General features: G+C 66.4%; 55 protein-coding genes (2 of these 55 cut by a window edge). 34 read left to right on the plus strand and 21 right to left on the minus strand.

The genetic code is table 11. The annotated features are described in order from the left end of the window. On the plus strand, positions 1–632 hold the 3' portion of the coding sequence (locus tag ACSQ3P_RS23935; RefSeq protein ID WP_436167965.1) for a M20/M25/M40 family metallo-hydrolase. 592 nt of this gene lie to the left of the window's left edge; the window shows 632 of its 1,224 coding nt (coding positions 593–1,224); its start codon lies off the left edge, out of view; the stop codon is at positions 630–632. Between the two features lie 66 nt (positions 633–698). On the opposite strand, the gene ACSQ3P_RS23940 is transcribed toward ACSQ3P_RS23935, so the two are convergent. The 4 genes from ACSQ3P_RS23940 to ACSQ3P_RS23955 are packed head-to-tail and all read right to left on the minus strand — an operon-like array spanning position 699 to position 3,133. Then, positions 699–1,481 (minus strand): TIGR00730 family Rossman fold protein, encoded by a 783-nt coding sequence (locus tag ACSQ3P_RS23940; protein WP_436167966.1) that lies wholly within the window; start codon positions 1,479–1,481, stop codon positions 699–701. Between the two features lie 54 nt (positions 1,482–1,535). Beyond that, positions 1,536–2,156: an SCO family protein gene (locus ACSQ3P_RS23945; protein ID WP_436167967.1), complete on the minus strand. Its 621-nt coding sequence runs from the start codon at positions 2,154–2,156 to the stop codon at positions 1,536–1,538. 8 nt (positions 2,157–2,164) lie between these two features. After that, positions 2,165–2,689 (minus strand): hypothetical protein, encoded by a 525-nt coding sequence (locus ACSQ3P_RS23950; protein WP_436167968.1) that lies wholly within the window; start codon positions 2,687–2,689, stop codon positions 2,165–2,167. Positions 2,690–2,692: 3 nt separating this feature from the next. After that, the gene (locus ACSQ3P_RS23955) at positions 2,693–3,133 is read right to left on the minus strand and encodes a hypothetical protein (RefSeq protein ID WP_436167969.1); all 441 of its coding nucleotides are present in this window, start codon (positions 3,131–3,133) and stop codon (positions 2,693–2,695) included. A 128-nt stretch (positions 3,134–3,261) separates the two neighbouring features. On the opposite strand from ACSQ3P_RS23955, the gene pheS reads away from it, so the two are divergent. The 7 genes from pheS to ACSQ3P_RS23990 all read left to right on the plus strand — a co-directional run bounded on the left by pheS (position 3,262) and on the right by ACSQ3P_RS23990 (position 11,805). Continuing rightward, the gene (gene pheS / locus ACSQ3P_RS23960) at positions 3,262–4,344 is read left to right on the plus strand and encodes a phenylalanine--tRNA ligase subunit alpha (RefSeq protein WP_436167970.1); all 1,083 of its coding nucleotides are present in this window, start codon (positions 3,262–3,264) and stop codon (positions 4,342–4,344) included. Positions 4,345–4,372: 28 nt separating this feature from the next. Continuing rightward, positions 4,373–5,560 carry a ceramide glucosyltransferase gene (locus tag ACSQ3P_RS23965; RefSeq protein WP_436167971.1) on the plus strand — a complete coding sequence of 396 codons (1,188 nt, stop codon included), beginning with the start codon at positions 4,373–4,375 and terminating at the stop codon, positions 5,558–5,560. After that, positions 5,557–7,980 (plus strand): phenylalanine--tRNA ligase subunit beta, encoded by a 2,424-nt coding sequence (gene pheT / locus ACSQ3P_RS23970; protein ID WP_436167972.1) that lies wholly within the window; start codon positions 5,557–5,559, stop codon positions 7,978–7,980. The genes ACSQ3P_RS23965 and pheT overlap by 4 nt, the downstream gene beginning before the upstream one ends. 225 nt (positions 7,981–8,205) lie before the next feature. Beyond that, entirely contained in the window at positions 8,206–9,117 is a 912-nt protein-coding gene (locus ACSQ3P_RS23975) for an alpha/beta fold hydrolase (RefSeq protein WP_436167973.1), read from the plus strand. Further along, positions 9,114–10,193, plus strand: coding sequence for a tartrate dehydrogenase (locus tag ACSQ3P_RS23980; RefSeq protein WP_436167974.1), 1,080 nt, complete (start codon positions 9,114–9,116; stop codon positions 10,191–10,193). The genes ACSQ3P_RS23975 and ACSQ3P_RS23980 overlap by 4 nt, the downstream gene beginning before the upstream one ends. A 162-nt stretch (positions 10,194–10,355) precedes the next feature. After that, positions 10,356–11,045 carry a TerC family protein gene (locus ACSQ3P_RS23985; protein ID WP_436168048.1) on the plus strand — a complete coding sequence of 230 codons (690 nt, stop codon included), beginning with the start codon at positions 10,356–10,358 and terminating at the stop codon, positions 11,043–11,045. 19 nt (positions 11,046–11,064) lie between these two features. Then, entirely contained in the window at positions 11,065–11,805 is a 741-nt protein-coding gene (locus ACSQ3P_RS23990) for a TerC family protein (protein ID WP_436167975.1), read from the plus strand. A gap of 8 nt (positions 11,806–11,813) precedes the next feature. Here ACSQ3P_RS23990 and ACSQ3P_RS23995 read toward each other — a convergent pair whose 3' ends face one another. After that, positions 11,814–12,419, minus strand: coding sequence for a 4'-phosphopantetheinyl transferase family protein (locus tag ACSQ3P_RS23995; RefSeq protein ID WP_436167976.1), 606 nt, complete (start codon positions 12,417–12,419; stop codon positions 11,814–11,816). A gap of 109 nt (positions 12,420–12,528) precedes the next feature. Here ACSQ3P_RS23995 and ACSQ3P_RS24000 point away from each other — a divergent pair, with 109 nt between their 5' ends. From ACSQ3P_RS24000 to ACSQ3P_RS24010, 3 genes are all read left to right on the plus strand, one after another. Continuing rightward, a complete protein-coding gene (locus ACSQ3P_RS24000; protein ID WP_436167977.1) occupies positions 12,529–13,260 on the plus strand; it encodes an AzlC family ABC transporter permease in 732 nt (243 codons plus the stop codon). Beyond that, positions 13,247–13,564: an AzlD family protein gene (locus ACSQ3P_RS24005; RefSeq protein ID WP_436167978.1), complete on the plus strand. Its 318-nt coding sequence runs from the start codon at positions 13,247–13,249 to the stop codon at positions 13,562–13,564. The genes ACSQ3P_RS24000 and ACSQ3P_RS24005 overlap by 14 nt, the downstream gene beginning before the upstream one ends. A 126-nt stretch (positions 13,565–13,690) precedes the next feature. After that, the gene (locus tag ACSQ3P_RS24010) at positions 13,691–14,557 is read left to right on the plus strand and encodes a branched-chain amino acid aminotransferase (protein WP_436167979.1); all 867 of its coding nucleotides are present in this window, start codon (positions 13,691–13,693) and stop codon (positions 14,555–14,557) included. Between the two features lie 9 nt (positions 14,558–14,566). Here the strand turns inward: ACSQ3P_RS24010 and murJ are convergent, their stop codons facing one another. Both murJ and ACSQ3P_RS24020 read right to left on the minus strand, forming a co-directional pair. Further along, on the minus strand, positions 14,567–16,093 hold the full coding sequence (gene murJ / locus ACSQ3P_RS24015) for a murein biosynthesis integral membrane protein MurJ (protein ID WP_436167980.1): 1,527 nt from the start codon (positions 16,091–16,093) through the stop codon (positions 14,567–14,569). Positions 16,094–16,192: 99 nt separating this feature from the next. Further along, the gene (locus ACSQ3P_RS24020) at positions 16,193–17,152 is read right to left on the minus strand and encodes a glycosyltransferase family 2 protein (RefSeq protein WP_436167981.1); all 960 of its coding nucleotides are present in this window, start codon (positions 17,150–17,152) and stop codon (positions 16,193–16,195) included. A 271-nt stretch (positions 17,153–17,423) separates the two neighbouring features. Between ACSQ3P_RS24020 and ACSQ3P_RS24025 the strand changes: the two genes are divergently transcribed. Both ACSQ3P_RS24025 and ACSQ3P_RS24030 read left to right on the plus strand, forming a co-directional pair. Then, positions 17,424–18,290 carry a ChbG/HpnK family deacetylase gene (locus tag ACSQ3P_RS24025; RefSeq protein ID WP_436167982.1) on the plus strand — a complete coding sequence of 289 codons (867 nt, stop codon included), beginning with the start codon at positions 17,424–17,426 and terminating at the stop codon, positions 18,288–18,290. A gap of 170 nt (positions 18,291–18,460) precedes the next feature. Then, positions 18,461–20,155: a methyl-accepting chemotaxis protein gene (locus ACSQ3P_RS24030; protein ID WP_436167983.1), complete on the plus strand. Its 1,695-nt coding sequence runs from the start codon at positions 18,461–18,463 to the stop codon at positions 20,153–20,155. A 75-nt stretch (positions 20,156–20,230) separates the two neighbouring features. Here ACSQ3P_RS24030 and ACSQ3P_RS24035 read toward each other — a convergent pair whose 3' ends face one another. Further along, positions 20,231–20,830: a superoxide dismutase gene (locus ACSQ3P_RS24035; RefSeq protein ID WP_436167984.1), complete on the minus strand. Its 600-nt coding sequence runs from the start codon at positions 20,828–20,830 to the stop codon at positions 20,231–20,233. Between the two features lie 307 nt (positions 20,831–21,137). Between ACSQ3P_RS24035 and ACSQ3P_RS24040 the strand changes: the two genes are divergently transcribed. Then, positions 21,138–22,580, plus strand: a complete 1,443-nt coding sequence (locus ACSQ3P_RS24040; protein WP_436167985.1) for a hypothetical protein — start codon at positions 21,138–21,140, stop codon at positions 22,578–22,580. Here ACSQ3P_RS24040 and ACSQ3P_RS24045 read toward each other — a convergent pair whose 3' ends face one another. Further along, positions 22,581–24,710 (minus strand): S9 family peptidase, encoded by a 2,130-nt coding sequence (locus ACSQ3P_RS24045; protein WP_436167986.1) that lies wholly within the window; start codon positions 24,708–24,710, stop codon positions 22,581–22,583. It lies immediately after the preceding gene. A 406-nt stretch (positions 24,711–25,116) separates the two neighbouring features. Between ACSQ3P_RS24045 and ACSQ3P_RS24050 the strand changes: the two genes are divergently transcribed. Then, complete coding sequence (locus ACSQ3P_RS24050; RefSeq protein ID WP_092169332.1) at positions 25,117–25,533, plus strand: MucR family transcriptional regulator; 417 nt, start codon at positions 25,117–25,119, stop codon at positions 25,531–25,533. A gap of 195 nt (positions 25,534–25,728) precedes the next feature. On the opposite strand, the gene ACSQ3P_RS24055 is transcribed toward ACSQ3P_RS24050, so the two are convergent. Then, on the minus strand, positions 25,729–27,018 hold the full coding sequence (locus ACSQ3P_RS24055) for an NAD(P)/FAD-dependent oxidoreductase (protein ID WP_436167987.1): 1,290 nt from the start codon (positions 27,016–27,018) through the stop codon (positions 25,729–25,731). 478 nt (positions 27,019–27,496) lie between these two features. After that, positions 27,497–28,612 carry an alanine dehydrogenase gene (gene ald, locus ACSQ3P_RS24060; RefSeq protein ID WP_436167988.1) on the minus strand — a complete coding sequence of 372 codons (1,116 nt, stop codon included), beginning with the start codon at positions 28,610–28,612 and terminating at the stop codon, positions 27,497–27,499. A gap of 161 nt (positions 28,613–28,773) precedes the next feature. Between ald and ACSQ3P_RS24065 the strand changes: the two genes are divergently transcribed. Next, entirely contained in the window at positions 28,774–29,229 is a 456-nt protein-coding gene (locus tag ACSQ3P_RS24065; RefSeq protein ID WP_069690243.1) for an Lrp/AsnC family transcriptional regulator, read from the plus strand. A gap of 39 nt (positions 29,230–29,268) precedes the next feature. On the opposite strand, the gene ACSQ3P_RS24070 is transcribed toward ACSQ3P_RS24065, so the two are convergent. Together ACSQ3P_RS24070 and ACSQ3P_RS24075 are read right to left on the minus strand one after the other, a co-directional pair. Then, positions 29,269–29,697, minus strand: coding sequence for a SufE family protein (locus ACSQ3P_RS24070; RefSeq protein ID WP_436167989.1), 429 nt, complete (start codon positions 29,695–29,697; stop codon positions 29,269–29,271). A 233-nt stretch (positions 29,698–29,930) separates the two neighbouring features. Beyond that, positions 29,931–30,227 (minus strand): hypothetical protein, encoded by a 297-nt coding sequence (locus tag ACSQ3P_RS24075; protein WP_436167990.1) that lies wholly within the window; start codon positions 30,225–30,227, stop codon positions 29,931–29,933. Here ACSQ3P_RS24075 and ACSQ3P_RS24080 point away from each other — a divergent pair. The 4 genes from ACSQ3P_RS24080 (at position 30,226) to ACSQ3P_RS24095 (ending at position 33,434) form a co-directional block, all read left to right on the plus strand. Beyond that, positions 30,226–30,459 carry a hypothetical protein gene (locus tag ACSQ3P_RS24080; RefSeq protein WP_436167991.1) on the plus strand — a complete coding sequence of 78 codons (234 nt, stop codon included), beginning with the start codon at positions 30,226–30,228 and terminating at the stop codon, positions 30,457–30,459. The genes ACSQ3P_RS24075 and ACSQ3P_RS24080 overlap by 2 nt on opposite strands. A 122-nt stretch (positions 30,460–30,581) precedes the next feature. Further along, positions 30,582–32,390 (plus strand): sensor histidine kinase, encoded by a 1,809-nt coding sequence (locus tag ACSQ3P_RS24085; protein ID WP_436167992.1) that lies wholly within the window; start codon positions 30,582–30,584, stop codon positions 32,388–32,390. Between the two features lie 13 nt (positions 32,391–32,403). Beyond that, positions 32,404–32,979 carry a hypothetical protein gene (locus ACSQ3P_RS24090; RefSeq protein ID WP_436167993.1) on the plus strand — a complete coding sequence of 192 codons (576 nt, stop codon included), beginning with the start codon at positions 32,404–32,406 and terminating at the stop codon, positions 32,977–32,979. A 119-nt stretch (positions 32,980–33,098) separates the two neighbouring features. After that, complete coding sequence (locus tag ACSQ3P_RS24095) at positions 33,099–33,434, plus strand: DUF1491 family protein (protein WP_069690248.1); 336 nt, start codon at positions 33,099–33,101, stop codon at positions 33,432–33,434. Between the two features lie 73 nt (positions 33,435–33,507). Here the strand turns inward: ACSQ3P_RS24095 and ACSQ3P_RS24100 are convergent, their stop codons facing one another. Continuing rightward, positions 33,508–34,641, minus strand: a complete 1,134-nt coding sequence (locus ACSQ3P_RS24100; protein ID WP_436167994.1) for a DUF2336 domain-containing protein — start codon at positions 34,639–34,641, stop codon at positions 33,508–33,510. A gap of 254 nt (positions 34,642–34,895) precedes the next feature. Between ACSQ3P_RS24100 and ACSQ3P_RS24105 the strand changes: the two genes are divergently transcribed. Together ACSQ3P_RS24105 and ACSQ3P_RS24110 are read left to right on the plus strand one after the other, a co-directional pair. After that, positions 34,896–35,147: a hypothetical protein gene (locus ACSQ3P_RS24105; protein ID WP_436167995.1), complete on the plus strand. Its 252-nt coding sequence runs from the start codon at positions 34,896–34,898 to the stop codon at positions 35,145–35,147. Positions 35,148–35,170: 23 nt separating this feature from the next. Further along, a complete protein-coding gene (locus ACSQ3P_RS24110; RefSeq protein WP_436167996.1) occupies positions 35,171–35,923 on the plus strand; it encodes a hypothetical protein in 753 nt (250 codons plus the stop codon). On the opposite strand, the gene ACSQ3P_RS24115 is transcribed toward ACSQ3P_RS24110, so the two are convergent. From ACSQ3P_RS24115 to ACSQ3P_RS24125, 3 genes are all read right to left on the minus strand, one after another. Then, a complete protein-coding gene (locus ACSQ3P_RS24115; protein ID WP_436167997.1) occupies positions 35,924–36,496 on the minus strand; it encodes a DUF1254 domain-containing protein in 573 nt (190 codons plus the stop codon). Between the two features lie 83 nt (positions 36,497–36,579). Then, entirely contained in the window at positions 36,580–37,152 is a 573-nt protein-coding gene (locus ACSQ3P_RS24120; RefSeq protein WP_436167998.1) for a DUF1214 domain-containing protein, read from the minus strand. 108 nt (positions 37,153–37,260) lie between these two features. After that, the gene (locus ACSQ3P_RS24125) at positions 37,261–39,495 is read right to left on the minus strand and encodes a transglycosylase domain-containing protein (RefSeq protein ID WP_436167999.1); all 2,235 of its coding nucleotides are present in this window, start codon (positions 39,493–39,495) and stop codon (positions 37,261–37,263) included. A gap of 288 nt (positions 39,496–39,783) precedes the next feature. Between ACSQ3P_RS24125 and ACSQ3P_RS24130 the strand changes: the two genes are divergently transcribed. The 4 genes from ACSQ3P_RS24130 to ppdK all read left to right on the plus strand — a co-directional run bounded on the left by ACSQ3P_RS24130 (position 39,784) and on the right by ppdK (position 43,948). Further along, positions 39,784–40,284 carry a YcgN family cysteine cluster protein gene (locus ACSQ3P_RS24130; protein ID WP_436168000.1) on the plus strand — a complete coding sequence of 167 codons (501 nt, stop codon included), beginning with the start codon at positions 39,784–39,786 and terminating at the stop codon, positions 40,282–40,284. A gap of 147 nt (positions 40,285–40,431) precedes the next feature. Then, the gene (locus tag ACSQ3P_RS24135) at positions 40,432–40,665 is read left to right on the plus strand and encodes an AbrB/MazE/SpoVT family DNA-binding domain-containing protein (protein ID WP_103720301.1); all 234 of its coding nucleotides are present in this window, start codon (positions 40,432–40,434) and stop codon (positions 40,663–40,665) included. Positions 40,666–40,671: 6 nt separating this feature from the next. Continuing rightward, complete coding sequence (locus ACSQ3P_RS24140; RefSeq protein WP_436168001.1) at positions 40,672–41,091, plus strand: type II toxin-antitoxin system VapC family toxin; 420 nt, start codon at positions 40,672–40,674, stop codon at positions 41,089–41,091. 172 nt (positions 41,092–41,263) lie between these two features. Continuing rightward, positions 41,264–43,948: a pyruvate, phosphate dikinase gene (gene ppdK, locus ACSQ3P_RS24145; protein ID WP_436168002.1), complete on the plus strand. Its 2,685-nt coding sequence runs from the start codon at positions 41,264–41,266 to the stop codon at positions 43,946–43,948. A 216-nt stretch (positions 43,949–44,164) separates the two neighbouring features. Here the strand turns inward: ppdK and ACSQ3P_RS24150 are convergent, their stop codons facing one another. Further along, entirely contained in the window at positions 44,165–45,145 is a 981-nt protein-coding gene (locus ACSQ3P_RS24150) for a quinone oxidoreductase family protein (RefSeq protein WP_436168003.1), read from the minus strand. Positions 45,146–45,254: 109 nt separating this feature from the next. Between ACSQ3P_RS24150 and ACSQ3P_RS24155 the strand changes: the two genes are divergently transcribed. The 6 genes from ACSQ3P_RS24155 to ACSQ3P_RS24180 all read left to right on the plus strand — a co-directional run bounded on the left by ACSQ3P_RS24155 (position 45,255) and on the right by ACSQ3P_RS24180 (position 49,219). Further along, entirely contained in the window at positions 45,255–45,602 is a 348-nt protein-coding gene (locus ACSQ3P_RS24155) for an ArsR/SmtB family transcription factor (RefSeq protein WP_436168004.1), read from the plus strand. Between the two features lie 4 nt (positions 45,603–45,606). Next, positions 45,607–46,323, plus strand: a complete 717-nt coding sequence (locus ACSQ3P_RS24160; RefSeq protein ID WP_436168005.1) for an HAD family hydrolase — start codon at positions 45,607–45,609, stop codon at positions 46,321–46,323. A 380-nt stretch (positions 46,324–46,703) separates the two neighbouring features. Then, positions 46,704–46,913 carry a cold-shock protein gene (locus ACSQ3P_RS24165; RefSeq protein ID WP_092169251.1) on the plus strand — a complete coding sequence of 70 codons (210 nt, stop codon included), beginning with the start codon at positions 46,704–46,706 and terminating at the stop codon, positions 46,911–46,913. A gap of 181 nt (positions 46,914–47,094) precedes the next feature. After that, on the plus strand, positions 47,095–48,585 hold the full coding sequence (locus ACSQ3P_RS24170; protein ID WP_436168006.1) for a DEAD/DEAH box helicase: 1,491 nt from the start codon (positions 47,095–47,097) through the stop codon (positions 48,583–48,585). A gap of 82 nt (positions 48,586–48,667) precedes the next feature. Further along, positions 48,668–48,940 carry a translation initiation factor IF-1 gene (infA, locus tag ACSQ3P_RS24175; RefSeq protein ID WP_069690262.1) on the plus strand — a complete coding sequence of 91 codons (273 nt, stop codon included), beginning with the start codon at positions 48,668–48,670 and terminating at the stop codon, positions 48,938–48,940. Positions 48,941–48,949: 9 nt separating this feature from the next. Beyond that, the gene (locus ACSQ3P_RS24180; RefSeq protein WP_103720293.1) at positions 48,950–49,219 is read left to right on the plus strand and encodes a hypothetical protein; all 270 of its coding nucleotides are present in this window, start codon (positions 48,950–48,952) and stop codon (positions 49,217–49,219) included. A 401-nt stretch (positions 49,220–49,620) separates the two neighbouring features. Here the strand turns inward: ACSQ3P_RS24180 and ACSQ3P_RS24185 are convergent, their stop codons facing one another. Both ACSQ3P_RS24185 and ACSQ3P_RS24190 read right to left on the minus strand, forming a co-directional pair. Then, a complete protein-coding gene (locus ACSQ3P_RS24185; protein ID WP_436168007.1) occupies positions 49,621–50,229 on the minus strand; it encodes a hypothetical protein in 609 nt (202 codons plus the stop codon). A gap of 666 nt (positions 50,230–50,895) precedes the next feature. Then, positions 50,896–51,645 (minus strand): metallophosphoesterase family protein, encoded by a 750-nt coding sequence (locus ACSQ3P_RS24190; RefSeq protein WP_436168008.1) that lies wholly within the window; start codon positions 51,643–51,645, stop codon positions 50,896–50,898. Between the two features lie 193 nt (positions 51,646–51,838). Here ACSQ3P_RS24190 and ACSQ3P_RS24195 point away from each other — a divergent pair, with 193 nt between their 5' ends. Beyond that, positions 51,839–52,894, plus strand: a complete 1,056-nt coding sequence (locus tag ACSQ3P_RS24195; RefSeq protein WP_436168009.1) for an alpha/beta fold hydrolase — start codon at positions 51,839–51,841, stop codon at positions 52,892–52,894. Positions 52,895–53,045: 151 nt separating this feature from the next. On the opposite strand, the gene ACSQ3P_RS24200 is transcribed toward ACSQ3P_RS24195, so the two are convergent. Continuing rightward, complete coding sequence (locus tag ACSQ3P_RS24200; RefSeq protein WP_436168010.1) at positions 53,046–54,350, minus strand: cell wall hydrolase; 1,305 nt, start codon at positions 54,348–54,350, stop codon at positions 53,046–53,048. 259 nt (positions 54,351–54,609) lie between these two features. Here ACSQ3P_RS24200 and ACSQ3P_RS24205 point away from each other — a divergent pair, with 259 nt between their 5' ends. Further along, positions 54,610–55,102 carry the start of an MFS transporter gene (locus ACSQ3P_RS24205; RefSeq protein ID WP_436168011.1) on the plus strand. It continues 740 nt past the right edge of the window, so only the first 493 of its 1,233 coding nucleotides appear in the window; it begins with the start codon at positions 54,610–54,612; its stop codon lies off the right edge, out of view.

Below are 55,102 nucleotides of genomic sequence, written 5' to 3' on the forward strand. Positions count from 1 at the left end.
CGAAACGCTATTCCGTCCGGTTCAAAGGGCCAGGCGGACACAGCTTCAAGGCGTTCGGGATCGTGAACCCGATTTACGCCATGGCGCAGGCGATCGTGGAACTCGGCCGCATCCAGGTGCCGGAAACACCTTGCACCACGTTCTGTGCCTCCATCGTCGGCGGCGGTACCTCGGTGAACGCGATCCCCGAGGAGGCGTGGGTCGACATCGACCTTCGATCGGAATCGGCGGAGCAGCTTGCCAAGCTGGATGCACGTTGGCGCGAGATCGTGGCCGCAGCAGTCGAGCAGGAGAACGCGATCCGTTCGACCAGCGAGGGGGCCATCACCGTCGACATCAGGACATTGGGGGACCGTCCCGCCGGCAACACGGCCATGGACACCGATATCGTCCAATTCGCGACTGCAGCCGTGAAGGCGCAGGGCTTTGCGCCCACGCACGAGGCGTCCTCGACCGACGCGAATATTCCGATGAGCCTCGGTATCCCCGCGATCAAGATCGGTTCGGGCGGCACCGGCGGCCGGGCGCATTCTCTGGGCGAGTGGATCGATGTCGAGAAGATCGCCAGCGTATCGGGCATGACGGCCAGCCTTACAACCATCCTCGCCGTGGCTGGCTTCGTCGGCGAATAAACGGCCTTATCGGCCAATGCTTGTCATGGCATTCGATGGATATGACGGTGCCTGACAAGCCAAGCCTCACGTCTGCACGCTGTCCTTCGCCGCCGGCTCCCAGGCGTCGCCTGCGCCAGTGACGATGCGGGCATAGGCCTCCTCGGGCGTGTCGGCATAGGCAAACAGCGACAGGTCCTCCGGCCGGATGAAGCCGGCTTCGCGCAGCGTGTCGAGATTGAGCAGGCCTTTCCAGAAGGCACTGCCATAGAGCACGATCGGCACTGGCGGCATCTTGCTGGTCTGGACCAGCGTCATCACCTCGAACAATTCGTCCAGCGTGCCAAACCCGCCGGGGAAGGCGACGAGTGCGGCTGCCCGCATGGCGAAATGCATCTTGCGCATCGCAAAATAATGGAAGCGGAAGGTCAGGTCCGGCGTCGACCAGGCATTGGGCTCCTGCTCATGCGGCAAGGTGATGTTGAGGCCGATCGAGAGCGCCCCGGCCTCCGTCGCGCCGCGATTGGCCGCCTCCATGATGCCCGGCCCGCCGCCGGTGGCGATGACATGCCGGTGCTCATCGCCGGCCTGAGCCAGAGCGCCGCCAGCCTGCGTCAGAGCGCCGCCGCGTTCCGAGGCGATCCGCGCGAAAGCCCGCGCCGCCTCGTACCAGGGATTGCCCTCCCGCACGCGCGCCGAGCCGAAGACGACGATGGTCGAGGCGATGCCGCGTGCCCGCAGGCTATCCTCGGCCTTCTGGTATTCGAGCATGAAGCGCGCCCCGCGCGTGGAATCGCCGAGGATGAAGTCGGGGTCGAGCGCGGCGAGGCGATAGGAGGGCGAGGTTTTCTGGGCGGTGTTGTCGGCCATGGCATCGGTCCTGTGGGTATGCCCTGCATAACCACGCAGACGCGGCCTGTCGCCTCAGGCGAGATATTTCCGCAGGATCGCGGCCAGCCGCTCGGCTCCCGAATTATGCGGCAGCAACGTCACGAAGCGCCCGTCCGGCCCCATCAGATAGGTCAGCGAGCCATGATCGACCGCATATTCGCCCGCGCCATGGTGAGGCTGTGTCAGCTTGCGGCGATGCACCTTGTAGGCTTTGGCCGTTGCCGCGATCTCCGCTTCGCTGCCGGTGAGCCCAATCAGGCGCGGGTGGAAGGCGGCGACATAGGTCGCCATGACCGGTGGCGTATCGTTACCGGGGTCGACCGTGATGAAGAGCGGCACGAGCTTGTCCGCGAGCGGGCCGACCGCATCGAGTGCCTGAGCGATGATCGGCAGATCGACGGGGCAGGTGTCGGTGCAGCGGGTGAACCCGAAATAGACCAGCATGAAGCGGCCGCGGAAGTCCCGATCGCTGACGCGCCGGCCGTTATGGTCGGTCAGCGTGAACGGCCCGCCGAACTGCGTCGCCAAGCGATCAGGGGGAGGGCCAGCAGAAGCGGCATGGGAATGGCCGCCATGATCTTGCGCGAGTGTCGGAGAACAGGAGAAGGCGGCGAGCCCCGCCAGGAAGCGCCTGCGGGCGGTCCCGTTCGTCATGCCCGGCCTCACGGCTTCGGCTTGGGCAGCAGGCCCTTGATACCGAGAGGGCCGTCCTCGGCGATGATGCGGTTGGCCTGCGGATCGGCCCGCCACCATTCCTCGGCCTTGCCGTGCTGCGTCTCCCAGTCCGCCTTGAAGCGCTCGGCGGGCGTGAAGGGCAGTGCAGGATCGGTCCTGATGCCCTGCACGAAGAACAAGGTTATGGCCGGGTTCTCGATCAGGAGCCCGTCGGCCTCGATCTCCTTGCCGCAGAAGCCGATCAGATCGGGGATTGATCCGGCGAAATCGATGTTCGACTTGGCCACGAGCCGGAACGTGCCATCCGTCAGCAGCAGGCCGAGCTGCCGTTTGCCACCGCCGCAATCGGGTGCGCAGCGGCCCTTGAGCTGGCACAGCGCGTCGACGACGCGTCCCTTCAGGACGACTGCCTTCTCATGCGGGATATTCCAGGCTTCGGCGGCCAGGGAGGAGCCGGCGCTGGACACTGTAAAAATCGTCAGCGCGAGGCGTATCGTGGAGAGAGCCTTCATCGCTCAGTTCCCGAACGGCTGGATGCCGTATTCCTCATGCGTCATGGTGATGACGCCCTTGTCGTCGGCGATGCGGTCGACCAGCAGGTATTTCACCCCGTCGCGCTCCAGCAATTCGCCGTCGACGCTGACCTCGTGCGTCGCCATCCGCGCGATCCTGGGATTGGATGCGCTGTCCTCGTCGTCGCCGATCTTCAGGATCAGATAGAGTTCGCCCTTCGCATCGCGGATGCTGACGGGAATGCCGCCGAGCGCGCACCAGATGGCGCATTGATGGTGAGCTGTTCCCTTGGCGAACATCAGCCCGCTGATCGTGCACCAGGTGTCGCTGATCTCGCCGGTGACGGTGATGCGCTTGCCGTCCTGCGCGGCGGCGGATGCGAGGGGGAGGGCAGAGAGAACCGCCGCCAGCGCCATCGCCTGCCAGTGAGACATGATTGTCATGCAACTGCGCCCATAGCCGTGCAACTGCCCGGATTTCGCGTTCCAGCGCTGCTTTGCCGGCATGATTGCCTCTAGCATCGGCGCTGGCGACACCCTAGAAGATGCCTCGCAAATGGACCAGAGCAGGCATGAACGAGATCGATAACTTAGGCGCGAGCCTCCTTGCCGACATCGCCGGCGCGCAGGACGAGGCCGCCCTGGAGCAGGTCAGGATCGCGGCGCTGGGCAAGGCCGGCTCGATCTCGGCGCTGCTCAAGACGCTGGGCGCGATGACGCCCGACGAGCGCAAGGAAAAAGGGCCGCTGATCAACGGCCTGCGCGACAAGGTGCAAGGCGCGCTGGGCGCCCGCAAGGAGGCGCTGGGCGAAGCTGCGCTCGACGCCAGGCTCGCCTCCGAGACCGTCGACATCACCTTGCCGGTCCGCGAGGGGCCCGAGGCGCGCGGCCGCATCCACCCGATTAGCCAGGTCATCGACGAGATCACCGCGATCTTCGGCGATATGGGCTTCTCCGTCGCGGAAGGCCCGGATGTCGAGACCGACGACCTCAACTTCACCAAGCTGAACTTCCCCGTCGGCCATCCCGCCCGCGAGATGCACGACACCTTCTTCTTCGCGCCCGACGCCAATGGCGAGCGCAAGCTGCTGCGCACCCATACCTCGCCGGTCCAGGTCCGCACCATGATGGCGCAGGAGCCGCCGATCCGGGTGATCTGCCCCGGCCGCACCTACCGGATGGATTCCGACCAGACCCACACCCCGATGTTCCATCAGGTCGAGGGGCTCGTCATCGATAAAAAGGCCCATATGGGCCACATGAAATGGGTGCTTGAGGAGTTCTGCAAGGCGTTCTTCGAGATCGACAACGTCAAGATGCGCTTCCGCCCCTCCTTCTTCCCCTTCACCGAGCCTTCGGTCGAGGTCGATATCCAGTGCTCGCGCAAGGGCGGCGAGATCCGCTTCGGCGAGGGCGAGGACTGGCTCGAGATTCTCGGCTGCGGCATGGTCCATCCCAATGTCCTGCGCAATTGCGGGCTCGATCCGGATATCTACCAGGGCTTCGCCTGGGGCATGGGCATCGACCGCATCGCCATGCTGAAATACGGCATGCCGGATCTGCGCCCCTTCTTCGAGGCGGATCTGCGCTGGCTCGCCCATTACGGCTTCCGGCCGCTCGACCTGCCGACCTTGACGGGCGGGCTGTCGTCGTGAGCGCGCGGCGGCATCAGGGGAGGTTGCGGTGAGCCTGGCGGCATCAGCTGGCCTGTTCGCGGCGCTCGCCGTCGCGACCAATCTGCTCTGCCAGGCGATCGCCTTCGTGCGCCTGCGCCGCAAGGACGCCGGCTGCGCGCTGCTCGACGCGCAGCCGCCGGTGACGATCGTGCGGCCGGTGCGTGGTATCGAGGCCTTCAGCAGGGAGACGGCGACCTCTGGCCTCCTGCTCGACTATCCCCGCTACCAGACGATCTTCTGCGTCGCCGATGCCGATGATCCGATCGTGCCGTTAATCGCCGAGCTGATCGGCCGCTTCGGCGCGGAGCGGGTCAGCCTGATCACCGGCGATGTCGCGGTCAGCGCCAATCCCAAGCTCAACAACTGCGTCAAGGGCTGGGACGCGGCGACGACCGAATGGGTCATCCTGGCCGATTCCAACGTGCTGATGCCGAAGGATTACATCCAGCGCATGCTGGCCTCCTGGCGGCCCGATACCGGGCTCGTCTGCTCGACGCCGGCGGGCTCGCGTCCGCACGGCTTCTGGGCCGAACTCGAATGCGCCTTCCTCAACACCTTCCAGGCGCGCTGGCAATATGCCGGCGAGGCGCTCGGCTTCGGCTTCGCGCAGGGCAAGTCGATGCTCTGGAACAAGCCCTTCCTCGATGCCAATGGCGGCATCGCCGTGCTGGGCGAGGAAATCGCCGAGGATGCCGCCGCCACCAAGCTGGTGCGCCGGGCCGGCAAGCATGTCCATCTCGTCGGCCAGCCCTTCGAGCAGCCCTTGGGCGAGCGCTCCTTGTATGACGTCGTGCAGCGGCAGTTCCGCTGGGCGCGCCTGCGCCGGGTGACCTTCCTGCCCTTCTTCGCGCCCGAGATCCTGTCCGGCCCGCTGCTGCCGGCGCTGTGTGCGGCTTTCGCTGCGCTGGCCTACGGATATTCCGCATGGCTTGGCCCGGCACTCGTGCTGCTGCCCTGGTATGTGGCGGAGATGGCGCTGGCCTATGGCGTCGGCTGGTATCTCTCCTGGCGCATGCCGCTGGCGCTGTTGCTGCGGGATCTGATCTTCCCGGGCGTCTGGGCCTATGCCTTCATCGCCGGCGAGGTCACCTGGCGCGGCAATTCCATGAAGATCCGGACGGATGGGGACGACCAGCTCAACGCTGCGTCGCCCGCGATGTCCCATGCCAATCTGAGAAGTGACGGACACTCATGAAGTTCTCTCTGTCCTGGTTGAAGGACCATCTCGACACCACGGATTCGCTCGACACCGTCACGGAGACGCTGACCCGCGTCGGGCTCGAGGTCGAGGCCGTCGAGGACAAGGCGAAGGCTCTCCAGGCCTTCACCATCGCCTATGTGATCGAGGCCAAGCAGCACCCGAACGCCGACCGGCTGCGCGTCTGCATGGTCGACAGCGGCGCGGGCGAGCCTGTGCAGGTCGTCTGCGGTGCGCCCAATGCCCGCACCGGCATGAAGAGCGTGTTCTCGCCGCCCGGCACCTACATCCCCGGCAAGGACATTACGCTCGGCAAGGGCGTCATTCGCGGCGTCGAGTCGAACGGCATGCTCTGCTCGGCCGCCGAGTTGCAGCTCTCCGAGGATCATGACGGCATCCTCGATTTGCCCGCGGATGCGCCCATAGGCCAGCCCTATGCCGCCTATGCCGGGCTCGACGATGCCGTGATCGAGATCGCGGTGACGCCCAACCGCGCCGATGCGCTCGGCGTTGCCGGCGTCGCGCGTGACCTCGCCGCCGCCGGGCTCGGTGGCCTCAAGACGCCGCAGGCCCAGCCTGTGCGCGGGACCTATCCCTGTCCCGTCAAGGTGACGCTCGATTTCACCGAGGCGGACAAGGGCCTCTGCCCGGTCTTCGCTTTGCGGCTGGTGCGCGGCGTCAAGAACGGGCCTTCGCCGGAATGGCTGCAGGCGAGGCTGCGCGCCATCGGGCTCAGGCCGATCAACGCGCTGGTCGACATCACCAATTTCATGACCTTCGACCGCAACCGGCCGCTGCACGTCTTCGACGCCGCCAAGGTCACGGGCGATCTCACGGTGCGCCGCGCCAAGGATGGCGAGACGATCCTGGCGCTCGACGGCAAGACATACACGCTGACCGGCGAGCAGGTCGTCATCGCCGATGAGCATGGCGTCGAGTCGCTTGCCGGCATCATGGGCGGCGAGGCCTCAGGCTGCGACGAGACCACCACCGATGTGCTGGTCGAGAGCGCGCTCTGGGACCCGCTCAACATTGCTCGCTCCGGCCGCGCGCTCGGCATCAACTCCGATGCGCGCTATCGCTTCGAGCGCGGCGTCGATCCCGATTTCACCCGCCCGGGCCTCGATCTCGCCACCGCGATGATCCTCGATCTCTGCGGCGGCGAAGCCTCCGAGATGGTCTTCGAGGGTGATCTACCCGAGAGCGCCCATGCCATCGATTTCCCCTGGTCCGAGGTCAAGCGCCTGACCGGGCTCGATCTGCCGCAGATCGAGATGAAGGTCGCGCTGACCTCGCTCGGCTTCCACGTCTCGGGCGCCGGCGAGCGCGTCAAGGTCGCTGCTCCGTCCTGGCGTGGCGATGTCGTGGGGAAGGCCGATCTCGTCGAGGAGATCGTGCGCATCGCCGGCCTCGACCGTGTCGTCTCGACGCCATTGCCGCGCATCAAGGGCGAGGTGGTGAAGCCGGTCCTCACCGTGCTGCAGAAGCGCACCCGCGCCGCCAAGCGCTTGCTCGCCAGTCGCGGTCTGGTCGAGGCGGTGACCTGGTCCTTCATCTCGCATGACGCCGCGATTGTGTTCGGCGGCGGCGCGCGCCAGCTCGTGCTCGCCAATCCGATTGCGGCCGATCTCTCCGACATGCGCCCCTCGCTGCTGCCGGGGCTGATCCGCGCGGGCCAGCTCAATGCCGATCGCGGCCTCGGCGACGTCGCGCTGTTCGAGGTCGGGCAGGTCTTCAAGGACGACACGCCCGAGGGCCAGTTCATCGCCGCGGCCGGCCTGCGCCGGGGCACGGCGAGGCTGGAAGGCGTCGGCCGCCATTGGGACGGTGCCGCCAGGCCCGTCGATGCCTTCGACGCCAAGGCCGATCTCATGGGCCTGCTGACGGGGCTCGGCGTCCCGGTCGGCGGCCTGCAGATCGTCGCGGGTGGCCCGGTTTGGGCGCATCCCGGCCGTTCGGCCACGCTCCAGTTCGGCCCCAAGGGCGTCATCGGCGCCTTCGGCGAGGTGCACCCCAAGGTGCTGAAGGCGCTCGACGTCAAGGGCCCGCTCGTCGCCTTCGAGATCCATCTCGATGCGCTGCCGCTGCCGAAATACAAGCCGACCAAGGTCAAGCCGAAACTGGCGCTCTCGGGCTTCCAGCCGGTGACGCGCGATTTCGCCTTCATCGTCGAAAAGAAGGTCGCGGCCGGCGAGATGATGAAGACCGCGCAGAACGCCGACCGGGCTTTGATCGCCGATGTCGCGGTTTTCGACCTCTATGAAGGGCAAGGCGTCGAGGCCGGCAAGAAGTCGGTCGCGCTGGCTGTGACCTTGCAGCCGGTCGACAAGACGCTGACCGAGGCCGAGATCGAGGCGGTCGGCGCCAAGATCGTCGCCGAGATGGCCAAGCGCTATGGGGCGGCACTGCGGGGCTGACGCCCTACGTCACGGTCGGGCTTGTCCGATCCACGCCTTCCTTTGGCGAGGGTGGTGTTCAAGCCGTCATGCTCGCCACAAGGGCGAGCATGACGGCTTGCCGCTCCCGGCACATGCTTGCCTTGAGGCCCGCCCGCTATTGATCAGGATTGTGTAATAATCGACGCGCGCAATCGCTCGAGAAGCAGGCTATCGGCTACCGATTATTGCAACCACGCGGCCCTGATGACCGTCACCGAAATTCCTGTCCAGGACAGCCTCTTCCCCGGCTTCCGCCTGCTCGATGTCGCGACATCGGGCGCGCGCATCCGTGTCCGGACGGGCGGGGAGGGGCCGGCTCTGCTGTTGCTCCATGGCTACCCGCAGACGCATGCGCTCTGGCACAAGCTCGCTGCGCGCCTGAAGGATCGCTTCACTTTGGTCTGCGCCGATCTGCGCGGCTATGGCGACAGCGACAAGCCGGCGAGCGATGCCGAGCATTTCCCCTATTCCAAGCGCGCCATGGCGCTCGACATGGCGCAGGTCATGACGGCGCTCGGGCATCAGCGCTTCTTCGTCGGTGCGCATGATCGCGGCGCGCGCGTCGCCCATCGCCTGGCGCTCGACCATGCCGAGCGCGTCACCAGGCTCGCGACGCTGGACATCGCGCCGACCCGCGAGATGTACGCCAACACCAGCGACGCCTTCGCCCGCGCCTATTGGCACTGGTTCTTCCTGATCCAGCCCACGCCCTTCCCGGAGCGGATGATCGGGGCTGATCCGGAGGCTTACTGGCGCAAGAAATGCGGCTCCGGCTCGGCCGGGCTGACGCCCTTCGCGCCTGAGGCCCTGGCGCATTACCTGCGTTGCTTCAGCGATCCACAGACGATCCATGCGAGTTGCGAGGATTATCGCGCCGCCGCCACCATCGACATCCGCCATGACGACGAGGATGGCGGTCGCAAGCTCAGTCAGCCCTTGCTCGCGCTCTGGGGCGGCAACGGCATCATCGGCAAATGCTTCGAGCCGCTGGCGTTGTGGCGGCAGCGCGCCGAGAACGTCCAAGGCCGTGCCTTGCCGGGCGGGCATTATCTGGCGGAGGAGATTCCCGATCTCGTCGCCGCCGAATTCACGGCCTTCTTTGGAGGAAACCCATGAGTGGGACCAATCGCGTCTATCGTATCGCCGTCATCGCCGGGGACGGCATCGGCAAGGAAGTCATGCCCGAGGGCCTGCGCGTGCTCGAGGCGGCTTCCAAGAAATACGGCTTCGAACTGCGCTTCGACGAGTTCGATTTCTCGTCCTGCGATTATTACGAGAAGCACGGCAAGATGCTTCCCGACGACTGGAAGGAGAAGATCGGCGGCCATGACGCGATCTATTTCGGAGCGGTCGGCATGCCGGCGCAGGTGCCCGACCACATCTCGCTCTGGGGCTCGCTGCTGCTCTTCCGGCGCGAGTTCGATCAGTATGTGAACCTGCGCCCGGTGCGCCTGATGCCGGGCGTTCCCGGTCCGCTCGTCGGCCGCAAGCCCGGCGATATCGACTTCTTCGTCGTGCGCGAGAACACCGAGGGCGAATACTCCTCGGTCGGCGGCAAGATGTTCGCCGGCACCGAGCGCGAGATCGTCATGCAGGAGACGGTGATGAGCCGGGTCGGCGTCGATCGCGTGCTGAAATACGCCTTTGAGCTGGCGATGCGCCGGCCGCGGAAAAAGCTGACCTCGGCGACCAAGTCGAACGGCATCTCGATCACCATGCCGTATTGGGACGAGCGGGTGAAGGAGATGGCCAAGAACTATCCCGACGTCGCCGTCGACCAGTACCATATCGACATCCTGACCGCGCATTTCGTGCTGAATCCGGACCGCTTCGACGTGGTCGTGGCCTCCAACCTGTTCGGCGACATCCTCTCGGATCTGGGGCCAGCCTGCACCGGCACGATCGGCATCGCGCCGTCGGGCAACATCAACCCGACCGGCGACTACCCTTCGCTGTTCGAGCCAGTTCATGGCTCGGCGCCCGACATCGCGGGCAAGGGCATCGCCAACCCGATCGGCCAGATCTGGTCGGGCGCGATGATGCTGGATCATCTTGGCGAGATCGAAGCCGCCAAGGGTATCGAGGCCGCGATCGAGCGCGCGCTCGGCGACGCCCGCACCCGCACCCGCGATCTCGGCGGCTCGCTGGGAACGGAAGCCGCGGGCAAGGCTGTCGAGCAGGCGCTGGGCTGAAGCTCGGCGCCCAAGATCCTGGCGCCCAAGATCCTGGCGCCCAAGATCCTGGCACCCAAGACTCCGGTGCCCAAGACCCCGGTGGCGAGACAAGCGCCGCCGGGTTGACTAGAAACTGAGCTGACGTTGCTGGAAGGGCTGGCCTTGATGGATCTCTCCTCGATTTCCTTTGTCGATCCCCTGATCTGGGGAAAACTGGCGGAGATCATCGCGCTCAACATCGTCCTTTCCGGCGACAATGCCGTGGTGATCGCGCTCGCCTGCCGGGCGCTGGCGCCCGCGCAGAGAGCCAAGGGTATTGCGCTCGGCGCGGGCGTTGCAGTGGTCTTGCGCGTCGTCTTCACCGTGCTGATCGCCTCGCTGCTGAACGCGCCCTTCCTGCATATCGTCGGGGCGCTTCTGCTGGTCTGGATCGCCGTCAAGCTGATCATCGAGGATGGCGAGAGCGACGAGGATTCGATCACGGCCAGCAGCAAGCTCTGGAAGGCGGTCCAGACGGTCGCGATCGCCGACATCGTCATGAGCCTCGACAATGTGCTGGCGATCGCCGCGGTCGCCAAGGATTCGATCCCGCTCCTGGTCGCCGGGCTGGTGATCTCGATCCCGCTGATCGTGCTCGGCGCCTCGCTCATCACCAGCCTGCTGACGCGCTTTCCGGTTCTGGTCTGGGCGGGCGCTGCGCTGCTCGGCTGGGTCGCCGGCGAAATGTTCGACAGCGATCCCTGGCTCATCACCCGGTTCGGCGCCGATGCGCTGCATCGCTTCGAATATCCGGCCGCTGCCCTGGGTGCGCTTCTCGTGCTCGCCTTGGGCTATTGGCTGAAACCGCGCCGGCCAGATCCGGCCCTCTGACACAGGGACTGACCGACCTATGGATTTTTCATCATCCCAATTCTGGGTGTCGTTGCTCCAGATCATCTGGATCGACCTGCTCCTGTCTGGCGACAACGCAGTCGTCATCGCGCTCGCCTGCCGCTCGCTGCCGGAAAACCGGCGCAAGATCGGCATCTGGCTTGGCGCCGGCGCGGCCGTCGGCCTGCGCATCGTCTTCGCGCTCGTGGTCAGCTATCTACTGAACGTGCCCTTCCTGAAGGTGGCCGGTGGCATCCTGCTTTTCTGGATCGCGATCAAGCTCGCCATGGGTGAGGAGGAAGCCCATAACGAGATCGAGGCGAGCGACAATCTCTGGCGGGCCGTGCGCACCATCGCGATCGCCGACGCCGTGATGAGCCTCGACAACGTCATCGCCATCGCGGCGGCCTCGCGCGGACATCCCGAGCTCTTCATCTTCGGCCTGCTGCTTTCGATCCCGCTGATCATCATGGGCGCGCAGCTCCTGACCTCGATCATCGAGCGCTTCCCGATCCTGGTCTGGCTCGGCGCTGCCCTGCTCGGCTGGATCGCGGCGGAAATGATCATCGGCGACATCGCCGTGCTGCAATGGCTCCAGGTCAACATGCCGAGCTGGGTCGCCCCCGTGCCGACAGATGTCAGCGCGCTTGGAATCGGTCCGGCCACCATGCCGCACTACGTCTCCTCGGCCATCGGCGCGGCGCTCGTTTGCCTCGTCGCCTATGTGCTGAGGAAGAAGCAGGCTGGAGAGCCGGGCTGAGAGCCCGCTCAGCCGAGAACCACCACCGCGGCGGCCAGGCTCTCCTGGCCGCCGTTTTTGATGATGCGGCTTGAGCCGGAGCTTGAGGTCAGCCGTTCCGGATCGCTTACGCTGAAGGCCTCCTGCGCGGTCAGCGTGACCGCAAAGCTCTCCGGCGCGCGGGCGAAGCCGGTGCCGAGCGCCTTCACATAGGCCTCCTTGGCCGCCCAAAGTTGTGCGAAGGCCAGCGGCCGCGCCGGCTCGGGCAGGGCGAGCAGCGCCTTTCGCTCCTGCGGGTGCAAGGTCGCGAGCGGTAGCGCGGCCAAGGGCTCGACCCGCTCGACATCGACTCCGACAGGATGCTGCGCCAGCGCCAGCGCGACGAAGCCCGCTCGCGTTGCGAGCGAGAGATGCAGCCCCGCCGCGGCCGGCCGAACCAGCAGGGGCCGGCCTCGTTCGTCATGGCCGACCGCGATGGCCTCGATCGGCAGGCTAAGCTGAGCGGCGATGATTCTCCGCGCCGTCTCGCGCCGCAAGGCCGAGCGCTCGGCGAGGTTGGTCGGGCTCGCGCCGGTCGCGATCAGCCAGGTCGCGGGCAGGGCAGGGGCGGCGATGGGGGAGGTCAGCCAGTGCATGGCGCGAGGCTAGCATGGGACTGGCTCTTGTCCCGCCCTGCGCAGGCCTCATGCGCGGCCGGTGCTGCCATCCGTTGACGGTATGGGGCGTTAAGGTTCTTGAAGGGCCATGACCGCTTCACCCGAACCGACCTCGGAGCCTGCCCGCCCCTTGCTCACCATGCAGGGCGTGCGCCTGGGCGTCCGCAGGGTCTCCGTGCTGCTGCCGGGCATCGTCGTCTTCGCAGTCGCCTTCGGCGCGGCGGCTGCGGCCAAGGGGCTGAGCCTGCTGGAAACCGTGCTGATGAGCGCGCTGGTCTATGCCGGCGTGGCGCAGCTGGTGGCGATGGAGCTGTGGCGGCCGGAATGGAGCTGGGGGGCGATTGCGGGGCTTGCCGTGGTCACCGCGACGGTGAATGCGCGTATGGTGCTGCAGGGCGCCTCGCTGCAGCCCTGGTTCGCGCCTTATCCCAAGGCGCTCAACGCCGCGCATCTCTTCCTCTTCACCGATGCAAGCTGGCTGATCGGCGCACGCTACCATGGCGAGGGCGGGCGCGATCTGGGCGTGATCATCGGCGCTGGCGTCGTGCTCTGGGTCGTCTGGGTCGCGACGACGATTCCGGGATATCTGCTCGGCGCGCTGGTGGCCGATCCGCGCCAATACGGCATCGATCTGGTCATGCCGATCTTCTTCGCCGCGATGATCGTGCCGCTCTGGCGTGGCAAGCGGGCGGCCGTGCCCTGGGTCGTCGCGGGGCTCGTCGCCTTGGTCACGGCGAAGCTGATCGACGGCTACGCCTTCATCATCGTCGGCTCGCTTGCCGGCGCGCTTACGGGGGCGTTCAGCGATGACCCTGCCTGATCCCGGCCCATGGGGCGCGGCTTTCGTCATCCTCGCCATGATGCTGGCGACCTATCTCTGCCGCATCTCCGGCGTGATCATGATGGGCTTCATTCCGCTGACGCCGCGCGTCCGGCGTGGGCTGGCGGCGCTGCCGGGCTCGATCGTGGTCGCGACCGTGCTGCCGCTGATCGAGCGGCTGGGTTTCGCCGCCGCGCTCGCACTCATCGCGGCGATCGGCAGCATGGTTCTGAAGCGCAGCGAGTTGCTGGCGCTGGTCGTCGGCATGGCGACGGTCTCGGCGGCGCGCGCGCTCGGCTTCTGATCGATCACCGCTTCCGATCGCTTCCATCACATCCCGTCATCGCTTGGCGGCCTGCGCCATGTTGACGCCGGCGATCTCTGGGCAGACGGTGTCTGTCAGTAAAACTGACCAAATTGGAGCGCCGCTATGGCATGGTATTCTCAGACGTGGAGCTGGTTCGACGGTGCCTGGCACGAAGGCAACCCCGGCCTGGTGGGTCCACGCAGCCATGCGCTTTGGCAGGCCTCTTCGGTCTTCGACGGTGGCCGCTATTTCGATGGCGTCGCGCCCGATCTCGCCGCCCATGCCGCCCGCGTCAACCGCTCGGCCGTGGCGCTCGGCCTCAAGGCCACGGTGACGCAGGAATTCATCATCGAGAAGACGCATGAGGGCGTGAAGAAATTCGCCCCCGGCACGGCGCTCTACGTCAAGCCGATGTATTGGGGCGAGGCCGACGGGCCCTCGACCATCATGCCAGACCCGGATTCGACGCAGTTCTGCCTCTGCCTGTTCGAGGCGCCGATGCCGCAGCCGACCAATGGCTTCTCGGTGACGCAAGGCGCGTTCCGCCGTCCGACCATGGAGACGATGCCGACCGACGCCAAGGCGGGCTGCCTCTATCCCAACAACGCCCGCATCCTGCGCGCCGCCAAGGCCGCCGGCTTTGACAATGCGCTGGTGCTCGACATGCTGGGCAACGTCGCCGAGACCGCGACCTCGAACATCTTCCTGGCCAAGGACGGCGTCGTCAGGACGCCGGCTCCCAACGGCACCTTCCTGAACGGCATCACCCGCCAGCGCGTCATCGGCCTGCTGCGGCAGGACGGCATTCCCGTCGAGGAGATGAGCCTCCGCTACAGCGATTTCGAGCAGGCCGACGAGATCTTCATCTCGGGCAACTATTCCAAATGCATGCCGGTCACCCGCATCGACAACATCACGCTGCAGCCCGGCCCGATGTTCCGCCGCGCTCGCGAGCTCTACATGGACTTCGCCCACACCAAGGCGGCGTGAGGTCCAACTTCAGCGCAGCAGCCTGCCGAGCCTGCTGAGCTTGAGCCCCAGCGCGGCGATCGCGAGATAGATCGCCGCGGCCACGGCCCCGACGCAGGCGAGCGCCGCGAGCCTCGGCTGCAGCGGAAACCACGCCGTCGCAGTGAGCAGGGAGGGGGCGGACAAGCGCGCCGCCAGGCCAGCCAGGACGGCCGCCAGCACGACGATGGCGGCAAAGCCCGACAGTCCCCGCGCCGGCCGTGTCCAGCCGCGCTGCACGCCCAGGACGAACAGCGCGCCGACATTGATCCAGGCGCCCGCCGCGGTCGCCAGCGCAAGGCCCGGCGCGCCCCAGCCGCGCCAGAGCAGCAATTTCAGCGCGACATTCGCGGCGATGGCCGCCAGCGAGACCAGCATCGGCGTCGTCGTGTCGCCGCGCGCCTGGAAGCTCGAAACCTGGGTGCGGATCATCACGATGGCTGGCAGCCCGATCGCATAGGCGAAGAGCACGGCCGCCGCCGCCTGGCTCGCGGCAGCGTCGAAACGCCCGCGCTCGAACAAAGCGGAGACGATCAGCTCGGGAACGGCGAGGAATGCGGCGGCGAAGGGGGCGGCCGCGATCAGCGTCAGCGCGACGGCGCGGTTCTGCGCCCTGTCGGAGCCGGCGACGTCGCCTGCCGCGAGCAGGCGGCTCATCGTCGGCAGCAGGACCGTGCCGACGCCGATGGCGATGACTCCGATCGGCAATTGGTAGAGGCCGCCTGCGTAGTAGAGCGCGGAATAGGCGCCGGCGGGCAGCAGCGAGGCGATGATCGTGTCGGCGAAAAGCGCGATCTGGACACCGGCCGAGCCGATGACGGCCGGCCCGAACGCCTTCAGGAAGGCCTTGACGTCGAGATCGACGCGCGGCCGCACCACGGCTGCCGCGACATTCGCCTGGCGCGCCGCGAGCGCCAGCACGAGCCATTGCAGGAAGCCGGAGATCACCACGCCCCAGGCGGCGGCATAGGCCGCATTGGGGAACAGGAAGGCAACGGCGAGCGCCGCGATCAGGCAGAGATTGAGCAGGATCGGCGCTGCCGCTGCCGCAGCGAATTTGTCGACGGCGTTGAGGTTTGCCGAGAGCAGCGTCACCAGCGTGATGAAGAGCAGATAGGGGAAGGTGATCCGCGTCAGCGCGACGGCGAGTTCGAAGCGCTGCGGATCATGCGCGAATCCCGGCGCGAGCAGGCGCACGACATCGGGCATGAAGGGCAAGGCGAACCCGAGCAGGACGATCTGGACGATCAGGTTCAGGGTGAAGACCCGGTCGGCGAAGAGCGCGGCGGCCGCCTCACCGGCCTGCTGCCTGACCCGGGCATAGGCGGGGATATAGGCCTGGTTGAAGGCGCCTTCGCCGAAGATCGCGCGGAAATGGTTGGGCAGGCGCAGCGCGACCGAAAACGCATCCATCAGCGGGCCGGCGCCGAGCACGGCCGCCAGCACGATGTCACGCACGAAGCCCGAGAGGCGCGAGAGCAGCGTGAAACCGCCGACGGAGAGGATTTTTCTGAACATCGCGTGCCTTGGGGCGGCCTGGAACCTCAGCCCTCATCCTGAGAAGCCGCATAGCGGCGTCTCGAAGGATGGTCCAGTGCGGCCATGCAGCTTCGCCGTCTACCGGATCAATGGCGGCAGGGCGTCGCCGCGCGGATGGTCGACGGTGCGGGCGTCGAAACCGACGCGTTCGCCGATCAGATAAAGCGGCCGGCGCTTCACCTCGGCGAAGATGCGCCCGACATATTCGCCGATCATGCCCAGCGAGATCAGCTGGATGCCGGAAAAGAACATGATCGAGACGATCAGCGACGGGAAGCCGGGCAGGTCGGTGCCGAAGAAGACCGTGCGCAGCAGGAAGAAGGCGGCCGAGAGCGTGGAGATGACGGCGATCACGACACCGGCCCAGGTCGCGATCTTCAAGGGCACGGTCGAGAAGGAGGACAACCCGTCGAAGGCGAAGCTGAACAGCTTGCCGAAACGGAACTTGGTCTCGCCATGCTGGCGCTCGGCGACCTCGAAGGTCACGCCGATCGAGGGAAAGCCGACCCAGGCATAGAGCCCCTTGGAGAAGCGCGCCCGTTCCGGCAGGGCACGCAGCGCGTCGACCACCTTGCGGTCGAGCAGGCGGAAATCGCCGGCGCCCTCCGGCAATTCGGTTTCGCCGAAGCTCGCGAACAGCTTGTAGAACGCCCTGGCGAGATTGCGCTTGAGGGCGCTCTCGCCGGCCCGGCTGGCGCGCTGGCCGTAAATGTTCAGGAAGCCGCCGCGCCATTTCTCCAGGAAGACCAGGATCGTCTCCGGCGGATGCTGCAGATCGGCGTCCATGATCACGACCGCGTCGCCCGAGGCATGGTCGAGCCCGGCCGCGATGGCGATCTCCTTGCCGAAATTGCGGCTGAACGAGACGGCGCTGATCCGAGGATCGCTGGCGCTCAGCAGCTTCAGCACGGACAGCGTGCCGTCGCGGCTGCCGTCATCGACGCAGACCAGCTCCCAGGACGAGACCGCACCCGCCAGCACCGTCTTGAGCCGCTCGACCAGGATCGGCAGATTGTCAGCCTCGTCATGGACGGGCACGACGATAGACAGCTCCGGCCGGCCGGCCCGGAGGCGCGGGACTTCCGAAGGGGGGATGGGCGACGTCTCGGACACGAACAGAACCTCTCAGGCGTCCATCTCGACAAAAGCTTGCTCGACAAAGTCCTGCTCGACGAGGTCTTGCGGCCGCCTGCCCGACAAGGGATGACGCTTTCCGCACAGAACCGTAAAGCTGGCGCGCTCACAAGTGCCGTGAAGGCTGTCGGAGCAAGCCGCGCACGGCCCTTATCCGATCGCAGATGAACTGGGGATGACAGACGAGATGACGACCGGCTTCGTTCTCTGCGCCGACGACTTCGCCCTGACGGAGGGAGTCAGCCGCTCGATCCTGTCCTTGCTCGAGGCCGGCAAGCTGTCTGCGGCGGGTGCGATGACCAACCGCCCGCATTGGAAGTCCTTCGCCGGCGCCTTCGCGGCGCAGGCGGGCAGGGCGGATCTCGGCCTGCACCTGAACCTGACCTGCGCCGCCCCGCTCGGCGCGATGCCGCGCCTGGCCGCCAATGGCACCCTGCCGAAGCTCGGCGATTTGGCGCGGGCCGCGCTCTTGTCGGGAACGGCGCGCGCGGAGATTGCCGCCGAGATCGCGCGCCAGCTCGACACCTTCGAGGATGCGATGGGGCGCGCGCCGGACTTCCTCGATGGGCACCAGCATGCCCATGTCCTGCCCGGTGTGCGTGGTGCGGTGCTGGCGGCGCTGCAGAGGCGCTACCGGGAGGGCGCGGTCTATCTGCGCGATCCCGCCGACACGGCCGCCGCGATCCGCCGGCGCGGCGTCGCGACCAGCAAGGCGCTGGTCATCGCCGGCCTGGCGCGGGGCTTGAGACGATCGGCCTTGAGGCGCGGCATTCCGGTCAATCGCGGTTTTTCCGGCGTGTCGCCCTTCGACCCTGCTCGCAACTTCCAGGCTGATCTCGGGCGCTTCCTCGTCGCGCCGGGGCCGGCTCATCTCGTCATGTGTCACCCGGGCTTCGTCGATGAGGAGCTGGAAGGGCTCGACCCGGTCGTCGCGACGCGGCCATTGGAGCATGCGGCGCTGATGAGCTTCGTGCCGCCCCAGGGCCTGGCCATGGTCCGTTTCTTGGAACTGGGCCCTACGTCGCGTTCGCCGGCCGCTTAGAGCAGGATCGATCCTGCTCTAACTCTTTGATGAGAGACGGCTCGGCCGGCCGACAGCGCTAAATCTCTCCTTCACGCAAGTTATTCTTTACCTCGTTCCGCCATGTTGCGTGTCCGGGGATCGCAGTCGGTTGCGCGCCTAGCATGCGACAGCGGGGAGACATCTGCGCAATGAAATGGTTCAAGCGGGCCGACAAGGCAGCGACCCCTGCCCAAGCGCTCGCGGCCAGGGAAGGCGTCACCCAGTCGCTGGGCAGCCAGATCGCCGGCGCGGCGGTGGCTCTCGTCGCGATCGCCATCGTTTTCGTCGTGGTCGCCGTCGCGCGCTATAACGACACTAAGACGCGCGACGACCTCGAACAGAAGATGACGGCGCTGACCACCATGGTCGTCAATGCGTCGCCGGCGCTGATCTTGGCGCGCGACACCACCACACTGGGCTACATCCTGGAATCCCTGCGGCGGGATCCCGATTTCGATTCCGGCATCGTGGCCGATGATCTTTCGATCCTGGCGGGCGCCGGCCGCACCGAGGAGGCGCGCCTCTCCCTGACACCGCGCGCGCTGACCGCCGCGCTTGGCCGCGCGCCCTGGGATGTCATGGCGGGCGTGACCTCGACCGAGATCGAGGATCAGACCTTCGTCACGAAGCTGCATGTGGTGAAGGTCGGCGGAATCCAGAAGCAGATCGGCTATATCGCGGTCCGCTTCGACAAGACGCGCCTGGTCGCGAGATCCACCTGGGAACAGGTCGCGACGATCGGCTTCGGCATTGCCATCCTGCTGGTGCTGGGGCCGCTGCTCTGGATCTCGCTCTCGCGCACCATGAAGCCGCTGAAAAGCATGACGCGGGCGATCGTCAGCATCTCCGACGGCAAGCTCGACACGCCGATCGACGCGCTCGGCCGGCGGGACGAGATCGGCGCCATCGCTCATGCGCTCGGCATCCTCAAGGTCCGGCTCGGCGAGCGCGCGGTCCTGCAGGAGAAGCAGCATGTCTCGGAAACGGAGCGACGCCAGCACCAGCAGCGCGTCGATGAGGCGATCGCGCTGTTTCGCGCCGAGGTCGGCGTCGCGCTGGAAGCCTTCAAGAGCAATGCCGACCGGATGAGCGAGGCCTCTGACGGTCTTGCCCGCGTCGCGGCGGAATCCTCGGGCCGTGCGGCGCGCGCCGCGCAGAACTCGCAAGGGGCGTCCGTCAACGTGGAGAACGCCGCCCAGGCCGCCGAGGAGATGGGCGCGGCCATTCGCGAGGTCGAGTTCCAGGTCCGGCGCGTCCGCGCCGAGATCGTCGAGGCGGCCTCCGTCTCGCGCGACACGGCAAGCTCTGTGCGTGCGCTCGACGAGACGGCGCGCGCCATCGGCGAGGTGGTGAACCTGATCCGCGACATTGCGGCCCAGACCAATCTCCTGGCGCTGAACGCGACCATCGAGGCGGCCCGCGCCGGCGAGGCCGGTCGTGGCTTCGCGGTCGTCGCCGCCGAGGTCAAGAGCCTCGCTTCGCAGACGGCGGACGCCACCGACCGCATCGTCGCCCAGGTCGGCGCCATCCAGGGCGCGACCGGCGAGGTCGTCGGCGCGATCCAGAACATCGCCGAGCGCATGGGCGCGATCGAGAGCTTCGCCAATTCGGTTGCGACCTCGATCGAGCAGCAGGCCATCGCGACGGGTGAGATCGCCAGCGGCGTCGCCATGGCGAGCTCCTCGGCCCTGTCGGTGTCGAGCGATCTGAGCGTGCTCGCCGACAGCGTCGAGGAGACCGGGCAGTCGGCGGAGCAGGTCAGGGGCGCGGCGGGAGAGGTCGCGGCCCAGGCCCTGCGCCTGCGCGCCACGGTCGACCAGTTCCTGCACAGCGTCGCCGCCTGAGCCGGTCGCTCGAGCTAACGCGAAACGGGGCCCGTAAGGGCCCCGTTTGCATATCTGTCTCAGGCTTCGAAAGCTTCAGGCCTTGGCGCCGTCATAGAGCTCGGCGACGTAGTCCCAGTTCACCAGGCTCTCGAGGAAAGCCTTGAGATAGTCGGGGCGGCGGTTGCGGTAGTCGATGTAGTAGGAGTGCTCCCAGACGTCGACGCCCAGGATCGGGGTCGCGCCATGGACCAGCGGGCTCTCGCCATTGGGGGTCTTGGAGATGGCGAGCTTGCCGCCTTTCACTTCCAGCCAGGCCCAGCCCGAGCCGAACTGGCCGACGCCGGCGGCGACGAAGTCTTCCTTGAACTTCTCGACCGAGCCGAAGGAATCGACGACCGCCTTCTCGAGCGCGCCCGGCAGCTTGCCGCCGCCATTGGGCTTCATCCACTTCCAGAAGTGCAGGTGGTTGTAGTGCTGGCCGGCATTGTTGAACACGGCGGGGTTCTTGCCAAACGAGGCCTTGACGATCTCCTCGAGCGACTTGCCCTCGAATTCCGTGCCCTTGATCGCGTTGTTGCCGTTGGTGACATAGGCGAGATGATGCTTGTCGTGGTGGAATTCCAGCGTTTCCTTCGACATGAAGGGCTGGAGCGCGTCATGGGCGTAGGGCAGATCGGGAAGGGTAAAGGACATTGTTGCCTCTCCTTGGGCTGTCAAATCGCTTGAACTGAGAATGGCTTTCCGGTGAACGGTTTGAGCCGGGACGCTTGGTGGAGCGGCCCGCCATTCCATACGCTAGTTAAGCCTCCGCCTCGCCATGGGCAACCGCTTCAGCCGGGGACCGGGCCATGTCTTGAGAACGGGCGCGCCTCATTGACGCCCGATTCATCGTCCTATCCGGGCGCGTTATCGAAACTCTCTCTTATTCAATGTGTTAGAAGATGGCTGGAATGCCTGTGCCATCGTCGGCCATTTTGGCCGTCTTGTCAGGAATGCTGCTTTGATCACGATCTTCATCTTGCTAGGCCTTGCTTTCCTCGGTGGCGGCGCTGCGGCCATCGTCGATGGCTGGCCCTATCTGGTGCTCGAGCGCGGTTTCACCGAGGTGATCATCGGCGCGATCGCCGCGACGGCCGGCTTGCTCATGCTGATGCTGTCCTATGTGCTGGTCGAGATCCGCCGCCTCAGGACGAGCCTGTCCAACGCCGTGCTGGCGGCATCGCTCGCTTCGATGGCCGGCGGCGAGCCGGCTCTCGCTGAAGGTGCTGCCCATCGGGGCCAGGGGACCGCGGGAGTGACTGTGGGGACGGTTGCTGGGCTTGGCCTGGCGGCCGGTGCCGGCGCGGCCGTTATCGCCGGCAGCGCCGCGCATGCGACGCAGCCGGACGTCTCGCCTGAGGCGGGAGCGGCTGCCGAGCACGAGCCTGATTTCTTCGGCGAGCTGCTCGCGCATGAGGAAGCGTCGTCGTCGCCGGCGGCGGAGGCTGCAAGCTCGGCTCCCTTTGACGCGCCGAAAGCGGCCGAGGCGTCGGAAGCGGAGCCCGTGTCGGCTGGGGAGGAAGCGAAGGAGCCTGCTCCCGAGGCGGCGGATGCGGACAAGGCCGAGTCGACCGCTGAAGCTGCAGCCGAGCCATTGCAGGCCAAGGCCAAGGCTTCGATCGAGACCGAGGCCGAGCCGCACGGTTCCGCGCCGAGCGATCTCGAAAGCTCTTTCGAGGAGTTGTTGCAGTGGCCGGAGCCGGAGCCGCGATCCCGCGAATTCGCCGCTTCGAGCATGACGGGGCTCGATGACGAGTTCGGCGCCTTGCGTGACAGCCTGTCCAAGCGCCTGCAGCTCGGCGAGCCAGACGTGGCGTCCGCACCAGCCGAGGTGGAGACCCCGCTATCGGCAGCGCGTGATCCCGAAGCGATCGAATCCGCCGCGGCCTGGATGGCGGCGCCCTCGCGAAAGCACGATTCCTGGTTCCCCGATGATGGCGACGCGCATGATCATGATGACGCGCAGGATCCAGCCCCGACACCGGCCGAGGCGCCGCAGACCGAGGCCGAGCTGCCGCCATGGCCGCCTGTGACGCATGGTGTCGAAGTGCCGGCGCAAGAGCACGGGCATGAGCATGAGGCCGAGCCGGCTGCGGCTGCGGCGAGCGAGCTGCCCGAAGACGAGGCCGGCCAAAACGAGGCCGACCAAGATGATGCCGCATCAGTCAGGCCCGGCGACGAAGCTGCCGGCGACGAAACTCTCGAGGAGGAGGCTTCCGCTGCCGCGCCGCCGGCGGCCTCCGAGGAGGGCATCGTCGGCGCCTATCAGGTCGGCGACGCGCATTTCACCATCTTCGCCGATGGCTCGATCAAGGCGCGCACGCCCGATGGCGACTACAACTTCGCCTCGATGGACGAGCTGAAGATCTATCTCGCCAGCGAGAAGAGCCGCCTCGGCGTCTGATCAGGCTTCCGGCTCACCCGACTTGGGCCAGCCTTCTCCCACGGCCCAAGCCTCTCCGACGGCCTGGATGGCGAAGGCATAGGAGAGGGCGGTTTCCTTCAGGGAATCGAAGCGCCCAGCCGAGCCGCCATGGCCGGCCTCCATATTGGTGTGCAGCATCACCGGGCCGCCGCCGGTCATGGTCGCGCGCAGCCGCGCCACCCATTTCGCCGGCTCCCAATAGGTCACGCGCGGATCGGTGAGGCCGCCCATCGCCAGGATCGGCGGATAGGCCTGGGCCTTGACGTTGTCATAGGGCGAGTAGCCGCGGATTGTTTCGAAGGCTGCGACATCGCGGATCGGATCGCCCCATTCCGGCCATTCCGGCGGGGTCAGCGGCAAGGTGTCGTCGAGGATCGTGTTGAGCACGTCGACGAAGGGCACCTCGGCGAGGATGCCGGCAAAGAGGCTCGGGGCCATGTTGGCGACGGCGCCCATCAGCATCCCGCCGGCGCTGCCGCCCTGCGCCACGATGCGCCCGCGCGCCGTGAAGCCCGCCTCGGTGAGCGCCTCGGCGGCGGCGATGAAATCGGTGAAGGTGTTGGTCTTCTTGTCGCGCTTGCCGTCGAGATACCAGCGCCAGCCCTTGTCGGTGCCGCCGCGCACATGGGCGATGGCGTAGACGAAGCCGCGATCGACCAGGCTCAGGGGCCGCGTCCGGAACGAGGCCGACATCGCCGAGCCATAGGAGCCATAGCCGTAGAGCAGGCAGGGCGCCGAGCCGTCGAGCTTGGTATCCGCCCGGTGCAGCAGGGAGATCGGCACCTTGGCGCCGTCCTTGGCTGTCGCGAAGATGCGGCGCACGCGATAGGCCGCCGGGTCATGGCCGGAGGGGACCTCCTGCCGTTTCAGCAGGCTGCGCTCTCCGGTCGCCATGTCGTAATCATAGGTCTCGGCCGGCCGCGCCATCGAGGCGTAGATGAAGCGCAGGCTGTCGGTCTCGAATTCATAACCGGCGTCGAGGCCCAGGCCATAGGCCTCCTCATCGAAGGCGATCTGGCTCTCGCTGCCGCTGGCGAGGTCACGGATCACGATGCGCGGCAGGCCCTCCTCGCGCTCGAGCCGGATCAATCGGCCCGCGAGACAGAGATGGCTGAGGATCAGCGTTCCCTGCCGGTGCGCCACGAGATCGCGCCACTGCTCGGGCCCGGGCGAGGCGAGGGGGGCGGTGACGATCTTGAAGTCCTCGGCGCCTTCGGCATTGGTCAGGATCAGGAACGCCTCGCCGTGATGCTCGACGCTGTACTGGCGGCCGAGCTGGCGCGGGGCGATCGTCACCGGCCGTGAATCGGGCAAAGCGAGATCGACGACCCGGGTCTCCGAGGTCTCGTGATCGCCGATCGAGATCAGCAGGAAGCGGCCCGACTGGGTTTCGTCGATGTCGACGAACATGCCGGCATCGCTTTCGTCATGCAGGAGCTCATCGCTCGCAGGATCCGTTCCAAGACGGTGTCGAAAGACCTTGGACGGCCTGTGGTCGGCATCGAGCCGGACATAGGCGAAGGAGCGTGAATCGCGCGCCCAAACCATCTCTCCGGTTGTATCGTCGATACGGTCTTCCAGATCCTGGCCGGTGGCGAGATCGCGGACCCGGATGCTGTGCAATTCCGAGCCGGCCTCGTCGGCGCTCCAGGCGAGCAGGTTGTGGTCGGGGCTGTGGCTGGCATCGCCGAGGTCGAAGAAATCCTTGCCCTCGGAGAGGGCGTCGGCGTCGAGCATGATCTGCTCGCGCGGCTTGCTCCCGGCCTTGGCGTTGCGCGGCTTGCGGCAGATCAGGGGATGCTCGCCGCCCTTGCGGTAGCGCGAATAATACAGAAACGGACCGTCGGGCTGCGGCACGCTGGCGTCGTCTTCCTTGATCCGCCCGCGCATTTCCTTGACGAGCGCGCGCTGCAGCGGGCGCGTCGGGGCCATCAGCGTCTTGCAATAGGTGTTTTCGGCTTCGAGATAGTCTCGAATGTCCTTCGGCAGCGCGTCCGGGTCACGCAGCACATCTTTCCAATTCGAGGCGCGCAGCCAGCCATAGTCGTCACGAAGTTCCACGCCGTGGACGGTCTTCGTCTGCGTGCGGATCTCGGCCCGCGGAGGCATGATTCTCCGTCGCGACGAAGAGCTTAAAATGTTTTCTGAATATTTCGCTGCGCTCATTGAAGGCACCATGATCCCCTGTCGCCGATGACTGGTAGAGATGGTTGTCATCTCTGACAAGACAACCATGACGAGCGCTAATGCGCGCGCCTGCACAGTGCCGAGCGCCACTGCATTTAGGCCCGTTGCGATATTGCTTGCCTGCGATCGTATTCGCGCTGACTCATTCACTTGCGGAGTCGTTGAGTATCGACTACATGACTATCTGATCGATCCGCTTGGGATGATTCTATGGCTGCAGGTTCTTGACCAACCGCCGGCCGTTATCAGCGTAGGCATCGGCGCCTTGACCGGCGTGGGCGATCAGGCAAGGCCTAGGTCCAAGAAACACATAAGGAGTGATGCTATCATGACTGATAATGACGGTTCGGATTTCATCGAGCTGACGGCTGACATCGTCTCGGCCTATGTCTCGAACAATTCTGTCCCCGTATCCGAATTACCTGCTCTGATCAGTGATGTGCATGCTGCGCTGAGCCGCGTTGTTGGCGGTGCTGCTCCGATCCTGCCGGCCGAGGCGCCCAAGCCCGCGATTCCGGTCAAGAAGTCGATCACGGCCGATTACCTGATCTGCCTTGAGGACGGAAAGAAGTTCAAGTCGCTGAAGCGCCATCTGCGCACGCAATACAATATGTCCCCGGAGCAGTACCGCGAGAAGTGGGGCCTGCCGCCCGATTATCCGATGGTCGCCCCCAACTATGCCGAAGCGCGCTCGCAGCTCGCCAAGAAGATGGGCCTCGGCCAGCAGCGCCGCAAGCGCCGCTGAGACGACGCCACGGCAGCGGGCCGGTTGCGCGCAGGCGCATGGCGCTCGCCCTGGAGTTCAGAAGGCCGCCGGCTTGCCGGCGGCCTTTTTCGTGTTTGGTCGCGCTCATCGGCGTGGGCGATCAGCGACGGCAGTGCCGCAAAATCCTGGCGATCGATACAAGGCCTCATCGGCGCTCAGCTTGAACGGATACATTCAGGGTGTCCGCCGCTCGCGCCACCAGTCGGCGAACTGATAGCTCCAATAGGTTGCCTGGACAGCGGCCGTGCCGAAAGGGCCGCCGTTCCAGACGAGGCCGAAGGGCTCGAACAGGGTGTGGCGGTCGCTTGTGTCCAGAATGCCCTCTGCGACGACGCGCCCGCCGATTGCCGTCGTATTGAGGCCGTGCCCGCCGAAGCCCATGCAATGCCAGACACCGGGCCCGAGCCGGCCGATCTGCGGCATCAGATGCCGCGCATAGGACATCAGGCCCGACCAGGCCATCTCGATCTTCAGCTCCGCAAGCTGCGGATAGGTCGCGATCATCGTCCGGCGTAGCAGCGCTGCGAGATCGCGCGGCTCGCTGGTCCGGGTGGTGATGCGCCCACCCCAGAGCAGGCGCTGCCCGTCCTCGACCAAGCGGTAGTAATCCCCCGCACGGCGGTCGTCGCTGACGGCGGCGCGCGTGCCGATGACCTGCGCCAGGGCATCGGGCGCGGCTTCGGTCGTCAGCACATAGGTTGCGATCGGCAGATGGCTGGCGCGCAGCTTCGGCACCAGCCCGTCGGTGTAGCCGCCGCAGGCAATCACGACATTCTTCGCTGTGACCGATCCGCCCGCGGTGGCGACAGATTTTTGCGCGCCCGACAGATCGGCCGAGACGACGCGGGCATTCTCGATGACCAGCCCGCCCAACGCCTCGATCGCGTCGGCGAGCGCGCGGGCGTAGTTCAGCGGATGGATGTGAAAGGAATTGCGATCGAACAGGGCCTGATGATAGCTCGGCGAGCGCAGCACCTCGCGAACCTGTTCCCGGGGCCAGAATTCCACCTCGTAGCCGAAGTCGCGCGCCAGCCGCTCTGCAGTCCGCTGCAGCCTGTCGCCGCTGTCGTAACGTACGGCGGCGAGCTTGCCCGGAAGGGGGGCGACACTGTCCGTCACGCCGAGGTCGCGGATCGTGTCGGCGACGATGCGCATGCCCTCGATCGAAAGCCTGTGCAGAGCGCGGGCCTTGTCTTCGCCGATGGCGCCGGCGATCGAGGCGTAGCCGCGCGAATAGCCCGAGCCGACGAAGCCGCCATTGCGCCCCGACGCGCCCCAGCCGACGGCTTGCGCTTCCAGCACCGCAACCGAACGCCCAGCGCGGGCGAGTTCATACGCGCAGGTCAGCCCGGCCAGCCCGCCGCCGACGATGCAGGTCTCGACCTCGACAGATCCGCGCAGGCGAGGCCGGTCGTGCCTCGTGGCAATGGTGCGAGCATAGAAGGTGTCGGGATAGCTCGGCATGAGAGTGCCGGTGCTCCTGTCGCGGGAGGGGGGACCGCTCAGGCGGCCGGGCTACGGTCGTTGTCGGTTCTGAGGCGGCACTCAAGGAAGCGGCCGTAGGAGCCCATGTCATAACTGAACACGGCATAGACCACCGCCGCGAAGGCATAGCATTCTATCGGATGCTCATATCGACGAAACGTCAGTGACCGATTCCCGGCTGACTATCACGCGGATACCGTGATTGAATGGCGGTTTGTGAAATTCAATCCTCAAGCACGCAGCCGAAAAGCGAGCGACCTGCATCAGCGCGATCGAACGACCCGCACCGCCGGGACAGCCTGGCTTCAGGCTTGTCGATATTGTCCTGGCGGCCAGGACGGCGCGGGTTCGACGAAGTTGTCGACCTCTTCCTTCTTCGGCTTGGAGACCATCTTCACACCCAACTCGCCCATCTGGAAGGGCGCGCCGATCCCGCTCGCTCCTACCCAGCCAGCCTTTACCCAGCCAAGACCTCTTCTGCCGACCTGTAGGGCTTCTGAAGGCTCGCCGCGACCGGAGCATTCGTGATCTCCCCGCGATGGACATTGAGGCCGGCCGCGAGGTGAGGATCGCTGCGAATGGCATCGAGGCCTTTCGACGCCAGGGCGAGCCCGAATGGGAGAGTGGCGTTGTTCAGGGCGTAGCTCGAGGTGAGCGGAACCGCCCCCGGCATGTTCGCGACGCAATAGTGGATCACGCCGTCGACCTCATAGGTCGGATCGGCATGGGTGGTCGCGCGCGAGGTCTCGAAGCAACCGCCTTGGTCGATCGCGACGTCGACGAGCACGGCGCCGCGCTTCATGCCCGACAATTGTGCTCGCGACACGAGCCTCGGCGCCGCGGCACCCGGGATGAGCACGGCCCCGATGACAACGTCGGCAGCGAATATCTCCGTCTCGATCGCGTCGAGCGTCGAGAAGCGCGTGCGCACCCGACCGCCGAACAATTCGTCGAGCTGCCGCAAGCGCGGAAGCGACCGATCCAGGATCACCACGTCCGCGCCGAGGCCTGCCGCCATGCGCGCAGCATGCGTTCCCACGACGCCGCCTCCGATCACGACGATGCGCGCCGGGGGCACGCCGGGCACGCCGCCAATCAACATGCCACGTCCTCCTGCATGGCGCTTGAGAGAAACCGCAGCAGCCTCGATCGCGAGCCGCCCGGCAACTTCGCTCATCGGCGCAAGAAGAGGCAGGCCGCCGAAGCGGTCCGTGACGGTCTCATACGCTATGGCTGTAACGCCGGATTCGACCAGACCGGCGGCTTGCGCTGGATCGGGAGCGAGATGCAGGTAGGTGAACAGGATCTGGCCTTGTCGCAGCTGCGCCCATTCGCCCGGCTGCGGCTCCTTGACCTTCACGATCATGTCGGCCTCGGCAAACACCTCGACCGCGCTCGCCACGATGCGAGCGCCGGCGGCCTCGTAGGCAGAGTCTGACGCCGAAATGCCAGCCCCCGCTCCCGTCTCGATGATCACCGCATGGCCGGCGGATACGTATTCTCGCACGGCTTCGGGAGTCAGCCCGACGCGGTATTCGTGAACCTTGATTTCTTTCGGAACGCCGATACGCATAGCACCCCTCCCATTGGTTTATTGGTTCATCATATCGCGCTTCGTCACGGCGTTTCCTGCGTCATGCGTCGATTTTTCAGTAGGCGGCGCGTGATAACGGCGTAGCATGGGCGAAAGCTGTTGCTTTCCTGCGCAGAGCTGCACTTCAGGTCCAGAATCTCATGCCCCTCGATCATCTCTCCCGCGCGTTGCTGAAGGAGCTCGTCCGAGATGGTCGGACGAGCCACGTCAAACTTGCTGAGACGATCGGGTTGTCGGCGACGGCTGTTGCGCGGAGGCAGCGCACGCTCGAAGAAGAGGGAGTCATTGTCGGCTATCACGCCCGCCTCAGTCAAAAGGCTCTCGGACTCGGGGTCACGGTCATCGTTCGGCTCGCTTTGGACAGTCAAAGCGAAGAGGCGCTCGCCGCTTTCGAGAAGGCGGTGGCACGCTGCCCGTCAGTGCTCCGGTGTTTTCTAATGTCCGGTGCCGACGACTATCTGCTGACAGTCGTTGCGAGCGATGTCGAAGATTTCGAGAATGTGCATAAATCCCAGCTCTCTCGACTGCCGCATGTCGCGCGAATTCAATCGAGCTTTGCCCTGCGGCAAATCATCGACCGGCCCGTTCTACCGTGAGGCTGCAGGTCAGCCTTCTGAAGCTCAGCCTTCTGAAGCTCAGCCCTGGGCGGCGGCGCGTGCGTCGGCCTTGATCCGCTCCATCATGGCGCGGACGCCGTTCGAGCGCTGCGGCGTGAGATGGGCGGCGAGGCCCAGGCGTTCATAGATGGCGAAGGCGTCGGTCGAGAGGATCTCCTTCGCGGTCCGGCCCGAATGGATGGCGAGCGCCAGCGCCACCAGCCCGCGCACGATATGTGCGTCGCTGTCGCCGCTGAAATGCAGCACGCTGTCGGGGCCGGCCGGGCCCTCGCGCTGTGCCACGAGCCAGACCTGGCTGGCGCAGCCGCGGACCTTGTTGGCGTCGTTGTGCTCCGCCTCGGGCAAGGGCGTCAGGCCCTTGCCGAGTTCGATCAGATAGCGATAGCGGTCATCCCAATCGTCGAGCAGCTCGAAATTGGCGATGATCTCGTCGAGGTTGGTGCTCATGTCCACGCTGCGCAATGAGGATGCCGGCTCCCTTCGTCCAGGAACGTGGCAGACAGCGTCTTCGGCGCGTCCCCCTGCGTCGTCAAGCGTCGGCGTGCCGCAGGCGCTCTGCCTCCGCCAATCCTAGAGCATTGCGCGATAAAGCGGGCACCGATTTTTCGCGCAATGCTCTCAGCTCCTGGAATCGATCATGTTTTTCGCATTCGGACGGAACCGTCCAAATGCGACATGATCTAACGCGAGCCGGCCTTGCTGTCCTGCTCGGAGGTTCCGGGGCGGGCGGTGGCTCCTGGCAGCGCGAGCGACAAGACGCGCTGGCGCGTGTCCGGATCGAGACCGGCAAGGATCTGCGCGGCCTCGCGGGCGGCAGTGAGGCTTTGCATGGCGCCGTGGCTGTCGATACGGGCTGCGGATTTTGCGACGCCGCGCACCGCCTCGACGGCGCTACCCTCCATCGACTTCCCGCCATGGACAGGCGAGTTCAGCGCGATCACGCCGATCACTGCCAGACTGCGCAGAATATAGGCCATGCTTCGTCCCCGTTCCCGCATCAAAGACCTAAGAGCGGTCGCTGTCTCTCCCGAACCCACCGGCACCATAGCTTGCGAACCCAAAAGATCGCGTCATCCCGAAGCCGCGCATTTGAAGCAAATGCGCGATGCGATCTTCAGTTTCCATTCACCCTGCCAGCAACATCGTCACTGTGCGGCGGAGCTTTTTGATTTTCCACAAGCCGCTGAAATCAATCGAATTATTCGCTGATCTGCGGCGCCGGGCCGGTCTTGCTGGGCAGTGGCCTTAAGCCCCGCTTAAACCGGCGGTGGCGAGGATCGCTGCAACACGGGCGAACCAGCCCTCAGAAGGTCAGGCGTTTGCGATTTCTCATGACGATGTCTGCGATCAGGACACAGGTGGCGGCGTTGGTGCACGCATCGGTGCTGCCGAACTCGCTTGAGCGCATGCGGCATGAGCGCTTCATTCTGACGCGCCTCATGGTCGGCGCCGTCGCGCTCGGCCTGGCGCCGGCCTATCTCGCCTGGCGCGGAACCTTGGGCACGCTCGAAGCTCTCGTCATGATCGCCGCCGCCCTGCCGCTCATCGCGGTCGTCACGCTCTCGCGCAGCGGCCGGCTCGACATCGCCCATTGCATCTCCGCGAGCGCACTGGCGCTGTTCATCGCCGCGCTTGCCGGGATGACAGGCGGCGCGGGGTCGCCCTTGCTGCTCTGGTTGGCGGCCGTGCCGACCGAGGCGATGTTCTTTGGCTCGCGGCCTTATGTGGCGCGCGCCAGTGCCATCGCCGCCATCGCGCTCGGCAGCGTCGTGATATTGCAGCAGTTCGGCGCCTTCGCGGCGCCGGCACCCTGGACCTCGGGTATGATGCCGAGCTTCGTCATGATCGCGATCTTGTACGCGATGGCGGTCGCCATCGGCTTCCTGCGCCGGCGCGACGACGAATTGCGCGAGCATCGCGCCTCCGATGCGCGCGCCCAGCTCCTGCTGGACAATGTCGGCGATCTCGTCACCTGGCACGATGCCGGCGGCTCGGTCCTGTTCGCCAATGCCGCGGCCAAGGCGCTCGCCGGGGCTGATCCGCAGGATTTGCGCGGGCGCGGCCTGTTCGAGCGGGTGCACATCGCCGACCGGCCGCTCTTCCTCAAGGCCCTGAGCGACGCGGCCCATGGCGGCGGTGCTGCCACAGCCTGCTTCCGGACGCTCTTCGTGCCGCGCAGCGGCGACGCCAACGCCCGGGCGCCGGTCTCGCTCTGGCTGGAGATGCGCGCGCACCGGATCGAGGACGCGGGCGCCAGGGACGGTGTGGCGGTGGTCTGCGTGATGCGCGACATCACGGCCCGCCAGGCGCAGGAAGAGGAGCGCGCCCGTGGTCATGCCGAGGCCTTGAAGGCCAGCGACGTCAAGGGTCAGTTCCTCGCAACCGTCAGCCATGAACTGCGCACACCGCTGAACGCCATCATCGGTTTCTCCGAGATGCTGAGCAACGATGCGCAGGAGTGGCTCGACGCTGAGAAGCGCCAGGAATACGCCAAGATCATTCACGGCTCGGGGCATCACCTGCTCGATGTCGTCAACACCTTGCTCGACATCTCCAAAATCGAGAGCGGCGCGATGACGATCGAGCAGGAGCCGATCGACATCGCCGCCGTGGCCCAGGATTGCTGCGCGCTGATGGCGCTGCGCGCCGAGGCGAGCCAGGTCTCGCTGGAGCGGGTGCTGGGGCCTGACCTGCCGCCCGTTCTGGGCGATCGCCGCGCCTTGAAGCAGGTCATGATCAACCTGCTCTCCAATGCGGTGAAGTTCACGCCGCTCAATGGCCGCGTCGTGCTCGCGGTGGTTCGCGACGGCGATATGATCGACCTTTCGGTTGCCGATACCGGGATCGGCATCGCCGCCGCCGACCTGCCGAAGCTGGGCGAGCCCTTTTTCCAGGCGGGCGGCAGCTATGACCGCAGTTACGAAGGCACGGGCCTGGGCCTCTCCGTCGTGCGCGGCCTTGTCGGCCTTCACGGTGGTAAGCTGACGATCGAGAGCGCGCCGGGAGTTGGCACGCGCGTCGCCGTCAGGCTGCCGGTCGGCGGCGTCGCTGCGAGCTCCCTGCCGGTCAAGATCACGACCTTCGCCCGCGCCCCGCGCCGCGGCCTCGAATCCAAAGAACCCGTCCGTCTGACCGCCTGATCAAGAGCCAAGCATGTCCGCAACGATAGCCGCCCGCGCCCGCTCCGGTTCCACTCTGACCGCGCCGATGAAGCGCGCCGCGCCACCGCGCCGCAAGGCGCCCTGGCTGTCGCGGATCTGGCGGGCCGTCGGCCGTCGCCCGGGCCGCGCCTTCGTCTTGCTGGTCTTCACCGCGGTAGCGGCCGCGATCCTGGCCAATGCGATGCTGATGCAGAAGGTGCGCCACCCCGCTCCGATCCTGTCGGCTCCGATGCAGGGGCCCTATGCACGCTCGGGCGAGCGCCGCACGGAGACGCCCGCTGCGGCTGTGACGCCCGCCGCTCAGCCTGCGTCGGCTCAGGCCTCCACGCAGGGCTTCGTCCCGCCGGCCCGTCCGAGCGATCTGACGCAGCTCATCCGCGAGACCACGCAGCCCAGGCCGCCCGCCGCCGTCACCAACGTTCCGCGCACGGCTCCGGCCACCGCTGCCGCTGCGCCCGCGCCGGTGACCCGCAGCGCCGCGGTGCGCGATCCGATCGCCGATCTGATCAATGGGGGGGATATTCGCCCGCCGGCCGATATCCGCGGCGCCAAACCTTCTCAGCGCTGAGCCTTCACAGCGCTTAAGTCAGCGCAGCGTCGAGTAGCTGCAATCGCGATCGCGGCGCGGCTGGACAGCACCGCGAAGGCGCTCTAGCCGGGGCCGACATCCATTCGGGGATTTCGATCATGGCGCGCCTCACGAGCGATTTCTGGGTCTCTGCCTATCTGCGCCAGGCGGCGCATGACGGGCTGGTCGCGGTGTTGCGTCGGCGCGGCGCGAGTGAGGCCGGCGCGATCTTCGTCAAGCTCGATCGCCTCGACGGCACGGCGGCGCTCTATGGTCCCGCGCCGCAATCGCTGGCTGATGACGAGGGTAACCGGCGCTTCCAGCTCATCCTCGATGCGGATCCGGGCTCGATCGAGGAGCGCGTCGCCCGCGAGCGGCGTTTCGATTCCGATCTCTGGTTGGTCGAGATCGAGAACCGGCAGGGCGACCCCAGGCTCGATCTCGTTGAGGCCTGATCGATTCCAAAAGTTCTGAGCATTGCTCCTGCGAAAAACCGGTACCCACTTTTTCGCGCAATGCTCAGGCCGGTCAGCCGTTCTCGCGCCGCAGGCCGAGCTTGCGCATGACATCGGAGACGAGCGTCTGGCTCTCCGGCTTGGCGGCGCCGCTGCGATTTGGCGAATTGCTCGGATCCATCGCCGGCTGATGCCGGCCCCTGCGGCTGACGACCGGCGCACGCACGCCCGCGACCTGCATGATGATCCTGAGCGCGACAGCCGGCCTCACCAGGCGCATCAGGGCGACGAGGGCGAAGATGCGGTCGACCGAATGGGCCGCTTCGTCGCCGAGCCTGATCATGAAGCGCGTCGCGTCCTCCACGCTCGCCCCGGCCGCCGTCAACGCCAGCGCCGCGAGATCGCGCGACGTGTCGGCGGCCATCGCTTCCGCCAGGGCCTGCCCGCCGCCGACATAGCTCGCGATCGCGCCGAATGCGCCGGCGGGGTCGTTGCTGGCCGTGGCCAGCCAGCCCGCGAAAAGGTCTGGCGCGAGCTGCGGCCGCCGCTCCGCCGGGGCGAAGGACTCCAGCGCCGTCAGCGATTCGATGATCGCGGTTTTCCGTTGGGAGCCGGCCTGCAGATAAAGCGGCGCCAGATCCGCGCTGGCGATATCGGGCCGCGCCAGCAGGAGCTGGGCGTAGGAGGGCTCGGTGCGCGAGCGCTCGAGCAACTGGTCGAGCACCATGTGGGGCAGGGGCGAGGCCGCATTGGCGATCAGCGCCAGATCGACTGGGCGCAGGTCGCGATCAGCCAGGATCAGGGCCGCCGTCGCGGTCAGATCCGCGCGCTCCGCGATGGCGAGCGCGATCTCGTCGTCACCCTGTTCCGCCAGGGCCTCGATTTCCGTGGTCGGGAGCGGCATGCCATGGCGCAGGAGCGCAACGACGACCGCGCCACCGCGCGACTTCAGGGCCTGCAGCACGGATGCGGGTGCGTAACGCCAGCCGGCCAGCTTGCGCGCCAGGATCACGGCCGTGGCGTCGTCGATGGCGGGAATCAGAGCCTCCCCCATCTCGCGGAAGGCGTCGAGATCCTCCTGCGGCGGCCTGGGCAAAGACATCAGCAGATCGGCCTTCACTCGCAGCGAAACCTGGCTGAGATCGAGCCCGCCATCGCGCGCAAGGCGGGCGAGCTGGGCAAGTTCGGAGGTGATACGCGAGGGCATGAAGGGAACTCTGTGCGGAATTTCGATGGTCCAGCCATCCTAACCCGCGAGGCTTTAAGAGGGTGTTAACCATGTCGAGGCCTGATGCGGACAGGAGGGCCTAAGCGTCGATGCGGGTTCTGCCCCGTATGGCTCGAAGCCCTGCTGACAACCGCGATCCGGAGCGGGTGCTAAGGCGGGGAATTCGGTTTTCCGCAAGAGAGCCCGCTTCCGTTTCCAAAAGCTCAAGGCGCCGGACAAGGAGGCGCGTCATAATGGCCGATGTCATTCCGTTTGCGTCTCGTCCCAAGTCTGCGTCTCGTGCCGAGACGGCGCCGACCTCGCACAAGCCGGCGCCGACCTCGCAGGAGAGCTCTCCGGCTCGCGGGACGGCGATGATCCTGTTCTTCACCGGCGTGCGCTACGAGCGCCAGGCTGAGGCCGCCGCGATCGACCGGCGGGCACCGCGCAAGCGCCGCGCCACGCCGAGGCAGGGCCGTGCGAAAAGCGCCGGACAGCCGGTGTGAGGAGCGCTTGTCGAAGCCTGGCCTTGCTGCTCGCCCTGGCGGGAGGCGCCTGCACGGGCGATCTGGGACGTCCGCGTCCGAATCTCTGGAGCGATACGATCGCGCCGCAGGCCGGTTTCTGGTCGGCGACCTTTCGTGGCGAGGCGGCCTCCTATTTCAGGATGACTGATGACGAGGAGCAGTTGCGCGACAGGGCCTGGCGGCTGGTCATGCCGGCGCATGAGCGCAACCTGTTCGAGCGTCAGGTCTCCGATCTCGCTCATGCGCGCATCCTGCCGGTCGCGGCGCAGTCGAACGCGGCATCCGACTATTTTCGCGGCCTGACCGGCGGCTCCTATGCCTCGCAGGCCTCGCGCTACAACAGGCTCGCCGAGGATGCGAATGCCGACCGCCTGCTGGTCACACCGTTTCGCGGCAATGCGGCGCGCGTCGTGGCGGCTGATCGCGTGCGCATGCGCGCCGTCGAAGGCTCGCCCCTGGTGCCGCCCGAGAAGGCCGACCCCGCCATGGCCCGCGTCGTCGAGAATGAGGGGCTGATCCTCTGGGTCTGCGAACGCGTGGGCTTTCGGATCGAAAGCTACCGCTACGCGCTGGCGAACCTCGTGGTCGAGATGCCGTCGCGCGAGGCGATCAAGGCCGAGCGCAGCATCATGGCGCTGGAGGCGGAAGCCGGGCCGCTATGCAAGCTGCCGCTCATCGGCGCCTTCGGCGGGGCCGGGCGCGGGCAGGAGCCTGCTGAGCGGGCTCCAAAGCCGCCGGTCGTCTACAAGGGCTGATCATTCGGCGAGGCCGCAGGCGACGCCGCTTGCCAGCGCCCCGGCGTCCTCGCGGTCGGAGGGATGTTTCGCCAGCACGCGGGCGACGATCAGGCCCTGCATCGTGTCGGAGACGATGCGCAATTCACGCACGGCCTCGCCCTCCTCGTCGCGCGCGGCGCGCTCGTCGCGCTGTTCCTCCGTCATCACCAGGAACTCGACCACGCCGCGGATCGCGGCGCGGTCGGTGATGGCGTAGAGCACCCCACCGCCGCGCCGGTGCAGCGTCAATCCGAGCGGCAATGTGCCGGTGCGCGCGACGACGCGCATCGGGCCGGCGGAGAGATCGTAGCTGCAGATCGCGGTCACAGCCGCAGGATCGGCCTCGCGCGGCACTGGCAGCCCGCTGTCGGCGCTGCGCGGCGAGACCAACTCGGCATGGCCGCTGGTGCCCAGTGAGAGATAGGCGCTGGTGGCATCGCTGTTCGAGAGGAGCGGGATCAGCAGCACCGTGACGATGTGGACGATGCCGGCGAGCACCAGCCCCGCGATCGTCCCATAGGCGAGGCGCCGCGCTGCGCCGATGATCCGCATGGGCCAACGCCGCCGCGGCGTTGCGTCGGCCTGGCCCGGGAGTATCGGTGTCTCGCGTTCGCGAGCCTGATCGAGCGTCGTCATCAGCAGCCGAGCCGGACGATGCCGGGCAGGACATCGGGCCGCAATTCGCCGGCCTGGCTTGAAATCGGCGTGTCGTAGAGCCGCAGCCGGAGTTGGAAACGCCCGCTACCCGGCAGCGGCAGCCAGTTTCCGGTCTGCGGCTCGGCCGCCGCCGTGATACGCAAGGCGCCGTTCTCCTCGCGGACGACTTCCGCATCGGTGAAGCCGCCGCGGTCGAGCGGCAGGCGGAACGGCCGCCCATCCATGTCGCTGACGCTCAATGACCAGCCGCGCGTCGTCGGTGTCGCTCCCGAGACCCGATAGCGGCAACGCCCGTCGAGCGCCTGGCCGCGATCGTCGCGGCTCGCGATCAGTTCGAGGCCTTCGCCCGCGCCCAGCGGCAGATGGACGCCGCGCGCCAGATAGGCGCGCATATAGGGGTCGACATCGCGCCCGCCGCCGCGCGGCCAGGCGTCCCACGGGCCGATCCGGACCATGCCGAGCAGAGGTCTGCCGGCGACGGCGAAATGGGCTGAGCCGAGCCCCAGCCCGGCGCCGAGTGCGATGACGTAAGCGAGATCCAGCGCGCGCATGGCCTTGCTTTCCGAACCGGCTGACGACAGGCCGGCGGCCGAAGTTGAGCCAGCCCAGCCCGCGGCGTCAACCTAGGACCGCACGCCCACGGATCCGATAGTCCAGCTCTAGCGCAGGCGCGTCTCGCGCCCGGGGGAGGAGATTTCGCGGATACCGACCTGAATGGATGAGCCGCGCGCGCGGGCAGACTCTATCGTCTTGAACATGGCGCCGACCGCCGAGAGCACCTCGAAGGATTGGCGCGGCATATGGCCGGCGCCGGGGCCCGAAACCGGGGCAACGCGCGACATCTCCGGGCCGCCCGCTTTGGCGATCGTCATGGCCTTGGGGTCCGTCGGGGGTGTGACGCCCGGGATCGGCTTCAGCTCAAGCCCCTGATGGGCGAACTGCATGATCTCCTTCCAGGCCATCGCCGGCAGGGAGCCGCCGGTCATGTTCGCGGTCTCGGATGAGTCGTCATTGCCGAACCAGACCGCGCCGACGAGGTTGCCGGAGAAGCCGACATACCAGGCGTCCTTGTAGCCGTTCGTGGTACCGGTCTTGCCGGCGGTCACGACGCCGTCCAGCGCTGCGCGCCGGCCGGTGCCTTCGGTCGGCACCTTTGAGAGCATGAAGTTCATGTCCTGCGCCACCTGGGTGCTCAGGACCTGCTCCGGGGCCGGCTCGTCGCGGTCGTGCCGGTAGATCTCCTCGCCTTGCGAGTTGCGGATCTCGATCGCGACATAAGGCTTCGCCCGCTTGCCGCCATTGGCGAAGACCGAATAACCGGCCGCCATGTCGATCACCGTGACCTCGGCCGCGCCGATCGGCAGGGACACCGTGTCGGTCAGCGGCGTGGTCAGGCCCATGGCCCGGCTGGTCTCGATGATCTTCATCCGGCCGATGCGGGCAGCGCGGGCCTCATGCGTTTCGCCGGTCGCCTTGCCGATCGCAATCGACATCTGCACCGGGATCGTATTGATCGATTTCGCCAGCGCCACGGTCAGCGGTATCGAGCCGGCATAGGAGCGCCCGTAATTGTTCGGGCACCAGTTGCCGATGCAGATCGGGCGGTCGGTAACGACGGTGTTGGGCCGGTAAAGGCCAGACGACAGGGCGGCCGCATAGACGAAGGGCTTGAAGGACGATCCCGGCTGCCGCAGGCTCGACGTCGCGCGGTTGAACTGGCTGATGCCATAATCGCGCCCGCCGACCATGGCCCGCACCGCCCCGTCCGGGTCCATGACGGTCGTTGCGGCCTGCTTGACCCGGTAGGCGGGGCCGTTCTGGCGCAGGACCTGCTCGATCGCCTTCTCCGCCTGTCTCTGGATCGCGGGATCATGCGGCGTCTTCACGGTCAGCACCCGGTCCGAGCCGATCTTGCCCTCGTCGGCCAGGTGCTTGATCTCGTCGAAGGCCCAGTCGAGATAATAGTCCGGGTTGGAATCGCGCTTGCGGTCGACCGGCGTCGCCGGGTTGCGTTTGGCGCTGTCGATCTGGCCCGCCGTCAGGAAACCGGCATCGACCATCGCGTTCAGTACGTCTCCTGCGCGCGCGCGGGCGGCAGGCAGGTTGACATGGGGCGCGTATTTCGTCGGCGCCTTGAACAGTCCGGCCAGCATCGCGGCTTCCGCAAGCGACACGTCCTTGACCGATTTGCCGAAGTAATACTCCGCCGCCGCCGCAACGCCGAAGGTGCCGCCGCCCATATAGGCGCGGTCGAGATAGAGCTTCAGGATCTCGTTCTTGCTCAATCGGGCTTCCAGCCAGAGCGCCAGGAAGGCTTCCTTGATCTTGCGGTCGAGCGAGCGCTCATTGCTGAGGAAGAGGTTCTTGGCGAGCTGCTGCGTCAGCGAGGAGCCACCCTGGACCACGCCGGAGGCGCGCGCATTGACCGTCATGGCCCGCAGCGTGCCGAAAATGTCGATGCCGAAATGGTCGTAGAAGCGGCGATCCTCGGTTGCCAGAACCGCCTTGACCAGATGGTCGGGCATCTCCTCGAGCTTCAGCGAGTCGTCATGGCGCGCGCCGCGATGGCCGAGCTCCGAGCCATAGCGGTCGAGGAAGGTCACGGCGAAGACCTGGTTCTTCAGTGCTTCGTCGCGGCCTTCCCGGAAGGAGGGGATCGCCAGGGACAGCATCAAAAGGCTGCCGACGACGCCAAGATTCAGGCCCTCGCTGGCGAATTCGGCGGCGATACGCTTGCCGCCGGTGGCGGTGAAGCGGTCGGCGAAGCTGCGGATGCGCTCATAAATCTCGCCGGCGCGGCGGCCTGAGTTCCAGAGTCCGGCATCGACCCATGAATCGACGCCCAGCGCGAAGCGCTTCAGACGTGTCCTCCAGCCTGCCTTTCTGAACTCCATCGCCGTTCTGGAACTCCACAAGAGAGCTGCCGTCCGAAAGATCGCGTCACCGTCCTGCCGCGACGCGACCGCCTCGGCAACGCAATCCGCGAACGCAAACACATATGCGCCGCTTTGTCTCCAGGTAAGGGAGGAAACGGCAGGATCGATCGTTGTCCGCAGATTTCGGGCCTGCCCGGGTCCGTCCCTTCCTCGAACAACTCTGCAACGGTTATCGGTGTGAGCCTCGCTTGGATGCGCGCTTGCGTTGGCTTCCCTCGCGCGGCGGGGCGGCGCATAAGCACAGGCATGACCGAAAAGCCGTCCCCGACCGAGCCCTTCTGGCGCACGACCTCGCTTGAGGAGATGAGCAAGGAGCAATGGGAATCGCTCTGCGACGGTTGCGGTCGCTGCTGCCTGATCAAGCTCGAGGATGAGGATAGCGGCGAGATCCTCGCGACCAATGTCGGCTGCCGCCTGTTCGATGCCGGCTCCTGCCGCTGCAAGGACTACCCCAACCGCTCCAGCATCGTACCCGATTGCATCACGCTGACGCCGGAAGCGGTGCGCACGCTACGCTGGCTGCCGCCGACCTGCGCCTATCGGCTGGTCGCGACAGGGCGCGATCTGCCCTGGTGGCATCCGCTGGTCTCGGGCGATCCGCATACCGTGGTCGAGGCCGGGGTGTCGGTGAAGGGGCGCGTCTCCGGCAGCGAGGACGAGGTCTCCGAGGATGACCTGCCGGAGCGGATCGTCACCTGGCCGCTGCGCTGGCCGCGCGCGGCGAAGAAGCGCAACGCTTCCGAATGAGGGGCGGTGCATTCTGAAGGATGCGCTTCGAGCACGATTATCCCAAGGAGCGTCGCGGCCCGGATACGATCTTGCCCCGCGGCCGGCTGAGGCTTGCGATTCCGCTCGGATCTCTTATTCTTACTTGTAAGAGTAAGGATTTTGCCGATGCGCATTACCTCCAAAGGTCAGGTGACGATCCCGGCCGATATCCGCGAGAAAGCTGGGCTCCTGCCGGATACCGAGGTCGATTTCGAGTTCGATGGCAAGGTCGTGCGGATCACGCGCGCCAAATCCCGCAACAAGGCCGGCCGCGGCGACAAGCTGATTGCGCAGATGCGCGGCCGGGGCGATGTCGCGATGAGCACTGCGGCCATCATGGCCTTGACCCGCGATGACTGAAACTGAATGAGCGCGATCCTGATCGACAGCAACGTCCTGCTCGACGTCATGAGCGAGGATCCGCAATGGTTTTCCTGGTCTGCCCAAGCGCTCTCCGAGGCGGCTGACAGCGCCCGGCTCGTCATCAACCCGATCATCTATGCCGAGGTCTCCGTGCGTTATTCACGGATCGAGGATCTCGACCTTGCCTTGCCGAAGGCGATGATCGATCGCGAGGCGCTGCCCTATGAGGCGGCGTTTCTGGCTGGCAAGTGCTTCCTGGCCTATCGTCGCCAGGGCGGCACGAAGCAGGCGCCGCTGCCCGATTTTTTTATCGGTGCCCATGCCGCCATCTCCGGATATCGCCTGATGACGCGCGATCCGGCGCGCTATCGCTCCTATTTCCCGACCGTGCCGCTGGTGACGCCGAGCCCGTCGACGTCATAACGGCCCGGTCAGTCTTTGTGGCGAGCGGTCCGCTCATTGATTGTTCAGCTGCTTTTCGGCATGACCACGCCGTCTCCGCCGAACGGTCGCTTGCTGGCGCCCGCGGCGCTTCGCTGGAAACTTTTGGATCGCCGTCGCGTTGCTGCGGTGGCTGGATGAAGAGGCATTGGTGATGGCAGGCGGTAAATGGGTCTACACCTTCGGTGACGGCAAGGCCGAAGGCGAGGCGGGTATGAAAAACCTGCTCGGCGGCAAGGGCGCCAATCTCGCCGAGATGAGCAATCTGGGCCTGCCGGTGCCTCCGGGCTTCACCATCACCACCGAGGTCTGCACCTGGTACTACGACAACGGCAAGCAATTCCCGTCCGAGCTCGACGGGCAGGCCAAGGCGGCGCTGGCCGAGATGGCGCGGTTGACCGGCAAGGTCTTCGGCGACCCCGCCAATCCGCTGCTGGTCTCGGTGCGCTCGGGGGCGCGCGCCTCGATGCCCGGCATGATGGATACGGTGCTGAATCTCGGCCTGAACGACGTCACCGTCGAGGCCGTCGCCAAGGCCTCGGGCGATGCCCGCTTCGCCTGGGACAGCTATCGCCGCTTCGTCACCATGTATTCCAACGTCGTGCTCGACGTGGATCACGGCCATTTCGAGGAGGCGCTCGAGGACTACAAGGAGCGCAAGGGCCTGCATCTCGACACCGATCTGAGCGCCGAGGATTGGAAGGTGCTGGTCGGCAAGTACAAGGACATCGTCAAGAAGGCGCTCGGCTCGGAGTTCCCGCAGGATCCGGTGGCCCAGCTCTGGGGCGCGGTCGGCGCGGTCTTCTCCTCCTGGATGAATGCGCGCGCGATCAAATATCGCGAGCTCAACAGCATCCCGGCGGCCTGGGGCACGGCGGTCAACGTCCAGTCGATGGTCTTCGGCAATATGGGCGACACCTCGGCGACCGGCGTCGCCTTCACCCGCAACCCCTCGACTGGCGAGAACGCGCTCTATGGCGAGTTCCTGATCAACGCCCAGGGCGAGGATGTCGTCGCCGGCATCCGCACGCCGCAGGACATCACGGAGGTCGCCCGCAAGGAGGCGGGCTCCGACAAGCCTTCGATGGAGAAGGTGATGCCCGAGGCCTATGCCGAGCTCGTTCGCATCTACGGCATCCTGGAGCGGCATTACCGCGACATGCAGGACATGGAGTTCACCATCCAGGAGGGCAAGCTCTGGATGCTGCAGACCCGTTCCGGCAAGCGCACGGCCAAGGCCGCGCTGCGGATCGCGGTCGAACTGGCCAAGGAAGGGCTGATCACGGAAGAGGAGGCCGTCGGCCGCATCGAGCCCGGCGCGCTCGACCAGCTGCTGCACCCGATGATCGATCCCAAGGCCGAGCGCCGCATCCTGACGACCGGCCTGCCGGCCTCGCCGGGCGCAGCCGCCGGCGAGATCGTCTTCAACTCCGATGATGCCGAGGCGGCGAAGAAGGCCGGTCGCAAGGTCATCCTCGTGCGCGTCGAGACGAGCCCTGAGGATATTCACGGCATGCATGCGGCCGAGGGCATCCTGACCACGCGCGGCGGCATGACCTCGCATGCTGCGGTCGTGGCGCGCGGCATGGGCAAGCCCTGCGTCTCCGGCGCCGGCCAGATCCGCGTCGACTACGCCAAGGGCACGCTGACGGTCGGTGCGACGACGCTCAAGGCCGGTGATTTCATCACCATCGACGGTGCGGCCGGCCAGGTCATGCTCGGCGAGATCAAGATGCAGAAGCCCGAGCTCTCCGGCGAGTTCGGCACGCTGATGGGCTGGGCCGACAAGGTCCGCCGCCTCAAGGTTCGCGCCAATGCCGAGACGCCCGACGACGCCCGCACCGCGCGCGATTTCGGCGCCGAGGGCATCGGGCTCTGCCGCACCGAGCATATGTTCTTCGACGAGGATCGCATCCAGCCGATGCGCGAGATGATCCTGGCCCAGGACGATGCCGGGCGGCGCTCGGCGCTGGCGAAACTCCTGCCGATGCAGCGCCAGGATTTCGTCTCGCTGTTCACGATCATGCACGGCCTGCCGGTGACAATCCGCCTGCTCGATCCGCCGCTGCACGAATTCCTGCCGCATGGCGATGCCGAGATCGCCGCTGTCGCCAAGGCGCTCGGCGTCACGCCCGAAGCGCTGAAGCACCGCGCCGCCGAGCTGCATGAATTCAACCCGATGCTCGGCTTCCGCGGCGTGCGTCTGGCCATCGCCTATCCCGAGATCGCCGAGATGCAGGCGCGCGCCATCTTCGAGGCGGCGGTGATTGCCGCCAAGGAGACAGGCAAGCCGGTGATCCCGGAGGTGATGGTGCCGCTCGTCATGGGCGTGGCCGAGCTCGACCTCGTCAAGGCGCGCATCGACGCCATGGCGAAGGCGGTGATCGCCGAGAGCGGCGTCGCTCTGACCTATCAGGTCGGCACCATGATCGAATTGCCGCGCGCCGCGCTGCGCGCCGAGGAGATCGCCAAAAGCGCCGAGTTCTTCTCCTTCGGCACCAACGACCTGACCCAGACCACGCTCGGCATCAGCCGCGACGATGCAGGCTCCTTCCTCGGCTCCTATACGGCCAAGGGCATCCTCGCCAACGACCCCTTCGTCACCATCGACCAGGAGGGCGTCGGCGAATTGGTGAAGCTCGCGGCCGAGCGTGGCCGCAAGGCGCGCCCCGACATCAAGCTCGGCATCTGCGGCGAGCATGGCGGCGACCCCGCCTCGATCGGTTTCTGCGAGAGCGTCGGGCTTGATTACGTTTCCTGCTCGCCCTTCCGCGTGCCGATCGCGCGGCTTGCCGCCGCGCAGGCGGCGCTTGGCGCGGTCCGGGCCAAGGAAGGCTGACTAGCGTTCCGATAACTTCACATTCGGACCTAAGCGCTGCGTCATTCCGGACAAGCCGCGTTAGCGGCGCCGCTCCGGAATCCATCGTAGAACTCTGTACCTTACGATGGATTCCGGGTCTCCGCTTCGCTCCGCCCGGAATGACGGCGTCTTTTGTTCGAAGCAAGAAGCCGCAGCGAGCAGACGAAACGACCGAGATTCCCGGCGGCACTCCGCTCAGGGCGTGATCAGGATCGCGCCCTTCACGCTGCGCGCTTCCGCCGCCTCATGGACCCTGGCGATCTCGTCCAGAGTGAAGCGCGCGCCGATATCGACCCGCACATGGCCCTTGGCGATGGCGTCGAACAGGTCGGCGGCGTTGGCGCGGAAGCTCGCGGCATCGGCATTATGCGGAAAGATCGAGGGGCGGGTCAGGAACAGGCAGCCCTTCTTGTTGAGCAGCTCCGGATCGATCGCGGGCGCCTTGCCCGACGCTGCGCCATAGCTGACGACGAGGCCGAAGGGCGCGGCGCAGTCGAGCGACTGCAGCAAGGTGTCCTTGCCGACGGCGTCGTAGACCACGCGCGCCTTGCGCCCACCTGTCGCCTCCAGGAAGGCGGTGGGCCAGGCAGGATCGTTGAGGTCGATCACGGCCTTGCATCCGGCGGCCAGTGCCGCCTCGCGCTTCTCCGGCGAGCCGGTCGTGCCGATCACGGTCGCGCCGAGCGCGCTCGCCCAGCGGGACAGGATCTGGCCGACGCCGCCGGCGGCGGAATGGACCAGCAGCAGATCGCCGGGCTGGACCGCATGGGTCTTGCGCAGCAGGTACTGGGCGGTCAGCCCCTTGAACAGCAGGGTCGCCGCCGCCTCGTCGCTGACCGTGTCGGGCAGCGCGACCAGCTTGTCGGCCGGCACGTTGCGCCGGTCGGTGTAGGCGCCGACGCCAGCATTGATATAGGCGACCCGGTCGCCGGGCTTGATGCCGGCGACGTCGGGGCCAAGCGCCTCGACCACGCCGGCTGCCTCGAAGCCGAGGCCCGTCGGCAGCGGCAGGGGATAGATGCCCTTGCGCTGGTAGATGTCTATGAAGTTGAACCCGATCGCCGTCTGGCGCAGGCGGACCTCGCCTTGGGCCGGCGGCGGCAGCGTCTGCACCTCGACGGACAGGACGTCCGGGGGGCCGAATTCGCTGATGATGGCGGCGCGTCTTGTGGTCATGCGGGGTTGCCTCCAATGATGCCGGTGCAATGACGCATGAATTAAGGTATGATTCAAGTCGTACCTTGAGCAAGTCGTACCTTAAACAAGACCTGCCTGGAGCGAGTTGATGCCAGACGACAGCGGCCATCCCGCGCCGGAGGAAATGGAGATCGGGGCGATCTTCGCCGCGCTCGCCGATCCGATCCGCCGCAAGGTCGTGCTCGCGCTCGCGGCCCGGCCGGATACGATCCGCCATTGCAGCTCCTTCGACCTGCCGGTGACGAAAGCGACGCGCACGCATCATTTCCGCGTGCTCAGGGAATCGGGTCTGATCCGTCAGGTCGATCTCGGCAACAGCCGCACGAATGCGCTGCGCCTGGCCGAATTGCGGCAGCGCTTTCCCGGACTGGTCGATCTTTTGATGGCGGAAGCCACTGCCGCGTCTGGGCTCATCGAAGCCGAGCCGGTATCATGAGATCATGCAACGCGCTCTCACCACCATCGGCTTCGATGCCGACGACACGCTCTGGCAGAACGAGCAGTTCTTCAAATTGACCGAGGCGCGCTTCGTCGCGCTGCTCGGCGAGCATGGCGAGGCGGCCGAGATTTCCGGCCGACTGCTGGAGGCGGAGCGGCGCAACCTCGCCTTCTACGGCTTCGGCATCAAGGGCTTCGTGCTCTCGATGATCGAGACCGCGATCGAGGTCACGCAAGGCCAGGCGCCGGCAGCGGTCATCGGCGAGATCCTCACTGCGGGCCGCGAGATGGCGGCCCATCCGGTCGAGACGCTGCCGCATGCGCGCGAGACGCTCGAGGTGCTCGCCGGCGAATACAAGCTCGTGCTGATCACCAAGGGCGATCTCTTCGACCAGGAGCGCAAGCTTGCGCAATCGGGCCTCGGCGCCTTCTTCGACGCAATCGAGATCGTCAGCGACAAGACGGTCGCGACCTATCAGCGGATCTTCGCGCGCCATGGCGATGGTGCCGAGCAGGCGATGATGGTCGGCAATTCCCTGAAGTCGGACATCTGGCCGGCGCTTGAGGCCGGGGCCTGGGCTGTGCATGTTCCCCATGAACTGACCTGGGCGCTGGAGCATGCGCAGGAGCCGCAAGGGCAGGCCCGCTACGGCAAGCTTGCCGATCTCGGTGGTTTGGCCGCCCTCATCGCTGAACTCGCGGAAGCTGACCCGCGCTGACGCCGGGGGTCCTCGCTGCTGCTCGGGGTGCTGAAGCGGCCGTTCTCGGCATTGCAGAGGCTCGCCACCCGTCTGTCCGATCTGGCTGCGGCGGGGTTGGCGGCGGTGCGCGCCAGATCGGGGAGGGGGGAGTGGTCGCCCCGTGCTTCCGCCTTCCACCCAGAGTTGAGTGCGCTGGACCCGGCTTGCAAATTATGCTAGCCCAACCCACGTAAGACGAGATGCGGCCGGGTTCTGGCCAATCCTCCGCGCGGGTTTCCCCGGTCGGCGGGCACGATTCAGATCCACCACTCATCGCTACAAGGCCATGGCGAGGCGTCCGCGCGTCGAGCCCTGGGTCTCATCGAATACGCGGATCTGAAACGTAAGGACTACCGTCTATGAACAAGGGCACCGTCAAGTGGTTCAACACCACCAAGGGCTATGGCTTCATCACCCCTGAGAACGGCGGACAGGACATCTTCGTCCACATCAGCGCCGTCGAGCGCGCCGGCCTGCGCGAGCTCCAGGAGGGTCAGGTCGTTTCCTACGAGCTGATCGCCGATCGCAAGACCGGCAAGTCCTCGGCCGGCAACCTCTCCGTCGGCTGATACCAGACGATACGACCGGGTGGGCGCTTGCGCCCGCCCGGTTCGCAAACGACACCTTCCGGCGCTGTGGCTTAGCGGTTCGCCGGCAGGAAAGAGCCAATACTCATGGCCGGGCGCAATCCGGCGGCACAGCCGATACCCACATGTGCCCCTTGCGCCGCGGCGTCCAGAAAGACTTGTTTTGACACAATTTACCGACCTCGGCCTCGCCGAGCAGCTGCTCAAGGCGCTCGCGGCCGAAGGTTACACCACGCCCACGCCGATTCAGGCGCAGGCGATTCCCCCGATTCTCCAGGGTCGCGACCTCCTCGGCGCCGCGCAGACCGGAACCGGCAAGACGGCGGCCTTCGCGCTGCCGCTGCTGCACCGTCTGCTCAACCAGCCGCGCCGGATGCAGCCGCGCTCGGTGCGCGCGCTGATTCTCTCGCCGACCCGCGAACTCGCGGCGCAGATCGAGACCTCGATCCGCGCCTACGCCAACTTCACCACGGTGAAGTCGACCGTCGTCTTCGGCGGCGTGCCTGTCGGCAAGCAGATCCGCGCGCTCGGCCAGCATGTCGACATCCTCGTCGCGACGCCCGGCCGCCTGCTCGATCTCGTCGATCAGCGCGCCGTCTCGCTGCGTGAGATCGAATATCTCGTCCTCGACGAGGCCGACCAGATGCTCGATCTGGGCTTCATCCACGCGCTGCGCCGGATCGCCACCCTGATCCCGGCCAAGCGCCAGACGCTGCTGTTCTCGGCGACCATGCCCAAGCCGATCCGCGATATCGCGGGCGCCTACCTCACCGATCCGGTCGAGGTTTCGGTCGCGCCCGTCGCGACCACGGCCGAGAAGATCGACCAGCGCGTCATCTTCACCGAGGCCGGCCACAAGCCGACGCTGCTGGCGAAGACGCTCAGCGTTCCCGAAATGGAGCGCGCCATCGTCTTCACCCGCACCAAGCACGGCGCCGACAAGGTCGTCCGCCAGCTCGAGGTTGCCGGCATCAAGTCGGCCGCGATCCACGGCAACAAGAGCCAGGGCCAGCGCGAGCGGGCTCTCGGTTCTTTCCGTGACGGCGAATTGCGGATCCTGGTCGCGACCGACATCGCCGCGCGCGGCATCGACGTCGACGGCATCAGCCATGTCGTGAATTTCGACCTGCCGAACGTGGCCGAGACCTATGTCCACCGCATCGGCCGCACCGCGCGCGCCGGCGCGTCGGGCGTCGCGATCGCCTTCTGCACGCCGGAAGAGCGCGGCGATCTCGCCGCGATCGAGAAGCTGACCCGCGTCGCCATCACCCCGATCGGCGAGGTTCCCTATTGGGACGGCCGCACGCCGAAGAAGCCGGCCCAGAACCAGGGTCGCGGCGGACGCGGCGGACAGAATGGCGGCGGCGGACGCGACCATGGCCGGCCCTCGGGCCAGCGCCAGGGCGCCAAGCCTTCCCATGCGGGCAACTCTGCTCATGCTGCCAAGCCTTCCCATGCCGGCCAGCGCCAGGAGCCGCGCAGCGATGCGGCGCGGACTGACGCGCCGCGCAACGATCGGCCGCAGCAGCGCAGCGAACAGCCTGCGCAGCGAAAAGACGGTGGTTCCGCCAAGGAAGGGCTTGGCGGCGTCGCGTTCTTGCAGCAAAGAACAGATCAACGACGCACCAACGGCGCCCGGCGACGCGCGAACTGACGCGCAAACAGCCAGAGCAGGGTGGGGCGGCCTGACGGGCCGCCCATGACCCAGCGCCTACGGGCACACGAAGGACGACAGTATGGCTAAAGAAGAACTGCTCGAATTCGACGGAACGGTGGTCGAAGTGCTGCCCGACGGCAATTATCGGGTGAAGCTCGACAACGAACACGTGATCCTGGCTTATGCGGCCGGCAAGATGAAGAAGAACCGCATCCGCACCATCGCGGGCGACCGCGTCGTGGTCGAGATGTCGCCTTACGATCTTGACCGCGGCCGCATCAACTTCCGCCAGAAGACGGCCGGCCCCGGTCCGGGCGCTCCGCCGCGCAATCAGAACTTCCGTCGGCGCTGACCGGGCACGATGCGCTTCACGCGGGTCGAATTCGTCTTCATCGCTCTCGGCGCGGCGCTCGGCGCCATCGTCGCATTCGCTGCCAAGGCGGGCTGGGTCGGGGCGTCCTCGCCCCTCCCGCCTTTCGTCCTTGTGCTGCTGGGCTTAGGCGTCGTCGAACTCGGCGTCGGTCTGGCGACCAGGAGCTCGCCAGGAAGCCTGATCGCCATGCCCGCGCGCATGCTGGCCTTCGTGGTCGGCGTCGGCGTGCTGGCCCTGCTCAATGGCGGGCTGGGCTGAGCGGGCGCCGTCTTCCGGGGCTGCGCAGGAGCCGAAGAGCCCGGAACCCATGACCACTGAAGCTATCCAGAAGGCGCTGCGACCGCGGCGCCTTTTTTGCGTTCAGGGATCGCCTATGCTCGGAAACACCGCGTCATCCCGGACAAGCGGCGAAGCCGCGCAGATCCGGGATCCTTCATAGGCTATGCACGGCGCCCTATGATGGATCCCGGCGCTCCGCTTCGCTACGGCCGGGATGACGGCGCGGTTCCGAGCATCAATCGCCTTGCTCCAGCTCCAGCGGATCACGACGCAACGCTCCCGCTCCGCGCATCATCCGCACAAAAAAAGACCCCGGCCGGGGCCGGGGCTTTGAAGTGGTCTTTTCCGTGATGAAGAAGTCTACCTAGAACCTAAAAAACTCAGTAGCCGGCGCGCTCCCAGCGCTGTGAGCCGGGGCTCACCATGACATTGCGCTGCCGGGTCGCGTATTGCGCGGGCCGCGTCTCATGGACGACCTGCGTCGGCCGCACCATCACCTTGCGCTGGCGCTGGGTGTAGACGGCGGGGATGGTCTCGTAATCGATGGTGGGAGGCGTAACCTCGACGGTGCGCTGCTGGTAGCCATATTGCGCGGGAACCTCGACCCAGCAGCCCGTGGTATTGCCATAGGCGTCGCGGGTCACTTCCCAGCGCCTGCTGGCGGGCGAGATCATCACCTTCTCGGAGACGCTGTGATACTGCGCCGGGCGATGATGCGGGATCTGGCGGGGCGGTGCGATCATCACCGTCTCGGTGACATAGTCATACTGCGCCGGGACGACGCGCGACTGGGTCTGCTCCGGGCGGATGAGCTGGGTCTCGCTGACCGTGTCGTAGACCGGCGGCGTCTGCACGAGGTTGTAGCAGGCCGAACCGCGGCAGGAGGGCGCCGGGCGGCAGGAATAGCCGGCGCAATCGCCCGCCTGGGCGGCTTGCGCGCCGAGCAGCAGAAGCGCGCTGAATGCCGAAGTGACGAAAACCTGACGCATCTATTCGAACCCACCAGCCCTGCGGCATCACCGTGCCGCTTGTGGGATCAGAAAGCCTGCTGAGCGTGATGAACGCAAGGTAAACGCTCAAACAAGGTAAAATTAACCAAGCCGGACAGGCCGGCTGCGTTCATGGGTGTTGAAATGGCGTGAAGCGGATCGCTCGAATGCGCGGCAATTCCGGCGTGCCTGTGGATAGCGCGGGCGCTTGGACCAGGCCATCCGAGAGCCGAAGTGCGTCATGGTCGGGCTTGACCGATGATCTAATCATGCACGGCTCTCCCTTTGCGGGCGAAGGTGATGCGAGACGCTGGGCGAGCGGCGCGCTCTTCCCTTCTCCCCTCGCGGGAGAAGGTGGCTCGGCGCAGCCGAGACGGATGAGGGGGCGCTGTGAGCTCACCATCTGGCGGAACACGACGCCAACCGGAAAGGGCACGGCGCCCCCTCATCCGGCGCTGCGCGCCACCTTCTCCCGCCAGGGGAGAAGGGGCCCCGCGCCTGTCCCATCCCTCACCGCCCGCTGGAAGGCCTGCAATGAACCGAGCTTTTCGATCGAGCGCTCGCGGCGAACCGATCGTCGTGAGGCGGGCCCGAGAATGACGTCCTGCAATGAATTCCGGGAAAAGGCAGCGCTCAGATGCCGGTTGCGACGCTCAAGCCGAGCCGTCAAACGCGGCCGGTACGAAGTGCGCGTGCCCAATCGGTGCGCGCTCGCGCCTCGGCAAGCAGAGCCTGTTTTTCCCAATCATACGCAACGGAGATGAAGGCGGCCCGCCAGCGCTGCGGATGCTTTTCGATGATCGCGTATCGTGCATGGGGCGAACCCGCTTCGTTGCGATGCCTGCAAGGCTGCGCTTCTTCGTAGGCTTGCAGGCCGACACTGCCCGGATTCACGACGAGGCGGCCATCGGCCAGATTTATTTCACGCGCGAGATGCGTATGCCCGCACAGGATGACTGCTGCGTCGACGCCGGAAAGTCTGTCTTCGACTTCCGCAGGCGTAGCTGCACGACAGCCCTGCGGCTCGACCGTTTCCAGGAGGTAGGCCAGATCACTCGCAGGCGTTCCGTGCAGCAGGAGGACGCCGTCATCGAGCCTGAGCTGTTCGGGCATGTTCGCGATCCAGGCCAGCTGTTGGCTGGTCAGCACGTTCTTGGCCAGGGCGTCGGATGGACCCATCTGCGCTGTAGCAAGTGTCAAGAGCTGCCGCTCATGGTTGCCGCGCACTGTCGGAAAGCCGAGCGGCATGAGCCTCTCGGCGGTCTCTCGTGGATAGAGCGGGCCCGAAACGATATCACCAAGGTTGACGATCAGGTCGCAGTTACGGTCAGCAATATCCGACAAGACCGCATCCAGCGCCGCTATGTTGCTGTGAATATCCGCGATGACGGCGATACGATATAAATGTCCGGGCACGACCTCGACCTCAAATCAATTGCAGCCGCGACGAAAATCGATGGCGCTGTAGTTTGAGGCAATACAAAATCCGGAACCTCTAGCCGATTGCAGCAAGAAACGTAAATCGGCCTGAATGCAAAATTCGTGAGCTAAGGGCATATCCGTGCAAGAGCGCCGCGATATCGGCCAGTTGCGGGTTCCGGGGGAGACGATGACAACGTTCGTGCTGATCCACGCAGCATTCCACGGCGATTGGATCTGGCGTCGCGTCTCGGATCGCCTCGTCTCGATGGGGCACAAGGCGGTCGCTCCATGCCTTGCCGCCGGTCGGGCCGGACATGGCGCAACATTGTCGTCGCATGTCGCCGAGCTTCTCGCTCTGCTATCGCATCTCGGACAAGGCCGGGTGGTCCTTGTCGCGAACAGCTATGGCGGCCTCGTCGCGACGGCAGCCGCAGCACGAATGCCGGCACGGATAGCAGGCTTGGTCTACATCGACGCCGTGCTCCCCGAGCACGGAAAATCGATGCTCGAAACCATTCCCGCTGCGTTCCGCAACGAGTATCGCGCCCGCCGCTCCATGGAAGGCGGCCTGCCTGTCATCTTGCCCGCGCCGGATCGTATCTCGGGTTTGCGGAACGCGGGTGATCGATCGTTCGTGGCCGGCAGAATGTCGCCTCAGTCGTTCGCGAGCTTCGATGAGCCTGCCGACCTCGTCACGCGCAGCGACGCCCTTGCGAGCGTTCCGCGCCACTATATCCATTGCTCGGCACATTCGATTGGCGCCTCGGCCCCTCTCTATGCGCATTTTGCGCGGCGCGCGGCCACCAGTCGCGGCTGGTTCTGCCGCGATCTGCCACTTGGTTTCTACGGCATGCTCAGTTCGCCAGGCAGCATGGCCGAGGCCATCGTCGAAGCCGCCCACGGCGCCAGCGGCGGATTGTCGGCCCATTGCCTGCGGCGCGTGCTGGATGCGGTTGATGCTGGTGATGCCAGATCGATCTCCGTGGCGGAACTGGCCGGGATCGCTGGATTGAGCACCTGGCATTTCGCGCGGTGCTTCAAGCAGAGCATGGGCATTCCACCCCACGCCTATCTGGCGACGCGGCGGATCGAGAAAGCGGCTCGCCTGCTGCACCAAGGTGATCTGATGCTGGGCGAGGTTGCCCGGCTGAGCGGGTTCAGCAGCGCCAGCCGGTTCGCGACCGCTTTTCGCGAGGCGACGGGGTTGGCCCCGCACGCCTTTCGGACGCTGCGAATGCCCTGAAGCGCGCTGTTCTGATTCTGAAACGCACCGTCATCCCGTGATCGCCATGGCCGTCAGAGAGCGGCGTTCATGGCTATCGAGGTGGCGCGAAACATGTCGCTCGAATGCGCGGCAATTCCGGCTTGCCTGTGCCCGGGATGGCGGGCAAGGGTTAAGTCTGCCCAGGCCGCAGCTGATAAAAAACGTGCTGGCCGATCGTGTCCATCTTCTTCAGTTTTTTCGCCCAGTAAGGCCTGACATAGTTGGCGTGGTAATGCGTGGAGCCGCCGACCTCGGGCAGATAGGTCGTGCCTTCATAGACCTCGCGGGCGATGCGGACCGCGTCGTGCCAGGGCGCGGGCTCGGTGATGCGCAGCGATTTGCCCTCGCAGGCGAAGGTGAACTGGCAAGCGAGGTAGCGGCTGGCGTTCTGGTAGACGACGCCGCAGACATTGTCGGGATAAAGCCCGCTCTTGACCCGATTGAGCACGACCTGCGCCACGGCGGCGCGGCCCTCATTCGATTCCGAGCGCGCCTCGAAATAGACCGCCTCCGCCAGGCAGCGCTGCTGGCGCGCCATGTCCGTGCTGGCGATCAGGCCGGCATAGCTGATCTGCGGGCCGGCATCGCCCTTGCTCTTGGCGCTGGTCGCACTGCTCGTCGCAGCTGGTGCCTTGACGACGAGGTTGGGCCGCGTCAGCGCCGCAGGCGGCGTGGGTGTGACCGGCGTGGCGAGCGTCGCGACATTGTAATGCACTGATGGCGTCGAGGAACTGCTGGCGGCTCTTCCCGGCACGGACGGCGTCGAGCCGTCGATGCTTTCCAGATGCAATTCGGCCTGGCGCGGCGAGGTGATCAGGCGGTGCTGCGAGCTCGGTGAGGCATCCGCCATCGCCGGGTCGGTCAGCCCTTCCTCGTTCGCCGACGGCTCGAAACCGATCTGCGGCCCGTCGACGGCTTCCGCCGCACGCTGGGCGTCGAGCGAGAAGCCGCCCGAGATCAAGCGGGGCTGGGTGTCGCCGAAGACGACGCGTTCGAGCTCGCCCGCCGGCAGCGCCGAGAGGCCAGGCCGCAGGCCGGGCAGCGGGTCGCCCTTGGCGGTGCGGTCGACCTCCGGGAAGCCCGAGACCGAGTGTTTCATGTCGTCGCGCGGCTGGCGCGGATCGATCGCGACGAGTCGTTCGGGATCGTCGAAGGAGAGATGCGCCTGCCGGATCGCCGAGGACAGGGCAAGGCCGGGCAGCCGGAAGGCGCTGCCCGCGACAAGCAGTGAGGGGCCTTCCTCGAGCGCCGAATCGAAAGCGGGCGCGGCGCGCTGGATCGATGAATAGGGCAGGGAGTCGGGGCCGTAATTCTGGCCGGCCGAGGCGGTGAAGGAGACCAGAACGCCGGCCGAAAGCGCCCATGGCGCTACCGTGGCCAGGGCCCATTTCACCCCGAGCGAACCGATCCGCCTCGTACGCCTGCGCAAACGCACCTGACCTGCTACTCCACACGACCCGGACAACAGCGCGCATTCGCGCCATGCCGTTATCGCCCCGGTAGGGTTGAGCAGCGGTTAATGAGAGCCGCAGTGTTTGGATTTTGCCGGTTCGCCCATGATCTTGCCGGCTCGCTTATGCAAGGCTGTGATGCGCAACGCCACGAAAAGGCGTTGTTGCGCCGCGCGGATCGGCGATATCGTGCAGCCACACGATCAATATGCGCTCGTTCGCAGAGACCGCCGGAGACCGACCATGAGTGCAGCCCCCGCGCGCAGCTACGCTCCGGAGGTCATCGTCGCCGCCGGCTGCCTGATCGCCCTGATCACCTTCGGCCCGCGCGCCAGCGCTGGCCTGTTCCAGATCCCGATGACGCTGGAATTTGGCTGGGGCCGCGACACTTTCAGCATCGCGATCGCGATCCAGAACCTGCTCTGGGGCCTGGGCGCCCCCTTCGCCGGGGCGGTGGCGGACCGTTTCGGCACCGTGCGCGTGCTCTGCTTCGGCGCCGTGCTCTACGCGCTCGGCCTCGTCGTAATGGCCTATGCCGCCACGCCGCTGACCCTGCATCTGGGCGCCGGCGTGCTGATCGGCTTTGGCCTCTCGGCCTGCTCCTTCAACCTCGTGCTCGCCGCCTTCGGCAAGCTCCTGCCGGAATCCTGGCGGCCGATGGCGTTTGGCGCCGGCACGGCGGCTGGCTCCTTCGGCCAGTTCCTGTTCCCGCCGATCGGCAACATCCTGATCGAGC

It is taken from the genome of Allobosea sp. LjRoot9, from assembly GCF_964252745.1.
Taxonomy (GTDB): domain Bacteria; phylum Pseudomonadota; class Alphaproteobacteria; order Rhizobiales; family Beijerinckiaceae; genus Allobosea.

Bases quoted from the DNA above. Each gene is read 5' to 3' on its own strand.
- ACSQ3P_RS23940 (WP_436167966.1), bottom strand. From the start codon at position 1,481: ATGGCCGACAACACCGCCCAGAAAACCTCGCCCTCCTATCGCCTCGCC.
- ACSQ3P_RS23945 (WP_436167967.1), bottom strand. From the start codon at position 2,156: ATGACGAACGGGACCGCCCGCAGGCGCTTCCTGGCGGGGCTCGCCGCC.
- ACSQ3P_RS23950 (WP_436167968.1), bottom strand. From the start codon at position 2,689: ATGAAGGCTCTCTCCACGATACGCCTCGCGCTGACGATTTTTACAGTG.
- ACSQ3P_RS23955 (WP_436167969.1), bottom strand. From the start codon at position 3,133: ATGACAATCATGTCTCACTGGCAGGCGATGGCGCTGGCGGCGGTTCTC.
- pheS (WP_436167970.1), top strand. From the start codon at position 3,262: ATGAACGAGATCGATAACTTAGGCGCGAGCCTCCTTGCCGACATCGCC.
- pheT (WP_436167972.1), top strand. From the start codon at position 5,557: ATGAAGTTCTCTCTGTCCTGGTTGAAGGACCATCTCGACACCACGGAT.
- ACSQ3P_RS23975 (WP_436167973.1), top strand. From the start codon at position 8,206: ATGACCGTCACCGAAATTCCTGTCCAGGACAGCCTCTTCCCCGGCTTC.
- ACSQ3P_RS23980 (WP_436167974.1), top strand. From the start codon at position 9,114: ATGAGTGGGACCAATCGCGTCTATCGTATCGCCGTCATCGCCGGGGAC.
- ACSQ3P_RS23990 (WP_436167975.1), top strand. From the start codon at position 11,065: ATGGATTTTTCATCATCCCAATTCTGGGTGTCGTTGCTCCAGATCATC.
- ACSQ3P_RS23995 (WP_436167976.1), bottom strand. From the start codon at position 12,419: ATGCACTGGCTGACCTCCCCCATCGCCGCCCCTGCCCTGCCCGCGACC.
- ACSQ3P_RS24000 (WP_436167977.1), top strand. From the start codon at position 12,529: ATGACCGCTTCACCCGAACCGACCTCGGAGCCTGCCCGCCCCTTGCTC.
- ACSQ3P_RS24005 (WP_436167978.1), top strand. From the start codon at position 13,247: ATGACCCTGCCTGATCCCGGCCCATGGGGCGCGGCTTTCGTCATCCTC.
- ACSQ3P_RS24010 (WP_436167979.1), top strand. From the start codon at position 13,691: ATGGCATGGTATTCTCAGACGTGGAGCTGGTTCGACGGTGCCTGGCAC.
- murJ (WP_436167980.1), bottom strand. From the start codon at position 16,093: ATGTTCAGAAAAATCCTCTCCGTCGGCGGTTTCACGCTGCTCTCGCGC.
- ACSQ3P_RS24025 (WP_436167982.1), top strand. From the start codon at position 17,424: ATGACAGACGAGATGACGACCGGCTTCGTTCTCTGCGCCGACGACTTC.
- ACSQ3P_RS24030 (WP_436167983.1), top strand. From the start codon at position 18,461: ATGAAATGGTTCAAGCGGGCCGACAAGGCAGCGACCCCTGCCCAAGCG.
- ACSQ3P_RS24035 (WP_436167984.1), bottom strand. From the start codon at position 20,830: ATGTCCTTTACCCTTCCCGATCTGCCCTACGCCCATGACGCGCTCCAG.
- ACSQ3P_RS24045 (WP_436167986.1), bottom strand. From the start codon at position 24,710: ATGCCTCCGCGGGCCGAGATCCGCACGCAGACGAAGACCGTCCACGGC.
- ACSQ3P_RS24050 (WP_092169332.1), top strand. From the start codon at position 25,117: ATGACTGATAATGACGGTTCGGATTTCATCGAGCTGACGGCTGACATC.
- ACSQ3P_RS24055 (WP_436167987.1), bottom strand. From the start codon at position 27,018: ATGCCGAGCTATCCCGACACCTTCTATGCTCGCACCATTGCCACGAGG.
- ald (WP_436167988.1), bottom strand. From the start codon at position 28,612: ATGCGTATCGGCGTTCCGAAAGAAATCAAGGTTCACGAATACCGCGTC.
- ACSQ3P_RS24065 (WP_069690243.1), top strand. From the start codon at position 28,774: ATGCCCCTCGATCATCTCTCCCGCGCGTTGCTGAAGGAGCTCGTCCGA.
- ACSQ3P_RS24070 (WP_436167989.1), bottom strand. From the start codon at position 29,697: ATGAGCACCAACCTCGACGAGATCATCGCCAATTTCGAGCTGCTCGAC.
- ACSQ3P_RS24080 (WP_436167991.1), top strand. From the start codon at position 30,226: ATGCTTCGTCCCCGTTCCCGCATCAAAGACCTAAGAGCGGTCGCTGTC.
- ACSQ3P_RS24075 (WP_436167990.1), bottom strand. From the start codon at position 30,227: ATGGCCTATATTCTGCGCAGTCTGGCAGTGATCGGCGTGATCGCGCTG.
- ACSQ3P_RS24085 (WP_436167992.1), top strand. From the start codon at position 30,582: ATGACGATGTCTGCGATCAGGACACAGGTGGCGGCGTTGGTGCACGCA.
- ACSQ3P_RS24090 (WP_436167993.1), top strand. From the start codon at position 32,404: ATGTCCGCAACGATAGCCGCCCGCGCCCGCTCCGGTTCCACTCTGACC.
- ACSQ3P_RS24095 (WP_069690248.1), top strand. From the start codon at position 33,099: ATGGCGCGCCTCACGAGCGATTTCTGGGTCTCTGCCTATCTGCGCCAG.
- ACSQ3P_RS24100 (WP_436167994.1), bottom strand. From the start codon at position 34,641: ATGCCCTCGCGTATCACCTCCGAACTTGCCCAGCTCGCCCGCCTTGCG.
- ACSQ3P_RS24105 (WP_436167995.1), top strand. From the start codon at position 34,896: ATGGCCGATGTCATTCCGTTTGCGTCTCGTCCCAAGTCTGCGTCTCGT.
- ACSQ3P_RS24115 (WP_436167997.1), bottom strand. From the start codon at position 36,496: ATGCGGATCATCGGCGCAGCGCGGCGCCTCGCCTATGGGACGATCGCG.
- ACSQ3P_RS24120 (WP_436167998.1), bottom strand. From the start codon at position 37,152: ATGCGCGCGCTGGATCTCGCTTACGTCATCGCACTCGGCGCCGGGCTG.
- ACSQ3P_RS24125 (WP_436167999.1), bottom strand. From the start codon at position 39,495: ATGGAGTTCAGAAAGGCAGGCTGGAGGACACGTCTGAAGCGCTTCGCG.
- ACSQ3P_RS24130 (WP_436168000.1), top strand. From the start codon at position 39,784: ATGACCGAAAAGCCGTCCCCGACCGAGCCCTTCTGGCGCACGACCTCG.
- ACSQ3P_RS24135 (WP_103720301.1), top strand. From the start codon at position 40,432: ATGCGCATTACCTCCAAAGGTCAGGTGACGATCCCGGCCGATATCCGC.
- ACSQ3P_RS24140 (WP_436168001.1), top strand. From the start codon at position 40,672: ATGAGCGCGATCCTGATCGACAGCAACGTCCTGCTCGACGTCATGAGC.
- ppdK (WP_436168002.1), top strand. From the start codon at position 41,264: ATGGCAGGCGGTAAATGGGTCTACACCTTCGGTGACGGCAAGGCCGAA.
- ACSQ3P_RS24150 (WP_436168003.1), bottom strand. From the start codon at position 45,145: ATGACCACAAGACGCGCCGCCATCATCAGCGAATTCGGCCCCCCGGAC.
- ACSQ3P_RS24155 (WP_436168004.1), top strand. From the start codon at position 45,255: ATGCCAGACGACAGCGGCCATCCCGCGCCGGAGGAAATGGAGATCGGG.
- ACSQ3P_RS24160 (WP_436168005.1), top strand. From the start codon at position 45,607: ATGCAACGCGCTCTCACCACCATCGGCTTCGATGCCGACGACACGCTC.
- ACSQ3P_RS24165 (WP_092169251.1), top strand. From the start codon at position 46,704: ATGAACAAGGGCACCGTCAAGTGGTTCAACACCACCAAGGGCTATGGC.
- infA (WP_069690262.1), top strand. From the start codon at position 48,668: ATGGCTAAAGAAGAACTGCTCGAATTCGACGGAACGGTGGTCGAAGTG.
- ACSQ3P_RS24180 (WP_103720293.1), top strand. From the start codon at position 48,950: ATGCGCTTCACGCGGGTCGAATTCGTCTTCATCGCTCTCGGCGCGGCG.
- ACSQ3P_RS24185 (WP_436168007.1), bottom strand. From the start codon at position 50,229: ATGCGTCAGGTTTTCGTCACTTCGGCATTCAGCGCGCTTCTGCTGCTC.
- ACSQ3P_RS24195 (WP_436168009.1), top strand. From the start codon at position 51,839: ATGACAACGTTCGTGCTGATCCACGCAGCATTCCACGGCGATTGGATC.